The 57,671-nt window shown below is 64.8% G+C and carries 51 protein-coding genes and 1 pseudogene (1 of these 52 running past the window's edge); 16 read left to right on the forward strand and 36 right to left on the reverse strand.

All coding sequences use genetic code 11. The annotated features are described in order from the left end of the window. From ACE10X_RS34555 to ACE10X_RS34600, 10 genes are all read right to left on the reverse strand, one after another. Positions 1–455, reverse strand: the beginning of a protein-coding gene (locus ACE10X_RS34555; protein ID WP_375763433.1) for a pyrroloquinoline quinone-dependent dehydrogenase. It extends 1,252 nt beyond the left edge of the window; the window shows 455 of its 1,707 coding nt (coding positions 1–455); its start codon is at positions 453–455; the stop codon falls past the left edge of the window. A gap of 407 nt (positions 456–862) precedes the next feature. Then, a complete protein-coding gene (locus ACE10X_RS34560; protein ID WP_038387764.1) occupies positions 863–1,801 on the reverse strand; it encodes a carbohydrate kinase in 939 nt (312 codons plus the stop codon). A 10-nt stretch (positions 1,802–1,811) separates the two neighbouring features. Continuing rightward, entirely contained in the window at positions 1,812–3,464 is a 1,653-nt protein-coding gene (locus tag ACE10X_RS34565; protein WP_304556796.1) for an FGGY-family carbohydrate kinase, read from the reverse strand. A 42-nt stretch (positions 3,465–3,506) separates the two neighbouring features. Continuing rightward, positions 3,507–4,280 (reverse strand): SDR family NAD(P)-dependent oxidoreductase, encoded by a 774-nt coding sequence (locus ACE10X_RS34570; protein ID WP_038387762.1) that lies wholly within the window; start codon positions 4,278–4,280, stop codon positions 3,507–3,509. 93 nt (positions 4,281–4,373) lie between these two features. Continuing rightward, on the reverse strand, positions 4,374–5,381 hold the full coding sequence (locus tag ACE10X_RS34575; RefSeq protein WP_038387758.1) for an ABC transporter ATP-binding protein: 1,008 nt from the start codon (positions 5,379–5,381) through the stop codon (positions 4,374–4,376). Positions 5,382–5,397: 16 nt separating this feature from the next. Beyond that, the gene (locus tag ACE10X_RS34580) at positions 5,398–6,228 is read right to left on the reverse strand and encodes a carbohydrate ABC transporter permease (RefSeq protein WP_038387757.1); all 831 of its coding nucleotides are present in this window, start codon (positions 6,226–6,228) and stop codon (positions 5,398–5,400) included. Between the two features lie 4 nt (positions 6,229–6,232). Further along, the gene (locus ACE10X_RS34585; protein WP_038387761.1) at positions 6,233–7,105 is read right to left on the reverse strand and encodes a carbohydrate ABC transporter permease; all 873 of its coding nucleotides are present in this window, start codon (positions 7,103–7,105) and stop codon (positions 6,233–6,235) included. 136 nt (positions 7,106–7,241) lie between these two features. After that, a complete protein-coding gene (locus ACE10X_RS34590; RefSeq protein WP_051003245.1) occupies positions 7,242–8,555 on the reverse strand; it encodes a sugar ABC transporter substrate-binding protein in 1,314 nt (437 codons plus the stop codon). A 344-nt stretch (positions 8,556–8,899) separates the two neighbouring features. Continuing rightward, positions 8,900–9,853, reverse strand: coding sequence for a sugar-binding transcriptional regulator (locus ACE10X_RS34595; RefSeq protein ID WP_038387756.1), 954 nt, complete (start codon positions 9,851–9,853; stop codon positions 8,900–8,902). Positions 9,854–9,862: 9 nt separating this feature from the next. Beyond that, positions 9,863–10,528 (reverse strand): HAD family hydrolase, encoded by a 666-nt coding sequence (locus tag ACE10X_RS34600; RefSeq protein WP_304556801.1) that lies wholly within the window; start codon positions 10,526–10,528, stop codon positions 9,863–9,865. Between the two features lie 113 nt (positions 10,529–10,641). Here ACE10X_RS34600 and ybaL point away from each other — a divergent pair, with 113 nt between their 5' ends. Together ybaL and ACE10X_RS34610 are read left to right on the forward strand one after the other, a co-directional pair. After that, complete coding sequence (gene ybaL / locus ACE10X_RS34605; protein WP_375763434.1) at positions 10,642–12,363, forward strand: YbaL family putative K(+) efflux transporter; 1,722 nt, start codon at positions 10,642–10,644, stop codon at positions 12,361–12,363. A gap of 61 nt (positions 12,364–12,424) precedes the next feature. Continuing rightward, positions 12,425–12,658, forward strand: coding sequence for a hypothetical protein (locus ACE10X_RS34610; RefSeq protein WP_016843346.1), 234 nt, complete (start codon positions 12,425–12,427; stop codon positions 12,656–12,658). Between the two features lie 86 nt (positions 12,659–12,744). Here ACE10X_RS34610 and ACE10X_RS34615 read toward each other — a convergent pair whose 3' ends face one another. The 5 genes from ACE10X_RS34615 to ACE10X_RS34635 form a co-directional block, all read right to left on the reverse strand. Further along, complete coding sequence (locus ACE10X_RS34615; RefSeq protein WP_016843345.1) at positions 12,745–12,969, reverse strand: hypothetical protein; 225 nt, start codon at positions 12,967–12,969, stop codon at positions 12,745–12,747. A gap of 51 nt (positions 12,970–13,020) precedes the next feature. Continuing rightward, positions 13,021–13,296 carry a chaperone modulator CbpM gene (locus ACE10X_RS34620; protein WP_038387751.1) on the reverse strand — a complete coding sequence of 92 codons (276 nt, stop codon included), beginning with the start codon at positions 13,294–13,296 and terminating at the stop codon, positions 13,021–13,023. Then, entirely contained in the window at positions 13,293–14,195 is a 903-nt protein-coding gene (locus tag ACE10X_RS34625; protein ID WP_038387750.1) for a DnaJ C-terminal domain-containing protein, read from the reverse strand. The genes ACE10X_RS34620 and ACE10X_RS34625 overlap by 4 nt, the downstream gene beginning before the upstream one ends. Before the next feature lie 125 nt (positions 14,196–14,320). Then, positions 14,321–14,503, reverse strand: coding sequence for a hypothetical protein (locus tag ACE10X_RS34630; protein ID WP_028343296.1), 183 nt, complete (start codon positions 14,501–14,503; stop codon positions 14,321–14,323). Positions 14,504–14,588: 85 nt separating this feature from the next. Further along, positions 14,589–15,995, reverse strand: a complete 1,407-nt coding sequence (locus ACE10X_RS34635; protein WP_375763435.1) for a hypothetical protein — start codon at positions 15,993–15,995, stop codon at positions 14,589–14,591. A 668-nt stretch (positions 15,996–16,663) separates the two neighbouring features. Between ACE10X_RS34635 and clpB the strand changes: the two genes are divergently transcribed. The 5 genes from clpB to ACE10X_RS34660 all read left to right on the forward strand — a co-directional run bounded on the left by clpB (position 16,664) and on the right by ACE10X_RS34660 (position 21,923). Then, positions 16,664–19,276, forward strand: coding sequence for an ATP-dependent chaperone ClpB (gene clpB / locus ACE10X_RS34640; RefSeq protein ID WP_038387749.1), 2,613 nt, complete (start codon positions 16,664–16,666; stop codon positions 19,274–19,276). Positions 19,277–19,377: 101 nt separating this feature from the next. Then, complete coding sequence (locus tag ACE10X_RS34645) at positions 19,378–19,632, forward strand: DUF2171 domain-containing protein (RefSeq protein WP_028334888.1); 255 nt, start codon at positions 19,378–19,380, stop codon at positions 19,630–19,632. 148 nt (positions 19,633–19,780) lie between these two features. Next, positions 19,781–20,842, forward strand: coding sequence for a Dyp-type peroxidase (locus ACE10X_RS34650; protein ID WP_038387748.1), 1,062 nt, complete (start codon positions 19,781–19,783; stop codon positions 20,840–20,842). After that, positions 20,835–21,650, forward strand: coding sequence for a family 1 encapsulin nanocompartment shell protein (locus ACE10X_RS34655; RefSeq protein ID WP_038387747.1), 816 nt, complete (start codon positions 20,835–20,837; stop codon positions 21,648–21,650). The genes ACE10X_RS34650 and ACE10X_RS34655 overlap by 8 nt, the downstream gene beginning before the upstream one ends. 81 nt (positions 21,651–21,731) lie before the next feature. Beyond that, the gene (locus tag ACE10X_RS34660) at positions 21,732–21,923 is read left to right on the forward strand and encodes a hypothetical protein (RefSeq protein ID WP_028334885.1); all 192 of its coding nucleotides are present in this window, start codon (positions 21,732–21,734) and stop codon (positions 21,921–21,923) included. 118 nt (positions 21,924–22,041) lie between these two features. Here the strand turns inward: ACE10X_RS34660 and ACE10X_RS34665 are convergent, their stop codons facing one another. Beyond that, positions 22,042–23,262, reverse strand: a complete 1,221-nt coding sequence (locus ACE10X_RS34665) for an MFS transporter (RefSeq protein WP_304557932.1) — start codon at positions 23,260–23,262, stop codon at positions 22,042–22,044. Between the two features lie 187 nt (positions 23,263–23,449). Between ACE10X_RS34665 and ACE10X_RS34670 the strand changes: the two are divergent. Further along, positions 23,450–24,660 (forward strand): annotated as a pseudogene (locus ACE10X_RS34670) (amidohydrolase family protein). 26 nt (positions 24,661–24,686) lie between these two features. Here the strand turns inward: ACE10X_RS34670 and ACE10X_RS34675 are convergent. The 3 genes from ACE10X_RS34675 to ACE10X_RS34685 all read right to left on the reverse strand — a co-directional run bounded on the left by ACE10X_RS34675 (position 24,687) and on the right by ACE10X_RS34685 (position 27,925). Beyond that, entirely contained in the window at positions 24,687–25,709 is a 1,023-nt protein-coding gene (locus tag ACE10X_RS34675) for a glycoside hydrolase family 5 protein (protein WP_375763436.1), read from the reverse strand. Next, positions 25,706–26,995, reverse strand: coding sequence for an O-antigen ligase family protein (locus ACE10X_RS34680; protein ID WP_375763437.1), 1,290 nt, complete (start codon positions 26,993–26,995; stop codon positions 25,706–25,708). The genes ACE10X_RS34675 and ACE10X_RS34680 overlap by 4 nt, the downstream gene beginning before the upstream one ends. Positions 26,996–27,070: 75 nt before the next feature. Next, on the reverse strand, positions 27,071–27,925 hold the full coding sequence (locus ACE10X_RS34685) for a WecB/TagA/CpsF family glycosyltransferase (RefSeq protein WP_051003243.1): 855 nt from the start codon (positions 27,923–27,925) through the stop codon (positions 27,071–27,073). 464 nt (positions 27,926–28,389) lie between these two features. Here ACE10X_RS34685 and ACE10X_RS34690 point away from each other — a divergent pair, with 464 nt between their 5' ends. Next, positions 28,390–29,520: a GNAT family N-acetyltransferase gene (locus ACE10X_RS34690; RefSeq protein ID WP_038387740.1), complete on the forward strand. Its 1,131-nt coding sequence runs from the start codon at positions 28,390–28,392 to the stop codon at positions 29,518–29,520. Between the two features lie 74 nt (positions 29,521–29,594). On the opposite strand, the gene ACE10X_RS34695 is transcribed toward ACE10X_RS34690, so the two are convergent. Beyond that, the gene (locus tag ACE10X_RS34695; RefSeq protein WP_038387739.1) at positions 29,595–30,815 is read right to left on the reverse strand and encodes an NAD(P)/FAD-dependent oxidoreductase; all 1,221 of its coding nucleotides are present in this window, start codon (positions 30,813–30,815) and stop codon (positions 29,595–29,597) included. A gap of 619 nt (positions 30,816–31,434) precedes the next feature. Here ACE10X_RS34695 and ACE10X_RS34700 point away from each other — a divergent pair. Further along, positions 31,435–32,760 carry a lipopolysaccharide biosynthesis protein gene (locus ACE10X_RS34700; protein ID WP_375764632.1) on the forward strand — a complete coding sequence of 442 codons (1,326 nt, stop codon included), beginning with the start codon at positions 31,435–31,437 and terminating at the stop codon, positions 32,758–32,760. A 107-nt stretch (positions 32,761–32,867) separates the two neighbouring features. Here ACE10X_RS34700 and ACE10X_RS34705 read toward each other — a convergent pair whose 3' ends face one another. Continuing rightward, on the reverse strand, positions 32,868–34,976 hold the full coding sequence (locus ACE10X_RS34705) for a GumC family protein (RefSeq protein WP_038387737.1): 2,109 nt from the start codon (positions 34,974–34,976) through the stop codon (positions 32,868–32,870). A gap of 279 nt (positions 34,977–35,255) precedes the next feature. On the opposite strand from ACE10X_RS34705, the gene ACE10X_RS34710 reads away from it, so the two are divergent. Together ACE10X_RS34710 and ACE10X_RS34715 are read left to right on the forward strand one after the other, a co-directional pair. Further along, entirely contained in the window at positions 35,256–36,446 is a 1,191-nt protein-coding gene (locus ACE10X_RS34710) for a glycosyltransferase family 4 protein (RefSeq protein ID WP_038387744.1), read from the forward strand. A gap of 15 nt (positions 36,447–36,461) precedes the next feature. Further along, positions 36,462–38,018 carry a hypothetical protein gene (locus tag ACE10X_RS34715; protein ID WP_038387736.1) on the forward strand — a complete coding sequence of 519 codons (1,557 nt, stop codon included), beginning with the start codon at positions 36,462–36,464 and terminating at the stop codon, positions 38,016–38,018. An 18-nt stretch (positions 38,019–38,036) separates the two neighbouring features. Here the strand turns inward: ACE10X_RS34715 and ACE10X_RS34720 are convergent, their stop codons facing one another. Genes ACE10X_RS34720 through ACE10X_RS34775 form a run of 12 tightly spaced genes read right to left on the reverse strand, consistent with a single transcriptional unit; the run spans position 38,037 to position 50,470 of the window. Continuing rightward, a complete protein-coding gene (locus tag ACE10X_RS34720) occupies positions 38,037–39,239 on the reverse strand; it encodes an ABC transporter substrate-binding protein (protein WP_038387735.1) in 1,203 nt (400 codons plus the stop codon). 55 nt (positions 39,240–39,294) lie between these two features. Beyond that, entirely contained in the window at positions 39,295–39,996 is a 702-nt protein-coding gene (locus tag ACE10X_RS34725; protein ID WP_038387734.1) for an SDR family NAD(P)-dependent oxidoreductase, read from the reverse strand. A 40-nt stretch (positions 39,997–40,036) separates the two neighbouring features. After that, positions 40,037–40,843: a glutathione S-transferase gene (locus ACE10X_RS34730; protein WP_038387743.1), complete on the reverse strand. Its 807-nt coding sequence runs from the start codon at positions 40,841–40,843 to the stop codon at positions 40,037–40,039. A 27-nt stretch (positions 40,844–40,870) separates the two neighbouring features. Beyond that, a complete protein-coding gene (locus ACE10X_RS34735) occupies positions 40,871–42,031 on the reverse strand; it encodes an iron-containing alcohol dehydrogenase (protein WP_375763438.1) in 1,161 nt (386 codons plus the stop codon). A gap of 41 nt (positions 42,032–42,072) precedes the next feature. After that, positions 42,073–42,846, reverse strand: a complete 774-nt coding sequence (locus tag ACE10X_RS34740) for an enoyl-CoA hydratase-related protein (protein ID WP_038387732.1) — start codon at positions 42,844–42,846, stop codon at positions 42,073–42,075. Positions 42,847–42,858: 12 nt separating this feature from the next. After that, the gene (locus ACE10X_RS34745) at positions 42,859–43,869 is read right to left on the reverse strand and encodes a nitronate monooxygenase family protein (RefSeq protein WP_038387731.1); all 1,011 of its coding nucleotides are present in this window, start codon (positions 43,867–43,869) and stop codon (positions 42,859–42,861) included. Positions 43,870–43,890: 21 nt separating this feature from the next. Continuing rightward, positions 43,891–45,078 carry an acetyl-CoA C-acyltransferase gene (locus ACE10X_RS34750; RefSeq protein WP_375763439.1) on the reverse strand — a complete coding sequence of 396 codons (1,188 nt, stop codon included), beginning with the start codon at positions 45,076–45,078 and terminating at the stop codon, positions 43,891–43,893. A gap of 15 nt (positions 45,079–45,093) precedes the next feature. Further along, positions 45,094–46,224, reverse strand: coding sequence for an acyl-CoA dehydrogenase family protein (locus ACE10X_RS34755; RefSeq protein WP_038387729.1), 1,131 nt, complete (start codon positions 46,222–46,224; stop codon positions 45,094–45,096). Positions 46,225–46,244: 20 nt separating this feature from the next. Next, positions 46,245–47,426 carry an acyl-CoA dehydrogenase family protein gene (locus ACE10X_RS34760; RefSeq protein WP_304556811.1) on the reverse strand — a complete coding sequence of 394 codons (1,182 nt, stop codon included), beginning with the start codon at positions 47,424–47,426 and terminating at the stop codon, positions 46,245–46,247. A gap of 12 nt (positions 47,427–47,438) precedes the next feature. After that, a complete protein-coding gene (locus tag ACE10X_RS34765) occupies positions 47,439–48,176 on the reverse strand; it encodes an SDR family oxidoreductase (protein ID WP_016845326.1) in 738 nt (245 codons plus the stop codon). A 51-nt stretch (positions 48,177–48,227) separates the two neighbouring features. After that, positions 48,228–49,772, reverse strand: a complete 1,545-nt coding sequence (locus ACE10X_RS34770) for a class I adenylate-forming enzyme family protein (RefSeq protein ID WP_244435984.1) — start codon at positions 49,770–49,772, stop codon at positions 48,228–48,230. A gap of 59 nt (positions 49,773–49,831) precedes the next feature. Next, a complete protein-coding gene (locus ACE10X_RS34775; RefSeq protein ID WP_038387724.1) occupies positions 49,832–50,470 on the reverse strand; it encodes a 2-hydroxychromene-2-carboxylate isomerase in 639 nt (212 codons plus the stop codon). Positions 50,471–50,676: 206 nt separating this feature from the next. Between ACE10X_RS34775 and ACE10X_RS34780 the strand changes: the two genes are divergently transcribed. Continuing rightward, a complete protein-coding gene (locus ACE10X_RS34780; RefSeq protein ID WP_026193238.1) occupies positions 50,677–51,183 on the forward strand; it encodes a helix-turn-helix domain-containing protein in 507 nt (168 codons plus the stop codon). 47 nt (positions 51,184–51,230) lie between these two features. Here the strand turns inward: ACE10X_RS34780 and ACE10X_RS34785 are convergent, their stop codons facing one another. From ACE10X_RS34785 to ACE10X_RS34795, 3 genes are all read right to left on the reverse strand, one after another. Beyond that, positions 51,231–52,106 (reverse strand): PhzF family phenazine biosynthesis protein, encoded by an 876-nt coding sequence (locus ACE10X_RS34785; RefSeq protein ID WP_038387723.1) that lies wholly within the window; start codon positions 52,104–52,106, stop codon positions 51,231–51,233. Between the two features lie 27 nt (positions 52,107–52,133). Beyond that, positions 52,134–53,177 (reverse strand): alpha/beta fold hydrolase, encoded by a 1,044-nt coding sequence (locus tag ACE10X_RS34790; RefSeq protein WP_038387722.1) that lies wholly within the window; start codon positions 53,175–53,177, stop codon positions 52,134–52,136. Between the two features lie 110 nt (positions 53,178–53,287). Next, a complete protein-coding gene (locus tag ACE10X_RS34795; protein ID WP_038387721.1) occupies positions 53,288–55,609 on the reverse strand; it encodes a molybdopterin guanine dinucleotide-containing S/N-oxide reductase in 2,322 nt (773 codons plus the stop codon). Between the two features lie 414 nt (positions 55,610–56,023). Here ACE10X_RS34795 and ACE10X_RS34800 point away from each other — a divergent pair, with 414 nt between their 5' ends. From ACE10X_RS34800 to ACE10X_RS34810, 3 genes are all read left to right on the forward strand, one after another. Next, on the forward strand, positions 56,024–56,683 hold the full coding sequence (locus ACE10X_RS34800) for a hypothetical protein (protein WP_038387720.1): 660 nt from the start codon (positions 56,024–56,026) through the stop codon (positions 56,681–56,683). Next, a complete protein-coding gene (locus tag ACE10X_RS34805; protein WP_038387719.1) occupies positions 56,680–56,946 on the forward strand; it encodes an HGGxSTG domain-containing protein in 267 nt (88 codons plus the stop codon). Before ACE10X_RS34800 ends, ACE10X_RS34805 begins: the two co-directional genes overlap by 4 nt. A gap of 94 nt (positions 56,947–57,040) precedes the next feature. Next, positions 57,041–57,310, forward strand: coding sequence for a hypothetical protein (locus tag ACE10X_RS34810; protein WP_157788132.1), 270 nt, complete (start codon positions 57,041–57,043; stop codon positions 57,308–57,310). Positions 57,311–57,671 lie beyond the last annotated feature (361 nt).

A 57,671-nucleotide genomic window follows, 5' to 3' on the forward strand; every position in this document is an offset into this window, starting at 1 on the left:
ACCTGGACGCCACGATTGTTGGGACCGCAGCAATAAACCGTGATCGGGCCCATCTTATGGGCATAGTGCCAGAGCTGCTGTCCGGTCTTGGCGTCGAGCGCATAGACATGGCTGAACGACGTCGTGACGAACATCACGCCATCGACGACGATCGGAGATGTCTCAAGCGATTCCTTGACGTCGGTCTGGAAGATCCATGCGACGTGCAGGTTCTTCACATTGTCGCGGCTGATCTGCTTGCCCGGATAGAATCGCGTCTGGGCATAGTTGCCGTTGGTGAGCAGGAAGTCTCTGCTGTTCTCGTCGGCGGCGTTGAGCTGCTCCTGGGTCACCGGAGAAACATTGGCGTTACCGAGGACCGACTGCTTCTCCTGCTTGACTTCCTGTGCGACGGCGGCGCCCGACAACAGGCCAACGCCGAGCGCGGCGAATGCCGCAAGCCCTTTCACATACATATCTTCCCCCGTTATTTCTTGGTTGCAATATTAGGGATGCGTATCTGCTACTTCCCTTCGAGGCCCGGCCGCCGCTGGCGAGCGCGCAACCCGTTGCGTGGCCTGGTTGCGCTGCAATAGACGATCAAAAAAGGACGACGACAGGTATCGATGGATGGGTTCCATGTTAGCGCGGTCTTTCACAAAGACAACCGATGCGCTCAATGCGAAGCCGAAGCAGCATGACTTCGCACGCTCGAAATGCAGCGATCGCGGGCTGGCATCAAATCCGAACGATATCGGGTGCTTCGGACACCTTCACGCATCGCCGGGCAGATTTGCCTTCGCAGGCGCAGCACGCAAAATGAGACTAAGCGTCAAGCGACGGCATCGCGCGAGACGCCGCGCCGGCTGAGGCCGTGCGCGGCCTACCAATAGTCGGCCGGCAACTCCCGGCTCCGCGGCGGATCGGCGCCGGGCCGCGTGCAGGTGAAGGCGGCGCATTTGCAAGCAAAAGACAGCGCACGGATCAGCTCGGCCGCGGAGACGTCGCGCAGCCGCTGTCGCGCGATCCGGTCCAGCCGATGCAACGCGGCGAGCAGCGCGGCCTGAAAACTGTCGCCGGCGCCGATCGTATCGACGACGTTCACCACCGGCGCTTCGGCCGCGATCGGTCCGGCCTTGCGATGCCAAGCGCAGGCGCCATCATGGCCGCGCGTGATGACGACAAGCGATGCGCCGCCCGACAGCAGCGCCTCAGCGCGCGCAGCGTAGGCCTCGTCGCCGAACAGATAGGCGAAGTCGACGTCGGACATTTTCACGATGTCGGCCTTGCCGCAGAACGTTAGCATGCGCGCACGGTAGGCGTCCTTGTCCGTGACGAGATTCGGCCGGCAGTTCGGATCGAGCGCGATCGTCACATTCGGCCGCGCATTCTCGATCAAGGCCAGCGTCTCCGCCGCACCCTTGTCATGGACCAGCGTGGTTGAGCCGGTGTGGAGGCAGGTGATGCCGTCAAGCGCGACCGCATCGCGCCGATAGATCCAGTTCCGCGATGCGGTGTCGGCGTCGTAGAAGGCGTATTGCGTCTCGGTGCCGGTGACGCGCGCAAAGGCCAGCGTGGCCTGGCGATTGCTGCGCGTGGCGCGACGAAGATCGACGCCGGACGCCGCGGCATGATCGGCGATCATCTTGCCGAAGGTGTCGGTCGAGATGCCGCCGACAAAGCCGGTCGGAACGTCGAGCCGGGCGCTGCCGATCGCGATGTTGAGGCAGGAGCCGCCGACCGCGGGCGTCAGGGCCTCGCGTCCATCCGTCGTCTTCGACGGCAGGAAATCGATCAGCGCATCTCCGCAACTCAGCAGCATGGGACAAACCTTACGTCGGCGCTTCGCCGGGCGCCCGCCTCATCGCCTCGCGGCTGTCGCGGTCAAGCTCTCGCAGCATCTTGTGCACGCCGCGCTTCTTGCGGTGGAAATCGGCAAGCTCCGGCCTGGTCGGCTCGCTCAATCGCCCAAGCGCCGACATGCCGGCCATCGCCGCATTGATCGAATTGTGCGCGCCGCTGGCGACCGCGCCCAGCATCGCGGCGCCGAGCAGCACCGGCTCCTGGGTTTGCGGCAGCGCCACTGCGTAGCCTGTCGTGTCGGCCATGATCTGGCGCACCAGGGGGCTGCGGCTCGCGCCACCGCCGATCACGATGGTCTTGCCATTGACGCCATGCGCCTGCAAGGCGTCGATGACGTCGGCAAGGCCATAGGCAAGCCCGCACAGGCCGGCAATGAACAGCCGCTCCAGCGCCGACACGTCGGTGTCGAGATCGAGCCCCGCGATCACGGCACGCGAGCCGGGATCGGCATAGGGCGAACGGTTGCCGAGAAATTCCGGCAGGACGTGAACGTGGCGCGCCAGCAACGCCGCCGCACCGGCATTGCCGCTGCGCGCCAGGATGGGCTTCTCGAGATACTCGATGACGTCGACGCCGTCGTGCTTCGCCGCGAGCACAACCTCGGCATGCGCCGGATGCGACTTGAGCAGGTGATCGATCGCAGCGCCCGCCGCGGATTGGCCGCCCTCGTTCAGCCAGAAGCCCGGCACCATGCCTTCGAAATACGGCCCCCAGACGCCGGGCACGAAGCAGGGATCGACCGTCGTCGCCATGATGCAGGCCGACGTTCCCATGATGTAGGCGAGCCGTTGGCAGACATCGACCTCGGCGCCGGAGCCATCGCGGCCGCCGATCGCGCCGACGCCGCCGGCATGGGCATCAATCAGGGAGGCCCCGACCGCGGTTCCCGGCAGCAGGCTGAGATCGCGCGCGGCATCCTCGGACAGCCCACGGCCGAGCGGCGAGCCGGGCGGCACGATCTCGCTGCCGATCCGCCCAAAGCGATCGGCCGCGAGCGCCTCGAGCCCGACCCGCTTGAAAAAGGCTTCACTCCAGCCGCCCTCATCAGCGACATAGGTCCATTTGCAGGTAACGGTGCAGGTCGAGCGCGCCAGCGAGCCGGACGCGCGGAACGAGAGATAGTCGGCAAGATCGAAGAAGTGCCCGGCAGCCTCGAAGGTCGCGGGCAGATGCCGTTTCAGCCAGAGGATTTTCGGGATCTCCATCTCCGGCGAGATGGCGCCGCCGACATAGCGCAGCACCTTGTCGCCGGTCGCATTGACGAATTCGGTCTCGTCCATCGCGCGGTGATCCATCCAGACCACGACATTGCGCGCGGGATCGCCGGACGGACTGACGGTGAGCGGCCGGCCAGCCCTGTCGAGCACGACCAGCGAACAGGTCGCGTCGAAGCCGATGCCTTTGACGCTTTCGGCCCCAACCGCAGCCTCCTGCATCGCATTGCGCACCGAGGCGACGCAGGCTGCCCAGATGTCGTCGGACGATTGCTCGACGATATCGCCGGGCTCGTGCCAGACCCGGATCGGGTGCCGGGCCGAACCCAAAAGCTTCCCCGACTCGTCGAACACGCCCGCCCGGGCGCTGGTGCTTCCGACGTCCACCCCGATATAGGCTTGCCGCATGGCCGCTCTATCTTCTGTTGAGCACGATCTCCCCGGGCAACCCTACCAGCAAGTGTAGCCGCCATCGACCAGAACGATGCTTCCGGTCATCAGGCTCGCGGCGTCGGAGGCCAGGAACAAGACGACGGAGGCGATCTCGTCGACCTGCCCCATCCGCGCCATCGGGGTTCCACCGATCCAGGCGTCGTACATTTTGGGGCTGTTCTTCACGAACGCGTTCAGCGGCGTCTCGATATAGGTCGGCGCCACGGCGTTGACGCGAACCCCGCGCGCGCCCCATTCGGCCGCGAGCGATTTGGTGAGATGATGCACCGCGGCCTTGGAGGCGTTGTAGAAGCACTGTTCCTGCGGCTTGTTGACGATGAAGCCGGACATCGAGCCGACATTGACGATGGTGCCGGATTTCGCCTTCAGCATGTGATTGCCGAAGGCGCGGCAGCACCAGAAGGTGCCGTTCAGGTTGACGTCGATGACGTTGAGCCAGTGCTCGTCGGTCACCGTTTCCGCCGGCGTCTCGCTGCGGGCGATGCCGGCATTGTTGACGAGAATGTCGACCTTGCCGTATTTGCGCACCAGCTCGTCGGCGACCGCAGAGACGCGGCGGGAATCCGTCACGTCCATCAGCGCGATGTCGGCGTCGAAGCCCTTGGCCTTCAGCGCGGCTAACGCGTCATTGGCGACCTTGACGTCACGGTCGCCGATGATGACCTTGGCGCCGGCCTCGGCGAGCGCTTCGGCGCAGGCGAGCCCGATGCCCTGACCCGCGCCGGTGATGATGGCGGTCTTGCCGCCGAGCCTGAATTTTTCGAGATACATTTTCTTCTTCCTTAGCTTCTTTTTGAGCATGATCTGTTCGGAAAACCGCTTCACACTCTGCGCTAACGCGGCCCTCCGGGTCCGGATCATGCTCTACGCGTGAATCGATTTTCCGCTGTCGTCGAAACGGTGGATGCGCGCCGGATCCGGGATCAGCGACACCCGGTCGCCGGGATGCAGATCGAGCTCGCCGACATAGCGCGCAGTCAGCATTCCCAGCGGTCCGGCGTCGACATAGAGGAAGGTGTCGCTGCCGAGATGCTCGGCGACCGAGACGGTGCCGTGCCAGCCGCCCTGCCCGTCGCGCTCGACCCTCAAATGCTCGGGTCGTACCCCGATGGTCGCGGCGCCCTGCTGCTTCGCGATCTCATCGGTGACGAAATTCATCTTCGGCGAGCCGATGAAGCCGGCGACGAACAGGTTGGCCGGCTTCTCGTAGAGCTCGAGCGGCGAACCGTATTGCTCGATCTTGCCGCCGTTCAGCACCACAATCTTGTCGGCCATGGTCATGGCCTCGACCTGGTCGTGGGTGACGTAGATCGCCGTGGTGCCGAGCTGCTTCTGCAACCGCGTCACTTCGAGCCGCATCTGCACCCGCAGCGCGGCGTCGAGGTTCGACAGCGGCTCGTCGAACAGGAACGCCTTCGGCTCGCGCACGATGGCGCGCCCGATCGCGACGCGCTGGCGCTGGCCGCCGGAGAGCTCGCGCGGCTTGCGGTCGAGATAGGGCGTCAGGTTGAGCGTTGCTGCGGCCGCCTCGACCTTGCGGTTGATCTCGTCCTTGGCGATGCCGGCCATCTTCAGGCCGAACGCGATGTTGCCGCGCACGCTCATATGCGGATAGAGCGCATAGGACTGGAACACCATCGACAGCCCGCGCTTGGCCGGCGGCACATCGACTACGTTGCGCCCGTCGATCAGGATGGCGCCGCCGGTGACATCCTCGAGCCCCGCGATCAGCCGCAGCAGCGTGGTCTTGCCGCAGCCGGACGGGCCGACGAAGACGACGAAGGAGCCGTCGGCGATGTCGAGATCGGCGCCCTTGATGATGTGGACCGGCCCGAACGATTTTTGCACACCCTGCAGCGTAATCTGACCCATGGCAAAAGCCTTTCTGCTACTTGACCGCGCCGAAGGTCAGGCCGCGGACGAGCTGCCGCTGACTGAACCAGCCGAGCACGAGAATGGGCGCGATCGCGAGCGTCGACGCCGCCGACAATTTCGCCCAGAACAATCCTTCCGGGCTGGAATAGGACGCGATGAAGACGGTGAGCGGCGCGGCCTCGAGCGTCGACAGATTGAGGGTCCAGAACGCCTCGTTCCACGCCAGGATCAGATTGAGCAGCAACGTCGAGGCCAGCCCCGGCACCGCCATCGGCGTCAGCACATAGATCAGCTCGCGCCCGATCGTGGCGCCGTCCATCCGCGCCGCCTCGAGGATGTCCTTCGGAATTTCCTTGAAATAGGTGAACAGCATCCAGATCACGATCGGCAGATTGCCGAGGCACAGGATGAAGATCAGGCCGCTTCTTGTGTCGAGCAGGCCGAAGGTGCGGTAGATCAGATAGATCGGCACCAGCACGCCGACCGGCGGCATCATCTTGGTGGAGAGCATCCAGAGCAGCACGTCCTTGGTCCGCTTGGTCGGCGAGAACGCCATCGACCATGCAGCCGGAATCGCGATCAACATCGCGATCAGCGTCGAGCCGCCGGCGATGATGATCGAGTTGAGCGCGTGGTGGAAATAGTCGCTGCGCTCCTGCACCGTGGCGTAGTTTTCGGTGGTCCAGTGGAAGAACAGGAACGAGGGCGGGATCGCGAACGCCTCAAGCTCGGTCTTGAAGCTCGCCAGCACCATCCAGAGGATCGGGAAGAAGATCAGGAAGCCGACCAGCCAGGCCGCCATCGTCGAGACCACCTTGCGCCGTGTCGTGACCATCCGCGCCATGACGTTACGCCTCCAGATTCCGGCCGACGATACGAACGAGGAAGAACGCGACGATGTTGGCGAGGACCACCGCAACCAGGCCGCCCGCCGAGGCGCTGCCGACGTCGTACTGGATCAGCGCCTGCGAATAGATCAGGAAGGCGATGTTGGTGGTCTGCAGGCCGGGGCCGCCGCCGGTGGTGACGAAGATCTCCGCAAACACCGTGAGCAGGAAGATGGTCTCGATCAGGATCACCACCGTGATCGGGCGCGCCAGGTGCGGCAGCGTGATGTAGATGAAGGTCGAGATCGCGCTCGCGCCATCCATTTCGGCCGCCTCCTTCTGCTCCTCGTCGAGCGATTGCAGCGCGGTCAGCAGGATCAGGGTCGCGAACGGCAGCCATTGCCAGGAGATGATCAGGATCACCGAGAACAGCGGCGCCTCGTTGAACCAGTCGATCGCCGGCAGCCCGAACAGATGCGCGATCCAGGCGAACAGGCCCGACACCGGATGCATCAACAGGTTCTTCCAGACCAGCGCGCTCACCGTCGGCATCACGAAGAATGGCGCGATCACCATCAGCCGGACGATCGAGAGCCCGACCACCTGCTGGTCGAGCAGCACCGCCAGCGGCACGCCGAGGATGATCGTGATCGCGAGCACCGAGCCGACCAGCACCAGCGTGTTCTGCAACGAGGCGAGGAAAGCCGGATCGGTCAGGAAGTAGCGGAAATTTTCCAGCCCAACGAACGATTCAGACCCGGGATCGAGCAGATTGTAGTGCAGGGTCGCGAAATAGATCGTGAGCGCCAGCGGCACGATCATCCAGATGAACAGCAGCGCCACGGCGGGCGTGAGCAGCGTGCGTGCGAGCAGTTGGGTCTGCTGGGTCGCCATCCCCGCCTCCTTCTTTCGGAAAGGAGCGACCATCCCGCTGCGGGACAGGATGGTCGCAAGTGGCCCAGCTCGGGAGGTCTAAGCTGGTCGGGAGGCCAGGGCGCACACCGCGCCCCGGCTTTGGTCCAGGCGTGGTCTACTTGATATAGCCCGCGCGCTTCATCTCGCGCTCGGTCGCGGACTGCGCAGCCGAGAGCGCCGCGTCGACGGTGGTCGAGCCGGACAGCGCGGCCGAGAACTGCTGGCCGACCTGGGTGCCGATGCCCTGGAATTCAGGGATCGCCGCATACTGCACGCCCACGTAAGGCACCGGCTTCACCGTCGGCTTGTTCGGATCGGCCGCATCGATCGAGGCCAGCGTCAGCTTGGCGAAGGGCGCGACCTTCAGATAGTCGGGGTTCTTGTAGAGCGAGGTGCGCGTGCCGGGCGGCACGTTGGACCAGCCTTCCTTCGACGCGACGAGCTTGGTGTAATCCTTGCTGGTCGCCCAGGCGATGAACTTCTCGGCCGCGTCAACCTTCTTCGAGCCGGCGGGGATCGCGAGGCTCCACGCCCACAGCCAGTTGGCGTTCTTGCCGAGCCCGGTGTTCGGGGCCAGCGCGAAGCCGACCTTGTCGGCAACCTTGGAATCCTTCGGGTTGGTCACCATGGACGCCGCCACCGTGGCGTCGATCCACATCGCGCATTTGCCGGCGCTGAACAGCGCGAGGTTCTCGTTGAAACCGTTGGACGAGGCGCCGGGAGGTCCGGCTTGCTTCATCAGGTCGACATAGGTCGTCAGCGTCTTCTTCCATTCCGGCGAATTGAACTGCGGCTCCCACTTCTCGTCGAACCATCGCGCGCCGAACGAGTTGGACATCGCGGTCAGGAACGCCATGTTCTCGCCCCAGCCGGCCTTGCCGCGCAGGCAGATGCCGTAGACGCCGCCCGACTTGTCGGTCAGCTTCTTGGCCGCGTCGACCACGAAGTCCCAGGTCGGGCTTTCCGGCATCTTCAGGCCGGCCTTGTCGAACAGGTCGGTGCGGTACATCACCATCGAGCTCTCGCCGTAGAACGGCGCGGCATAGAGCTTGCCGTCGACCGAAACGGCATCCTTGATCTTCGGCAGCAAGTCACCAACGTCGTAGTCGGCGCCGAGCTTGTCGAGCGGCACCAGCCAGCTCTTCTTGGCCCAGATCGGCACCTCGTAGGTGCCGATGGTGAGCACGTCGAACTGGCCGCCCTTGGTGGCGATGTCGGTGGTCACGCGCTGGCGCAGCACGTTCTCCTCGAGCGTCACCCATTTCACCGTTATGTCCGGATTCTTCGCGGTGAATTCGCTGGTGAGCCCCTGCATGCGGATCATGTCGCTGTTGTTGACGGTCGCCACCGTCAACGTGGTCTGGGCGATCGAGGGGGCAGAGATCAAAAGAGCAGCCGCGCCCGCAACGGCGCAAAGGACGTTTTTCAAGGTGACCTCCCTTATGTCACGTTGAGCATATGCCCACGTGTTGAGCGTATGTTCATCCTGTCGCCAAATTTTGTCAAGCGCGCGAGAGCGCCGTTCCGCGCGTTTGCGGGTTCCACCACAGCCTGGAATGGAGGTGTTTGCGGAGGCGAAGAGAGCGGCTGACTGGAATTGGATTGAGCTGGAGCAGCACTGAAGGTTTACCTCTCCCGCTTGGGAGGAGGTCGGATTGCATCGGAGATGCAATCCGGGTGGGGGTTCTCTCCACGATATGACTTGAGGATAGACCCCCACCCCAGCCCTCCCCCGCAAGCAGCGGGAGAGGGAGCGCAGCCGACTCGTGGCGCCTAGCGATCCAGCACCGCGCGCGCGGTCGCCTCATCGGTGATGAGGCCGTTGATCACCCGGCCCGCCAATGCGGCCTTGATCGACGGCACCTTGGCGGCGCCGACGGCCGCGGCGATCGTGGTCGCTTCCGCGGGGATCTGCGGCGGAATGCTCGTCAGCCGCTTGTTGGTGCCGCCCTTGATCAGGCGGCCCCTGGCGTCATAGGCCCAGCCGGTCACCTCGCCGATCGCGCCGAGCCGCATCATCTCGAGCAGCTCCTCGCGGGTGACGAAGCCGTCGACATGGACCTGGGCCTTCTGGTCCATCTGGCCGATGCCGATCAGCCGCAGATCGGCCCTGGCGGCGACCGCCCTCACCCGCGCGATCGGGTCGATGCGCACCATCCGGTTGCGCTCGTCCTCGCTCGACATCAGGAACGGCAGCGGCATCGGGTAATGGCGCGCACCGGTGCGATCGGCGAGCCGTCCCACCGTGTCGTAGAAGCTTGCCGAGCCGTCGGCGGAGATGTTGCCGACCAGCGAGACGATCTGGTGATCGGGCCGCTCGATCGGCGAGACCCGCTCGACCGCGGCGCGCACCGCGCGGCCGGTGCCGAGCGCGACGATCACCGGCGTCTCCGAACGCAGCGTCATCTCCAGCAGATTGGCGCTGCGCTCGGCGATCCCCGCATTCGACAGCGGCGCCGCCGGATCGGTCGGCACGACGTCGCAATGCACCAGGTCGAACCGCGCCTTCAGCCGGGAGGCCAGCTCCATGCAGGCCGCGATGGGGTGTTCGAGGCGAAACGTGATCAGCCGCTCCGCCAGGCACAGCGACACCAGGCGCTGCGCCGAGGCGCGCGACACCTGCAGCATTTTCGCAATCTCATCCTGGGTATGGCCCGCGATGAAATACAGCCAGCCGGCGCGCGCCGCATCGTCGAGGCGAGACTTTTCGTTGTCGGGCGCAGCCATCGTCTTGCGTCAGCCTTCCATCCAGAAATCCGTCATCGCGGCGAAGATTCGATCCGCCCCGGCCTGCCGCAGCAGAACACTGCCATCCGCCAACCGATAGTGGGCGCCGCCGACAAATCCCCACACTTTCATGCCCGCCGCCTTCGCCGCGGTCACCCCGCTGACGCTGTCCTCGATCACGAGCGTGCGGCGCGGCGTGGCGCCCATCGCGCTTGCCGCATGCAAGAACAGATCCGGGGCCGGCTTGCCGTGCTTGACCATCTGCGCGGTGTAGAGCCGCGGTCCGAAGCTGGCGGCGAGGCCGGTCAACTCCAGCGAAAACTTCACGCGCTCGAGATCGCTCGACGAGGCGACACAATACGGCAGCCGCAATTCCTTGAGCACCGCCGCGACGCCGGCGATCGGCTTGAGCCGGGAGCGGAAGGTCTCACGGACCTGCAGCGCCAGGTCGGGCAGAAACGTCTCGGGCAACGGCTTTCCCACGCCCCGGCAGTAGTCGACCAGGGCCGCGGTGCTGCGGCCGAGGAAGAGTTCGAGCGCCCGCTCGGTGCTCATCCCGATGCCGGCCTGCACCATCGCCTCGGCAAGGCAGCGGCAGCTCAATTCCTCGCTGTCGACGAGCACGCCGTCGCAGTCGAAGATGACGAGATCGGTCTCGGGAAGCCGCGGATCCATCCAGGCATGAGATCATATGCTCATGCCATGAGCAATAGATCACAGTTTCGCGCGGAATGCCGCGCCTCAAATGGTCGCGGTGCACCGCCAGGGATGCTGTGCGACAAGGCGAAATGCCGCATGACACACCTCTGATCGCGACCATCGTCGCGGGTCTCGGATTAGCTTTCGTCTTCGGAACCATCGCCCAGCGCTTTCGGGTTCCGCCACTGGTCGGTTATCTGCTCGCGGGCGTGGCCGTCGGCCCCTTCACGCCTGGCTTCGTCGCCGATCAGGCGCTGGCAACCGAGCTCGCGGAGCTCGGTATCATTCTTCTGATGTTCGGCGTCGGCCTGCATTTCTCGCTGAACGATCTGTTGTCGGTGCGCGCGATCGCGGTGCCCGGCGCGATTGCGCAGATTGCGGTCGCCACATTGATGGGCCTTGGCCTCGCCCTGTTGATGGGCTGGACCGTCGGCGCCGGTCTGGTGTTCGGTCTCGCGCTGTCGGTCGCAAGTACCGTCGTGCTGTTGCGCGCGCTGCAAGAGCGCCGCCTGATGGACACCGAACGCGGCAAGATCGCGGTCGGCTGGCTGATCGTCGAAGACCTCGCCATGGTGCTGGCGCTGGTGCTATTCCCGGCGGTGGCGAGCTTGCAGGGCGGCGATGGCGCGGCGCTCACCTCCGACCCGCTCGCCGCCCGTTTCGGTCTCGGATTGACCGGCGTGCTGGTGCTGACGCTGATCAAGATCGCCGTGTTCATCGTGCTGATGCTGGTGGTCGGGCGCCGGCTGATCCCCTGGGTCCTGCACTACATCGCGCATACCGGCTCGCGCGAGCTGTTCCGGCTGACCGTGCTCGCGATCGCGCTCTGCATCGCATTCGGCGCCACCAAGCTGTTCGGTGTCTCGCTGGCGCTCGGCGCCTTCTTCGCCGGAATGATGCTGCGGGAATCGCCGCTCAGCCAGCGCGCGGCCCAGGAAACACTGCCGCTGCGCGACGCATTCGCGGTGCTGTTCTTCGTCTCCGTCGGCATGCTGTTCGATCCGCTCAGCGTGGTGCGCGAGCCCTGGCCGTTCGTCGCGACGCTGTTCGTCATCGTGGTCGGCAAGTCGATCGCCGCCCTTCTGATCGTCGTGCTGTTCCGTCATCCGATGGCGACCGCCCTGATGATCTCGGCGAGTCTCGCCCAGATCGGCGAATTCTCCTTCATCCTGGCCGAACTCGGCGTTGCGCTCAATCTGCTGCCGAAGGCCGGCCGCGACCTGATCCTGGCGGGCGCGATCGTCTCGATCATGCTCAACCCGCTGGTGTTCGCGGTGGTCGACTGGCTGACGACGCGGCTCGAGAAACCGCAGGCCTCCTCGCCGACCGCCGGAGCTTCTGAACCAATCGCGGTCACCGAATTGCAGGATCACACCATCCTGGTCGGCTACGGCCGGGTCGGCAGCATCGTCGGCGAAGCGCTGCATCAACGCAGCGCGCCGTTCCTCGCGGTCGAGGCATCCGACGACATGGTCGCCAAGCTCAAGGAGCGGGGCATCGAAGCCTTGATCGGCAACGCCGCGCGCGCCAGCGTGCTGCGCGCGACCAATCCGGCCGGCGCGCGATCGCTGGTCATCGCCATTCCCGAAGCCTTCGAGGCCGGCCAGATCGTCGAGCAGGCGCGCGCCGCGAATGCCGATATTCAGATCATCGCCCGTGCGCATTCCGACGCCGAGGTCGATCATCTGAAAGGACTTGGCGCCGACATCGTGATCATGGGCGAGCGCGAGATCGCCCGCGGCATGATCGAGGAGCTCGACAGGGCGCGGCCAGCTGCTATGCGAACCGCCGAGCAGGATTCGGCCGCTTGAGATAGATTACGCCCGCCGCACCGATGCACGCCGCGCATCACGCGATGAGGGAGATCAAAGCATGGCCTTCAAGAGCCCGCACGTTTCGCTGGTGTCGTTCTCCGTCGAGATCGGCGCCGCGGACACGACAAACGTCATGCAGGTCGAGACCGACCTGCATCTGAACACCCGTCATCCGAGCTATGACGCGGCCGCCGTGGAGCGGCTGGTGCGTGACGCGCAAGCCTATCTCGCCGGCAATGCCGGTCAGGTCACCCGGATCCGGCTGGTCTCCACCCGCAGCGGCCAGACCTGACGCCACTTCATTCGAGCATGATCTCTGCGCAAACGCTTCGCGTTTGTCGCGAGGGAAAACCGGCTTCCACTTCTCCGGATCATGCTCTAGCCGCCAAGAAATGCCGGCGCCAGATCTTCCTGCACGATGATGTTGGCGGCTTCCGTCGTCAGCTCGCTGCCGACCAGGTCAAGATTCTTGGCGGCCTCGAACAGCATCGAGCGGACGTCGTCCGGCGTCAGCACGCCCTTCGCGATCAGCTTGCGCACCAGCGCCTGCAGGATAAGAACGTCGATCTCGCCATGCGCCAGCGGCGTCGGCTTGTCCGTCATGATCGTCTCCCAGGCTGATCTCAAGGCTGAGGTTCGTCGTAAGTGAGGCGCCTAGCGCGGTGTTGACGCCATATCCTTGTGCAATTGCTCGAACGCACGGCGCAGGCCGTGCAGCTGATCGACCAGATGGAGGATGACGTCGATGCCCTCGTCGTTGACGCCGAAGTCGCCCTTCAGGTCCCGGATCAGATGCGCTCGCGCCACGTCGGTGTCGGAGAAGCTGACCTCGCTGGCGGTCTCGTCCGGCACGAGCCATTGCTGCTCGATCCAGAACTCCAGGGTCTGCACCTCCAGACCTGCACTGGTGAGGAACTGCTGCTTGTTCATGATGCACCACCCTCGCGCGGATCGAATGCCTTTCGATCCCAGTTCGACACAAACGCCTCCAGCTCGGGATCGGGTCCCTTGGGCAGGACCACCTTGAGCTTGACGAGCTCGTCGCCATGGCCGCCGCCGACGCGGGGCGCGCCCTTGCCGCGCAACCGCATGGTCGTGCCGGTGTTCGATCCCTTCGGAACCGTCATGGTCACGGCGCCGGTCGGCGTCGGAACGCGGACTTTTCCGCCGAGCACCGCCTCGGACAGCGAGATCGGCAGTTCCAGCGTAATGTCGTCACCCTCGCGGGTGAAGCGCGGGTCGGGGCGAACCTCCACCTCGATCAGCGCATCGCCGGGACCGCCCTTGCCGCTGCCGGACATGCCCTTGCCGCGCAGACGAATGATCTGGCCATCGACGAGCCCCGGCGGGATCGTCACGTCGAGCGTACCGCCGTCGGGAAGCGTCAGCCGCTTGTTCGCACCGGTGATCGATTCCGCGAAGTCTATCGCGAGAGCGTAATGCAAATCGCGGCCGCGCCGGTTGGCGCGCGCCTGCTCGCTGCGCCGGAGCAACTCGGCGAAGGCGTCGTCCTGGTCCATGTAGTCGGCATAGCCGGAACTGTCGGCGTAAGGATGCCCCGCATCGGCGGTGGCGAAATCCCGGTAGTAGCGATGCTGCGGCCGCTCGGCGCCATCAGCATCGATCTCGCCGGCGTCGAAGCGCTTGCGCTTCTCGGCATCCGAGAGCAGATCGTTCGCAGCAGCGACTTCCTTGAATTTGTCTTCGGCCGCCTTGTCACCCGGATTGAGGTCCGGGTGCAGCTTCTTCGCCAGCTTTCGATAGGCCTTCTGGATATCGGCCGCAGACGCCGTCGGGGCAACGCCAAGAACCTCGTACGGATTTCTCACAACCTGCTCCGCAACACCGTGAGTGCACCTGCAATCATGAGGGCGCAAAAGCAGGCGATTTGCAAGTGCGCAGGCGCGCCGCCCGGAGCTGGCCGACGCAGCATGCGCTCACGTCACATGACGAGCTAGGATGTATGTCCGGGGTCCAGATAGTTCGGCATGTTCTTTTGCTGCTGCGGCGTCATCTTGGCGGTATCCGCCTTGCCCGGCACGCCCCGCGGACCCAGCAGGGCGCGCTGCATATCGTCCTCGCTCAAGCGCGGCTTGCCATCGTCGAGCTGTCCATCGCCACCGTGACTCTGTGCCATGACCAACCTCCAGTGATGATCGCTTGCGCACAGGCGGGACAATACCGCGCTCCGCCGGAACGAGCCAGCGGAGCGCGGACGTGCCTTAGTGTTGCTCCTGCCGCTTCTCCTCCGCGGGATGACCTGCCGCGGGCGCAGCATGCGGAGCGGCGTGCGGCTCCGGCCGTGCGGCCGGCTGGGGATGGGTGGCCTGCGGATGCGGCTCGGGGCGCGCCATCGTCTCCGGGCGCGCTTCCGGCCTTGCCGCAGGCTCCGGTCGCGCTTCGGGCTTCGCTGGCTCAGGCCGCGCAACGGGCCTCGCGGCAGGCTCGGGACGCGGCTCTTCCTTGCGCACCTCTTCGGGCCGCTTATCCTGCACGGCAGGCCGCGCCGCTTCCGCAGGATGCGGCTCAAGCTTCGGCTCGGCGGCAGGCGCTGCGCGCTTCTCTTCCACCGCGGGCCTGTTCACTTCGGCGGGTGGATGCGCCGCAACGCCCTTCTCGGGAACCGGAAGCGCATGAGATCCGGCCGGCGCCGGTGCAGCAGGATGCGGCTCGGCCTTCGTCTCGGGAGCAGGTGCCGCGCGCTTCTCCTCGGCTGCGGGCTTGTTCGCCTCGGCGGGCGGTTGCGCCGCCGGAAGCTCCTTTCCCGGGACCGGGAGCGCGTGGGAAGCAGCCGGTGCTGTTGCGGGTGCGGCTGCAGCTCCCGGATGCCCCGGCTCCCCGGCCGCCGGCCGTGCAGCGTTGATAGGCACCGCCTCGCCGGCCGCGCGCGCGCGAACCACGCCCGGTCCCTTCAATTCGCCGGGACGCGCCGTTGCGGCGACGGCGGGCACGCCATTGTTGGTCCGCTTGAACAGGCTCGGATCCTGGCTTGCGGTCTCGACCTGCTTGCGTTGCAACGGCGTCGCCGCGAAGTGCTGCTCCTTGGCGATCGCGCGATCGGCCGGCGTCGGCCGCACCTCGATGCCGCCGCGGCCGCCATTGTAGCTGACGTTGTTGACGGTGGTCTGATTGATCGTGACGTTCTTCTCGTAGACGTTGGTGATCCGCGCGCCCTGCAGATTGTTCACGGTGCGATTGTAGAAGAAGTTTCCGTGATCCCAGCGGCCGCCTTCATAGCCTGTACCGCCGTAGCCGAAGCCGTAATTGATGCCGCCGTAGAAGCCGACGCGATCACCCCAGTAGCCCTGATGGAAAATGAAACCGCCGCCGAACGCGCCCCAGTAGCCGGGCGTCCACAGCAGTCCGACCCGCGGCGGCTGCACCCAGGTGCCCGGCACCCAGTAGTAATCGCCGCGCTCCTCGTCCCACGACCAGTTGCCCGGCGACCACATGTAGCCGGGCCCGGGCACCGGCGGCTGATCGTAAGTCGGCAACGGCGGCGGCGCGGTCTCGACGGCAGAGACCGGCGCGCATGCCGCATCCTGCGCGATTGCGGGCACCGCCGTCGCATAGAACAGCGCCGTCGCAATCGCTGCGCACGACACGGTCGAAAGGAGACGAGTTGTCATTGGGAGCCTCTTCGATGAGCACGTTCGACGTGAGACGGAACAAAAGTTCCGTGCATCGGCAATGCACCGACACACTTCATCGCTAGCGCCTTGACCTTACACCAGCCTGAAACGCATCGACGCAAACGGAAACGCGCTCACGCGGCTATTCATGGTCGGTTCAGAGTGCGCCGTGATGCAACGTTGCGAGATTCAGTGGAACATCGCGCGTTGCTTCTCTGCATCATCGAGCGAGCTACGCGAAACGCGACGTGATCGATTCCGACAGCGTGTCCCGAACATGACTTGGGTCTTTGTGCGATCACAGCGATCCATGCTCATCCAGCGCTCGCGTCACGAGCACAGCGATCCATCGAACCGCAATCAGCGCGATACGTCCACCCGCTTGCCGGCGCGGCCGTAGCAGTGCTCCCGGATGAGTGCCAAAGACGAACGTCAGCCCTCGCAACGGCTTAACCGCAGCATCCCAGCGGGCGCGCTCCGCGATTGACACTCCCCTGAAAGGACCACACGATGCGAGATGCGACGGCCTTTGGCCCGCGGTTTTTCCGCCGGCGCAATCGCACGGGGCTGTTGCATGATGGATGTCATCGTTCCGCCATCTGTCGCCGGCGGGACTGCGTGGCTGACTTGATCTCGACGAGCCTGCGTTGCCTTGAGGTGCCACGATGAACATAGAAAAATATACTGATCGCGTTCGCGGCTTCATTCAGTCGGCGCAATCGCTCGCGATGCGCGAGGGACATCAGCAGTTCTCGACGCTTCACATCCTCAAGGTGCTGCTGGACGACAATGAGGGCCTCGCGGCCGGTCTGATCGACCGCGCCGGCGGCAACTCGCGCGCCATCCTCAAGGCGACCGAAGACGCGCTGGCGAAAGTGCCGAAGGTCAGCGGCACCGGCTCGGGACAGATTTACCTGGCGCCGGAGACTGCGCGCGCCTTCGCGGCGGCCGAACAGGCCGCCGACAAGGCCGGCGACAGCTTCGTCTCGGTCGAACGCCTGCTGCAGGCCCTTGCGGCCGACAAGGACAGCGAGGCCGGCAAGCTGCTCGCCAAGGGCGGCGTCAATCCGCAGAACCTGAATGCGGCCATCAACGCGCTGCGCAAGGGCCGCACCGCCGACAGCGCGTCGGCCGAGAACGCCTATGACGCACTGAAGAAATACGCCCGCGACCTGACCCAGGCTGCGCGCGACGGCAAGCTCGATCCGGTGATCGGTCGCGACGAGGAGATCCGCCGCACCATCCAGGTGCTGTCGCGACGGACCAAGAACAATCCCGTGCTGATCGGCGAGCCCGGCGTCGGCAAGACCGCGATCGTCGAGGGCCTCGCGCTGCGCATCGTCAATGGCGACGTGCCGGAAAGCCTGCAGGACAAGGCGCTGCTCGCGCTCGATCTCGGCGCGCTGATCGCCGGCGCAAAATATCGCGGCGAGTTCGAGGAGCGGCTCAAGGCGGTGCTGCAGGAAGTGACCTCGGCCGAGGGCGGCATCATCCTGTTCATCGACGAGATGCACACGCTGATCGGCGCCGGCAAGGGCGACGGCGCGATGGACGCATCCAACCTGTTGAAACCCGCGCTCGCCCGCGGCGAGCTGCACTGCATCGGCGCCACCACGCTCGACGAATACCGCAAGCATGTCGAGAAGGACGCGGCGCTGGCCCGGCGTTTCCAGCCGGTGTTCGTCTCCGAGCCGACGGTCGAGGACACCATCTCGATCCTGCGCGGCCTCAAGGACAAGTACGAGCAACATCACGGCGTGCGCATCGCGGATTCGGCGTTGGTCGCCGCCGCGACGCTGTCAAACCGCTACATCACCGACCGCTTCCTCCCCGACAAGGCGATCGACCTGATGGACGAGGCGGCGGCGCGGCTGAAGATGCAGGTCGATTCCAAGCCGGAAGAACTCGATTCGCTCGACCGCGAGATCATCCGGCTCAAGATCGAGCAGGAAGCGCTGAAGAAGGAGACCGATCTCGGCTCCAAGAGCCGCCTGCAGACGCTCGAGAAGGATCTTGTCGACCTGGAAAAGAAGTCGGCGGACATGACATCGAAATGGCGGTCGGAAAAGAGCAAGCTCTCCGATGCGCAGAAGATGAAGGGCGAACTCGAACAGTTGCGTACCGAGCTCGCCAATGCGCAGCGCAGAGGTGAATTCCAGAAGGCGGGCGAGCTGGCCTATGGCCGCATTCCCGAGCTCGAGAAGAAGCTCGCGGCGGTCGAAGCGAGCGAGACGTCGTCCGCCAGTGAAACCGTGACCGCCGACAATATCGCGCAGGTGGTCTCGCGCTGGACCGGCGTGCCGGTCGACAAGATGCTGGAGGGCGAGAAGGACAAGCTGCTGCGCATGGAGGAGATGCTGGGCAAGCGCGTCGTCGGCCAGGCCGAGGCGGTCCGCGCAGTGTCGACCGCGGTGCGTCGCGCCCGCGCCGGCCTACAGGACCCCAACCGGCCGATCGGCTCGTTCATGTTCCTCGGCCCCACCGGCGTCGGCAAGACCGAGCTTGCGAAAGCGCTTGCCGAATATCTGTTCGATGACGAGACCGCGATGATCCGCCTCGACATGTCCGAATACATGGAGAAGCACTCGGTCTCGCGGCTGATCGGCGCGCCGCCCGGCTATGTCGGCTATGACGAGGGCGGTGCCCTGACGGAAGCTGTGCGGCGGCGGCCTTATCAGGTGGTGCTGTTCGACGAGATCGAGAAGGCGCATCCCGACGTCTTCAACGTGCTGCTGCAGGTGCTCGACGATGGCCGCCTGACCGACGGCCAGGGCCGCACCGTCGATTTCCGCAACACGCTGATCATCATGACCTCGAATATCGGCGCCGAGTACCTGGTCAACCAACCGGAAGGCCAGAGCACGAGCGCGGTGCGCGAGCAGGTGATGAACATGGTGCGGGCGCACTTCCGCCCGGAATTCCTCAACCGGATCGACGAGATCATTCTGTTTCACCGGCTGCAGAAGAGCGACATGGGCCGCATCGTCGAGATCCAGTTCTCTCGGCTGCGCCGGCTGCTGGAGGATCGCAAGATCGAGCTGGAGCTCGATCCGAAGGCGCGCGACTGGCTGGCGGAGAAGGGTTGGGATCCGGCTTACGGCGCCCGCCCGCTGAAGCGGGTGATCCAGCGCAGTGTGCAGGATCCGCTTGCCGAGATGATCCTTTCCGGCGACGTGCGCGACGGCTCAGAGGTAAAACTCTCGGCCACCAAGGCCGGCCTCACCTTCAACGGCAAGAAGCCGGAGAACGCGGCCGCGGACGAATTCGAACCGGTGTGAGACAGGCCGGATTGCCCACGACGTGCTGTCATCGCCGCGTCGTCTGCCGGCATCATATGCAAGCCGACTATACAAGCTGACCTGCAACCAGGGAGAGCGCCATGACGCAGCACAAGATCAAGGACAACATGGAGGTCATCGGCGCCGATGGCGTGCATGTCGGCACCGTCGATCACGTCGAGGGCAACCGCATCAAGCTCAAGAAAAGCGACAGCGACGGCTTCCACAAGGGCCATCACCACTTCATCGAGCTCGGCTTCGTGGCGGGTGTCGAAGGCTCCAAGGTTCGGCTCTCGGCCAACGCCGCGATTGCGGTGACGCTCGAGGAAGAGAAGTCCGGCAAGCCCGTCGATTGAGGCAGGCACCTCTGCAAGCGCGTGAGCCATTCGAGCCCTTGTAAAGGCTCCACCGGCATGCTCCTCTGCCCCTGTCTGGACGCCGATCCGGCGTCCAGCGCCTGCCTTTTGTCCTCGTGGAAGTGCCGTTTTAGTCAAGGAGACCTGCGTGCCATCAGCCGTTCCGCAACCGGTCGCTGCGAAGCTGACGCGCGCGGCCATCTTCCTTGCGGTCACGCTCAAGCCCAATCCGGAATATGATGCGGTGGTGCGGTCGCTATGCGCCGACCTCGGCGCGCTGCTGCGTGCCGTGGGCTTCCGCGACCTCGAGGGCCGGCTGTCATGCGTCATGGGCATCGGCTCCGACGCATGGGACCGGCTGTTCGGTGCGCCGAAGCCGAAAGGTCTGCATCCGTTCCGCGAGATCAATGGCGTCCACCACGCCGTCGCGACGCCGGGCGACCTGCTGTTTCACATCCGCGCCGTGCCGATGGACCTGTGCTTCGAGCTCGCGACCCAGATCATGACGCGGCTCGGCGATGCGGTTGCGACCTCCGACGAGGTGCACGGCTTCAAATATTTCGACGAACGCGACCTGCTCGGCTTCGTCGACGGCACCGAGAATCCGGAAGACCAGGCGGCCACCGACGCCACCATTATCGGCGACGAGGATGCGGCCTTTGCCGGCGGCAGCTATGTGATCGTGCAAAAATACCTGCACGACCTGAAGAAGTGGAACGAGCTGCCGGTCGAGATGCAGGAAAAGATCATCGGCCGAACCAAACTGTCCGACATCGAGCTCGACGATGCGGTGAAACCGAGCTACGCGCACAACGCGCTGACCACGATCGTCGAGAATGGCGAGGAGCTCGATATCGTCCGCGACAACATGCCGTTCGGCAATATCAGCAAGGGCGAGTTCGGGACCTATTTCATCGGCTATGCCAAGTCCCCGCACCGGGTCGAGCAGATGCTGGAGAACATGTTCGTCGGCAAGCCGCCGGGCAATTACGACCGTTTGCTCGACTTCAGCCGCGCCGTGACCGGCATGCTGTTCTTCGTCCCGTCGGCGACCTTCCTGGAGGAAGTCGCGAGCGAGGCGTCGGCACCTTCGTCCGCCGAGCCGTCTCTGGATGACGCCGGGGCCGCCGACACACCTGCACCAGGAATACCGCCGTCCGACGGCTCGCTCGGGATCGGCTCGCTGAAAGGAGAGGCTGGACATGAATAATCTTCATCGGGGACTCGCCCCTATCTCGGACGCGGCATGGGCCCAGATCGAAGAGGAGGCCTCGCGCACGTTGAAGCGCCATCTGGCGGCGCGCCGTGTCGTCGACCTCGACGGTCCGAAGGGAACGGATTTCTCCGCGGTCGGCACCGGTCATCTCAAGAAGATTGCGGCGCCGGGCGACGGGGTCGAGGCGACGCAACGCGACGTCCAGGCGCTGGTCGAACTGCGCGTGCCGTTCGAACTCTCGCGCCAGGCGATCGACGATGTCGAGCGCGGCGCGAACGATTCCGACTGGGATCCGCTCAAGGATGCCGCGCGCAAGATTGCCTTCGCCGAGGATCGCGCGGTGTTCGACGGCTACGCGGCCGCCGGCATTCAGGGCATCCGTCAGGGCACCAGCAACCCGGTGCTGACGTTGCCGTCGAGCGTCAAGAACTATCCCGCCGTGGTCGCGCAGGCGGTCAGCCAGCTGCGGCTCGCCGGCGTCAACGGTCCCTATACGCTGCTGCTCGGCACCGAGCCCTACACCGCGATCGGCGGGGCGACCGACGACGGCTATCCGGTGCTGCAGCACATCCAGCGCCTGATCGACGGCAAGATCATCTGGGCGCCGGCGATCGAGGGCGGCGTGCTGCTCACCACCCGCGGCGGCGATTTCCAGCTTTCGATCGGCCAGGACCTTTCGATCGGCTATCTCAGCCACTCGGCGAAATCGGTTCAGCTGTATTTCCAGGAGACCATCACCTTCCTGATGCTGACGAGCGAGGCGTCAGTGGTGCTTGCGCCGGAGGCGAAGAAACCCGCCTAGTCTTACCGGCGTTGACTCATCCGGGAAGTCTCCGGCCGTGGCCGGAGCTTCCGTCGAACTGCAACGGAGAGGAGGCGCGCAATGGACTACGATCTCTACATCAATCCGAAGAAGACATCGGTCGGTCTTTATGTCCGCAAGGGCGCGGGTCTTCCCGACCTTGCCGATGCCAAGGACTGGGTGTTCGACGGCACCTCGGCGCAGGCCAATCTGCCGCCGCAGCTCGTGAAGGAAATCGAGGCCAACGGCCACGCCTTTCGCGACATGGATTGAGCGCGTCTGCCGGCGCCTCGAGCCTCATCCGTTCCGATTGAATCGGAACGGGAGCTCAAGATTTTTGTTGGACGCGTTTTCTTCACGCGAACCGGTATCCACTTCGCTCGAAAACGCTCTACTTCTCGCCGACCTTCACCGGGGCGGTCTCGGGCATCAGGCTCATCGCCACGATGCCGACCGCCGCCGCGAGCAGAAGATACCAGGACGGCGCCAGCGGATCCCCCGACACGTGCAGCAGCCACGTGACCACGAGCTGCGCGGTGCCGCCGAACGTCGCGATGGCGACCGCGTAGATCGTGGCGAACACGCCGCCGCGGATGTTCTGCGGCAGCGCTTCGGTGAAGGCGGCATAGAACGCGGTGAACGGCAGCGATCCGATGAACGACAGGATGCCGAAGCCGAACAGCAGCGACCACGCACCGGGGTCCTGGACGATCCACAGGAAGGCCGGATAGGTCAGCACCAGCACGACCAGCTGCGGCCAGATCATGATCGGCTTGCGTCCGAGCCGGTCGGCAAGCCAGCCGCCCAGCACCGCGCCGATGATCTGCAGTCCGTTGCTGACCAGCGAGACCGTGAACGCCAGCGACGGCGACACGTGCAGCGTATTCTTGGCGTAGGTCGTCATGTATTGCGTCACATAGGTCGAGATCGTGCCGCTGGCCAGGATCATCACCGCCAGCACGATGACGCGAAGATGCCGGCGCGCCAGCGCCACATGGCTCGAGCGTTCGGCCTGCCCGGCGACGTGCTCCCCATGCGAGACCGTTTCCGGCAGCGTGCGGCGCATCCAGATGCCGAACGGCAGACAAACGGCCCCGAGCAGGAACGCGATGCGCCATCCATAGGCCTGCAGCATGTCGGGCGCCATCGCACTGCTCAGGATGACACCGACAAGCGCGCCCACCGTCGCCGCGATCTCCTGGCTGGCCGGCTGCCAGGCGACCACGAGGCCGCGGTTCCTCGGTGCAGCGATCTCGATCAGATAGGCCGTGGTCGGCCCGACCTCGCCGCCGAGCGCAAATCCTTGCACCATCCGCGCCAGGATCACGATGACCGGCGCCACAATGCCGATCGCGGCATAGGATGGCGTCAGCGCAATGGTCAGGATCGCGCCGCCCATCAGTGCGAAGCTCAGCAGCATCGCCGGCCGCCGCCCGACCCGGTCGGAGAAGACGCCAAGCACGATGCCGCCGATCGGCCGCGTCAGGAAGCCAGCGCCGAAGGTTGCAAGCGACAGCATGAGGCTGCCGTATTCGCTGTGCGCGGGGAAGAAGGTGCGCCCGATCTCGGTCGCAAAGAAGCTGTAAGTGATGAAGTCGTAGAACTCCAGCATGTTGCCGATGGTCGCGGCAAAGGCTGCGCGCTTGACATCGAACTGTTCCCTGCTCGCAATCTCCGGCAACGCTCTCGGTTCCTTGTCTGCTTGTGCGAGCGGAGTATTATTCCTCCGACCATGTTAGGCAAGGCATGGAGAGCCGCGCGATCTGCATGCGACGCAAGCGACAAGAGGAACAGATCCGATGCCAGCCGACAAACTCTTCATCAATGCCAGGCTCGGTGACGGCACCAGCCGCGATCTGCTGGTCCGTGGCGGCCGCATCGTTGCGATTGAGGCGAAAGGCGACCGCCCGAGCGGGGTCGAGATCGTCGATCTCGGCGATGCGCTGGTCGTGCCCGGCTTCGTCGAAGGCCACATTCATCTCGACACCAGTTTTTACGGCGATACTTGGCGGCCGCACCGTCCCTGCACCAACGGATTCGACGTTCATGAGCGGGTGGCGTTTCAGGCCGAGAACCTTGCCGCGCCGCTCCGATGGACGTGCGCGCGCGGAACCAGCTCGACCTCTGCATCGGACACGGCACGACGCAGATGCGCAGTCACGTCATGGTCGACGGTTCGGTGGGGCTGAAGTCGCTGGAGACCATCCTCGGGGTTCGCGAGGAATACCGGGATTTGATCGATATCCAGCTCGTGGCGTTTCCCCAGAACGGCATCCTCACCAGCCCCGGCACGCCGCAGCTGCTCGACGAGGCCATCAAGCTCGGCGCCAACGCCGTCGGTGGGCTCGATCCCGCAAGCTTCGACCGGGATGTCGAGGGCCATCTCGACGTCGTGTTTGGCGTAGCGCAAAAGCACGGCGTCGATGTCGATATCCATCTTCATGACGGCGGCATGCTCGGCGCCTTCGAGGTCGAGCAGATCGCGGCGCGCACCCGTGCGCTCGGCATGGAGGGCCGCGTCACCGTCAGCCACGCTTACGGGCTCGGCGACATTCCGCCGACGCGCTGAAGAAGACTGCCGACAGCCTGGCGCGCTCGGGCGTGGCGATCATGACGAATGCGCCGGGCAGCCGGCCGTTCCCGCCCGTCGCCCTGTTGCGGAAAGCCGGCGTCCACCGTGTTCAGCGGCAACGACAACATCCGCGACTCCTGGTCGCCCTATGGCGACGGCGACATGCTGGGCCGTGCCATGATGATCGGGTACCGCTCGGGTTTCTACACCGACGAGGAACTCGCGATCACGTTCGACATGATCACTGCGGCCGGCGCCAAGGCGCTCAGGCTCGAGGACTACGGCCTGCATGTGGGGGCCAAGGCCGATTTCGTGACCTTGAACGCCGTGCATATCCAGGAGGCCGTGGTCGCGCGGCCGTCCGGGCGTTCCGTCTACAAGGGCGGCGTGCTCACCGCGCGGGACAATCGCGTCGTCAAGGCCGCCGGCCGATCCTGAATCGGACGCGGCGTGCATCGAACGGCTTAGCGGACCGGAGGGATGATCGCGCGGAGGATGTCCGCCTTCCAGCGTTGCCGGGCGCCGTCGAATGCCGCAAAATCGTGGTCGAACTGCCAGTAAGCCCACGCCCAGCCATTTCGTTCCGCGCTTCTCGCCATGAACGACAGATACGTCGCGCGGCTCTCCGCGGGAGCACGTTCATAGACACCGAACTCGCCAAGATAGATCGGGCGCTTCTCCTTCTCGGACCAGGACCGGATCTTGTCGAAATCGGCCGAGGCCCTGGCTTCGTCTTCCGCAGAGCCCCAGCGCAACGGACCGATCTTCGAGAAGGTCGGCGACCACGGCGCGCCCTGATGGGTGAATTGCAGCGGCAGGTAATAGTGGAATGTGACGATGAGGTTTCGGTCGCCGGCCGGCAGCACCAGCTGATCGATCGGCAGCTCCTCGGTGTTCAGGATCGCGACCACGACATTGCGCTTCGGGTTGCTATCCCGGATGATGGCAAGGCAATCGCCGAGCAACGCGTTCCACTCGGCCGAGGTCATGTTGCCGCCGGGCTCGTTCAGGATCTCGAACACCAGCGCCGGGTATTTCCGCGCATAGCGCGAGGCGACCTGGCGCCAGAATGCCCTGAGCTTCACGCCGCATTCGGCCACGTCGCGTTGGCAGAGATCTGTGTCGTGCTCATCGAGGATCGGAACGAGCCTGCTCGCCAGCACCTGCTCGATCACGGCATCGAGGCGCCGCAGGACGGCATCATCGAGGATGTTGCCGGAATCCATATGCCTGAAGCCGAAGAAATTGATCCGGACATGGGAAAAGCCGGCCCTGCGAATCGCGGCGAGGTTTTCCAGGCGGAACGGCGCGTTCCGGTAGCCTTCCCAGATGCCGTCATAGCCGAGAATATTAATGCCCCGCCCCAACGCCGCGACGTCCAGCGATGCCCCCTGCCCCGCAGCCTTCGCCGGTGCGATCAGCGGGACAGCAAGCGCCGCCCCCAGCACGACGAAGGCTCTTTGCAGAAGCAATCGGAACGCGGTCATGGCTGCTCCAACTCGCGCGGCTGTACGCGCGACGACGGCACCGGCCGGCAAATGGCGAGGAAGAATGCGATCAGCAGCACCGACGTGAACATCGTCGAGCGGAGGAAGACCGTCTCGGTGAAATTAGTCTGGCAGTTGAGGAAGACGAACCCGATGATCAACGCGCAATGCAGACGGTCGATCGCCCGCCCTGCGATCAGGCAGAGCACCTTGTAGGAAAACAGGAAGACGCTCGCCGTGAACAGGAAATAGCCCAGGAATCCGGTCTCGACGAGAATGGCGATATAGCCGTTGTGGTAATTGTCGAGGACCCAGCCGTGGTTCTGGTTGAAATAATCGTAGATCGCCGGATTGGTCCAGAATCCGTTGATGCCGAATCCGAACAGCGGCGCGTCATCGAAATGGCTGATGGCGTACTGCCAGATGAAGGTTCGCTCGGTGAAGTCGATCGTCGTGTCGAAGACATGGATCGAGTCGTAGCCGGTCGTATAGAAGTACAGGATCAGCAGCACGGCCGCGACGCACATGACACATGGCAGCATCGCGTAGACCTGCATGCACCGGACCGACCACAGGGAGGTGATCAGCAGCGCGCAGGCAACCAGCGACAGGGCGCCGGCGCCGCGCGACTCCGAAAGCATGACGCAGGTGGAGGCCAGCGCGAACGTCACGAGGAACGGCAGCCATCCTTGTCCCGCTATCTTTCGATAGCAGGCAAAGAACATGAGATAGGCCCCGGCGAACCCGAGGGTTTGCTTCGACTCGAAGACGCCCTGCCACTGTCCCTTGTGCATCCAGGTCTGATCGACCCCGATGTCCGGGAGGACGATCGCACAAAGCGCAGAGGCCGCGATCAGCACGAACAGGCCGCGGGTGGCCGATGTCACGATGTCGTCGATATCGAGGCGGGTGATCATACAGAACGCGCCAAGCGTCGTGATCGCGAGCGCCGCCGCCTTCATCAGGGCCGCCACGCCGAGGTTGGTCCACAACACGGAGATAGTGGCGAACGCATAGAACGCGACGATCACGAGCGTGTCGAGATTGAGGGCCAGCCGCAGGCAGGGACGGATGAACAGGCTTGCGTAGATCAGGACACCCCACATCAGCAGGGCGACGGCCTGCTGCACCAGGGTCAATTCAGTCGGAAGCAACGCGGCGTGGAAGGTCCCCATCGACATGATCACATTGATGGTGATCGACCAACCGACGACGGTCCTGGCGAAATTTTCCGCCCCGACACCGGGTGCCTGCCAGATCGATCCGTCGATCGCACGTCCGTCCATTCGGTTGTACTCCGCTCATGGAACGAGCCTGCTGCTCCGGTGGATCGGAGCGGCACATTGCACTCGTTAGAGGTGTCAGTCCTTCGCTGACGAGGATCGGGTGCGGTTGAACAGCAGATAGAGCGCGTGCGGATTGGTCGTCAGGTAGCGCCAGAACAGCCGCCGCGGCTCGAGCCACAGGCGCCAGGCCCATTCGAGGCCGACGATCTGCATCCATCTCGGCGCACGCGGCCGCGAGCCGGACAGGAAGTTGAACAGCCCGCCCGAGGTCTTGATGACGCCGACATTGCCGAGCCGAGGCATGAACTCGTCGACGAAAGCCTGCTCATAGGGCACGCCGAGCGCGACCCAAAGGAAATCAGGCGCCAGGGCATTGATCTCGTCGACCTTGGCCCGCAGTGCGTCGCCGCGCAGATAGCCGTGCGAATGGCCGACGATCTTGAGTGCCGGATAGGCCCGGCGGACATTGGCAATGGCAGCCTTGTTCTCGGCTTCGTTGGCGCCGAACAGATAGAAGGTCAGTCCGAGCTCTTCCGCCTTGCGTGCGACGTCGTGAAACAGATCCGTGGTCGCGACGCGCTCGGGAAGCGGATTCGGCGATCGAAGCTTGGACACCATGACCAGTGGTTGCCCGTCGGCATTGATCAGATCGGCGGTACGGAACAGCCGGTCCGTCATCGGCTCGATCGAGCAGCGCGACAGCACCTCGCCGTTGGCGGAGGTCAGATACAGCGGGCGATTGGCACGCCGGCTCGGATGCACCGCCTCGACCATGAACTCCGCTGTCTGCTCGCGATCGAGCACGGCGAGCCGCAGTCCACCGATGGTTGCCCGGGGAACACCGGCAGTCGCAGCCCTGCCGACAGGATTGATACGTCGCTCCCTCGCACCGTGTGGCAATGATCCGATCTGCGCCGGCGCCGAGGACATCTGCTCGGCCCGCGATATGTCGCAAATCCGGACAGGTGGCGCAGCCATGTCCGAATTGAGACGCCGAGCCGGCTTGCGGTCGGCCTGCGGGAACGAAATTGCGTAGGAAGCGCGGGTTTTTTGGCTGTGACTCAGCATTTCGGCGGGACTCCAGGACTTGCGAGCCCTTAACTGCAATATCCGGTCCAGACCGTGTGCGATTATCTCACCACGCCGCGATTGAGCTGATCCTTAAGGGATTGTTAACGATGCTGATCCCTGGGACGCGGCCACGTTGAGTTGACGGCCGATCGCAGTCGATACGATGACGGCAGTGACTCGACCCAGCAACAATGTGCAAAGGTCGACGCATTGCGTTAATACAAATCGTATTCTGCCGCTGCCCGAGCCGATCGACCTTTGCTATAAGGGCGGCGTGCCGGATTCAATCGGCGCTTTGAAACTGTCGTTTTGTTTGGTCTCACATGAACAAGAATGATGACGCGTTCGATGTCAGCATCGACGACGCATTCGACTTCCTGTCTGAAGAGTACGTAAAGTTATTTGAAGGCTCGGACGCGACCGCCTTCCAACATCCGCTATGGCTGGACAGCCTTTACCGCAAGCTCGCTCCCGCCGCGTCGGCCAAGCCGCTGGTCGTCGCCATCCGCCATCGTGCGAACAAGTCGCTTGCGGCCGTGCTGCCGATGCTGCGCGTGCGGCGCGGCCCGATGCGCACCATCGAATTCGCCGATCTCCGCGTGTCCGACTATTTGTCGCCGGTCTGCAGCATCGCGACCTTCACCGACCTGCTGCAAGACCAGCGTGCCTGCGAAAGGCTTCGACATCTGCTGCGGCCGTTCGACCTGCTGCGCATACCAAAGCTGCTCGACGCGAGAATGCCGATCGAGAATCTGCTCGGCGCGCCCCACCGCAGCCTGATGGATACCAATGCTTACGCGACGGTCCTGGTCGCGCCGTTTGAGCAATGGCAGACCAATGCATTGGGAAAGTCGTATCAGAAGGAGTTGGCAAAGAAACGGCGCCAGATCCACAAGAAGGGCACACTCACCTTCTCATGCTGCGACGACAGCGCTTCCATCGGCGAAGCCATGGAGACGATGAGAAAGTTTCGCGGACCGCGGTTTCACGAACAGGGTGATGGCGACCTGTTGCAGCGACCGGAGTATTTCGATTTCTACTCGAGCGTGGCGCTTCGCGGCATGGGCTCCTTTGCCCGGCTCTACGCCATGAAGATGGACGGCAGCGTCATCGCCACCGCGCTTGGGCTGGTCCACCGCGGCAGCGTCCTCGTCGTCATGACGGCGTTCGACATCGAGGGATACAAGAGCCAATCGATCGGCGCGCTGACATTCGAGGGCGTCGCCAGGGATTGCGTCGAGCGCGGCGACCGCGTGCTCGATTTCACCATCGGTGACGAACCCTACAAGATGCAGTTCGGCGGTCAGCCGACGCCGATGTCTGCCGTCACGCAGGCCGGCAGCGCGGCCGGCTCGCTCGCGCTGTTTGCCTTGAAGCAGGCACCCTGGATCAAGCAGGCCGCCAAGCGTATGACCGACCTCAGGCCGGTCCGCACCTCGACCGGCACGCGCTAAAGCGCGATGAGATCGGCTCGGATCATCATCGCGCTGCAGCTCATTGTGAACATGATCTCGGCGCGACGACTCGCCTAGCGGAGCGCGCTGCGGACGCGCATCACCCATCCCGGATGAATCCGGTCCACCCGGTGGGTGATCATGCGGCGCAGGAAGTGCAGCTTCCGCCGCAAGTTCCAGCGCACACCGGTGTTCAACGTCAAGGCTTGGCGGAAGTTCGCCAGGTGCAGCGAGTGCTGATCGGCGGCGAGCTTGTCCCGATCGGAATAGAACTGCGCAATCTTGTCCACGCCCATACCGGCGGTCTCCAGCCAGCGCGGCACATGGTCCGTGCAAAGACGTTCGACGTCCACCAGCAGTCGGCCAACGCCGGTTCCGGCTGCGGGACAATTGGTCTGAAACGCATCGCCGATCAACACGACGCCCGGCTGCAGATGGCCCTCGGTCACAGTCAGATCCATGACCCAGTTCTGCACCTGGCCGACCACTTCGAAATCGCCGAGATAGGGCTGCAATCCCGGCATCAGGCGAAGCAGCGTCCGTCTGGTGTCGCGGCGCAGCTCGCGCATGATCGGATCGGTCGGATCGCGGAACATGAACAGGTTCGCCCGCATGCCGCCCGACATCGGAAACAGGCTGAGATAGTCGACACCGTCAGCCGCCTCCTCGCCATAGCAGGTCAGCGCATCGAAATCGAACGGCGCGTTGTCCGGCCGTGCGATCGTGAAGCCGAACGAGACCGAGTGGCGCGCAGCAAGCATCTGCCGGCGCATTCCGAGACCGTGGCCGAGCGTGTTCGTCATGCCGGTCGCCAGAATGACCAGACGCGAGACGACGCGCTTTCCGGAGACCAGCGTCAACTGCTGACGTTCCTCGCTGCAGCTGACATTGGTCACCTGGTCGAGCAGGAAGCTCGACGCATCGGGCGTCAGGCCGCGTGCCATGTTGACGAGGTTGGCATAGGAAATCCCGTAGGACCGGCCGACGCCGATATCGACCAGCTTGCCGCTCCTGATGTTGAGCACCCGGTCATAAGGCGCGGCAATGGCCTCGACGTCGTCGATGAAGCCGAGGCGGCGCAGGATATCGATCTGCCGTCCGGCGATCTTCTCGACGCGGAATTCATCCGGCGGGATCGAACGCTTGTCGATCAGGATGACCCGGTACCCGGCCCGGGCGAACACAGCCCTTGCAAGCGAGCCTGCTAAACCGGCTCCGACAATTGCGACGTCCGCCTCGATGACCTCGGCCTCGCAGGCCACGATCGGCTTGGTCGCACTTTTCTCGGCAATCATGTTTGTCCGCTCCGACGGCTAGAGCGTTTTCGAGCGAAGTGGATACCGGTTCGCGTGAAGAAAACGCGTCAAAACAAGAATCTAGAGCGCCGTTCCGATTCCATCGGAACGGGAAAAGCTCTAGTTGGCCGCAGAACTGCAATTTCCTTGCCTGCGGTGCCGCCTTGCCGATCGAGCACGGCGAGTTCAAGAGTCGAGGTTAATGAAAACGTCCGGACCACGATCAGCGGTCTCTCGGCACATGGCTTGCACGACGGTCGGCCATGAAACCGAACCTTTGCAGGCTCCGCAGCAGGATGGCGAGGCAATTGCCAGGCCATCGAGCTGCGACAGATCGCGTTGACGCGCAAGCGCAGTCCCATCCGGCAAAGTCCGCGCCACTGGACCGGGCGCCGGAGGTAAATCCAACCTGCGCCGTTTGGAGACAGCGCAGACGGCGCCGTTCCAGAATGGAGCAACGCGACCTGGCACCGTTCACAACTGCGTTGGGCCCGGAAGCCATTCGAAAGGAACGGAATCTTAGCAAGAGAACATTAATACTCCAGGCTTCACCGATTGCTACGGTCAACAGCCCCGACTGGATATTGAGACGTCTCTGGTGATTGCCTCCGTGTTCCAATTGTTACGGCGCGACGTCACGCGCGGCGTTGCCGGGACCATCCTGCTCAAGGTTGGTAGCGGCGGGCTCGCATTCGCGTTGTTCTCGCTGGCCGCGCGGGCGATGACGCCCGACGCGTTTGGACACTTCGCAACCCTGCTCTCCGTCGCCCAGATCGCCTCGGTCGTGGGCCTGGTCGGCCAGGAGCTGCTCCTGGTTCGGTTTCTCAATGAGTATGAGGTGCGCGGCCAGACCGACTTCACCAAGGGTGTGCTGCTGACGAGCATGAGGAACTCAGTGATCGGGATGCTGATTTCGATCGCCTCGATCGCCGCGGTGGCAGGCATTCGCGGCGAGTGGTGGCTCTTGATCCTGTCGGTCTCGGCGTTCACCGCGGTCAATGCAGGGCTCATGCTCGGCAGCCAGATCGCGCGATCGCTGGTCAGCATCCTGATGGGCGAAGGCAATCGGGAGTTCTTCTGGCGCGTCGCCGTCGTCCTGTTCCTGATCGCGGTGCTGTTCGGCCACCGGCAGCTCACCCCCGCCGAGTTGTTCAGCGCGATGTCGGCCGCGATGGCGCTCGGGCTCGTCGTGCAGATCGTATCGATCGTACGGGTGCTGCCGAACCTGCGGTCGGTCACGGCGCGCTTCGAGACCTCGCGCTGGAACAGGAGCGCATTCCGGTTCTGGCTCGCCTCCATTCTCGAAGCGGCAAACCAGTATTTCGACGTCATCCTGGTCTACTGGATGCTGGATCCGGCCACCGCCGGCGTCTATTTCGCCGCCTCGCGACTGGCGAACATCTTCGCCATGCTGTCGGCCGCGCTGTACACGTTCGGGGCGCGCCGGCTCCCCTCGCTGTACTTCAGCAAAAATCACGACGAGCTCGAACATACGCTGAAGCTGATGGCCGAGGTGACCGCGCTCTGCGTGCTCAGCGGCCTCGTCATTGTCTGGGTGGGCGCCCCCCATCTGCTCGGCCTGTTCGGGCCGCACTTTGCGGCGCAGCAGTGGGTGTTGATCGTGCTCGCGATCGGAACGGCCTTCCAGGCGGCGGGCGGGCCCTCCGCTGCTGTTCTGCAGCTGACAGGCCATGAGCGCGATTACGTTCCCGTCGTCGCAGCCAATGTGGCGTTGCGGCTGCTGGGATTTGTCGTGCTGATCCCCTGGCTCGGCGTGCTCGGCGCCGCGATCTCGGCGACGGTTTCGCTGGTCGTCGCCACCATCGCGCTCAACGTGCTGTGCCGGCGGCGGACCGGCGTCGACCCATCCATTCTGGTGCTGTCGCATCTGTGGCCGTCGAAAGGTGACGCCTACGCGGTCCGCGTTGCGGACAGCAACGACTAGAGCGTTTTTCGAGCGAAGTGGCTTCCGGCTCGCGTCAGAACAAGAACCCAGAGTCGCGTTCCGATACTATGTGAACGGAAAAGGCTCTGGCTTCAGCCGAACCGCCTTCAGCTCGCCAGGCCCAGCGCTTCGCCCTGGGGACCGCGAACGGCGGCATTGACCGCCACGCGATTGATGACCAGCGCGGTCGGGACCGAACCATACCCGGATAGATCGGCCTGCGCCTTGCCGATCGCAGCCGAGTTGGCAGCCCCTTCGCGAACCACGAGGATCACGAGGTCGGCATGGGCAGCCAGCGCCACCGCGGCCGGCTGCAGGGCAAGCGACGATGCGTCGACGATGATCAGGCCGAAATCGGCGCGAATATCGTCCGGCGGATAGGGCGGCGCCTTGCTGCTGGTGCCCAGCAGCTCGACGACGGACGGCAGATCGGCCTTGATGATCCCCGATCCTTGCGGCGGCGCGGCCTCGGCGCGCCTGGATTCCATCTCGATCAGGACGCTGAGCATGCCGTTCTTGACGGCGGATCGGTTCAGCGACCGTGCGACGGTGCTGCCGCCAGCACCGCCCTCAACCGACAGCAGCAGCGCCACCTTGCCGTGGTCTCCCGGCAGCTGCTCGATGTTCTCGATCAGCAGCTGAAGATGCGGACTGAGATCAGGCTCGGCCGTCGTCGCGATCGGGGTCTGCCAAACGCTCCTGACGGCGTTCGGCGACGCAATGTTGGGAATCCGGGCCAGCACCGGCAATCCCGGCGGCAGCGCTGGTTGCGGCGCGGCAGGCGCCGGCGGCGCCGGCGCCTCGGCCCGACGAACCGGCGGAATGGCCTTGATCGGGAGCTGCTTCAGATTCAGACCGGGAACGGCGACGATCGCCGTCGATGTCAGCAGCGAGACGATCGCGAGCGCGACCAGCAACAGCGGAAGCGGTGGCAGCGTCGAGCGCACCGGCGGCGTCGCAGGCGATGCGACCTTGGTCTGCGAGCTCTGCAGCAGCCGCTGCTCGTCGGTGGTCTTGTAGCGCGAGAGGAATTGCTCGTAGATATTCTTGTTGGCATCGGCGTCGCGCTGCAATTCCTGCAGCTTGACGAGCGCCTGACCGTCGACCAGGATTTGCTGTTCGACCGCCTTCTGCTGATCCTCGAGCGCCTTCTGCTGATCACGCTGCGCTTCATATTCCGACTTCGCGGTGTCGATGTTCTTCTTCCGCTCGATCTCGATCTGTCGGTTGAGATCGCTGAGCTGGCTGAGAGCCATCACGAGGTCTGGATGACGGTCGCCCAGCACCCCGCGCTTCTGTGCGATCTGGTCGTTGAGCGCGGAGCGCTGGGCGCGCAGCGCACTCAGCAGGTCCTGCTTGACGGGCCCGTCGACATTGGCCTTCAGGTCGCGTTGCAGCTGCTCATAACGGGTCTTGGCCTCCTCGGTGCGGGCGCGCGCGGCGGCGACCTGCTGGGTCAGATCGGTGACGCGCAATTGCTGCGTCGTCGATTCCTTGCCGGCATTGACGATCCGGTGCTCGAGCTTGAACTTCGCAACGGCATCTTCCGAAGACCGCAAGCGGTCGTTCAATGTCTTGAGCCGGCTCTTCAGCCAGTCGGCGGCTTCGTCGGTCGCCACGCTGCGCGTGCCACGCTGGCTGGCGACGAACGCCTCAGCCACCGCATTGGCGTAATACGCCGCACGCTGCGGATTGTTGGACGTGAACTTGATGGCGATGACATAGGTCAATCCGCGCCGGGAGATGTCGAGCCGGTTGCGAAACCGGTCGAGCAGACGCGTGGGGTCGGTCCTGCCGCCGGAGATGTCGCTGTCCTCGGCGACCTTGAGTTGCTCGATCAGCGGCCCGAGAAATCCGTCGGATTTGGCGATCTCGACATAGCTCTGCAGTGCTGCCGCGTCCTGGCCGATCCCCGGCAGGACATCCTGATCGGTGGTTACGCGCTGTTCGCGCGGGTCGACCACGACGAGCGCGGTCGCGGCATAGCGCGCCGGTATCAACATCAGCAGAATGACGCCGACCGCGAAGATCACCGCGGCGAGCATCAGAATGCGTTGACCGTTCTCGCGGAAAAATGCCACCACGCCGGGAATGCTCAGCACGCCCTTGGTGGTTTCCGCAGAGGACCGGCTGGCCGGCACGCCGGCAGTTTCCCACGACGCGGCGGGTTCCGTGGCTTCGGAACGGCTCGAGCCTACGCGGTTACCGAACTTCATGAGGCTGTGACTCGAATTCAACTGACAGTACCGCTCCAACGTAAATATCTATGGTTAATCCACGGTTACCCCCTCTTCATGCGGCCGTAACCAATTAGTTAACGAGCCGGCTGTACCCTTTGTGTGGGACAATGGCTCTCGATTGCTGGCGATGTCTGACCGCACTAAATGAGCAGTAACCTCAACACGCGCTACTCGGTGTACGAGCGCGCTTCGCGTGATAAGCACGCGCGCAATAGCGAGGGGGCCGTCTCCACTCCTTCGACGGGTGAGGAAGCCGTGCTCCATTACAGGCCAAGCACAGAATTGCGCGAGGCATCGACCGCATCACGCAATCAATCGAACAAGAGCAACCCAAAGCTGCGTGTCGTCCTGGTACAGACCCAGGCCGAGAATGCCGGCGCGCAGGAGATATCGCGGCTGGTCGGCGCGGGCCTCACCGCGCGCGGTTATGACGTCGCCAACCTGTTCTTCTTCCGCAAATCGGATTCGTTCGACGAGCCGCCCAATACATTCTATTGCGCGCCGAGCCGCCCGGGAAATCCGCTGGCCCTGCTGCGGATGCTGTGGACGCTCGGCGGTCATCTCAGGACCCTCAGGCCCGATGTCGTGCTGACCTTCCAGCACTTCGGCAATGTGATCGGCGGAGGCGTGTCGCGGCTCGTCAGCCGCGCTCCTGTCATCGCCAATCAGGTGTCTTCGGCGATGTCGATGAGCATGCCGGTTCGCGCCGCCGACATCATCATGGGCTCGACCGGCTTCTTCCAGTGCATCACGCTGAATTCGCGCGACATGGAGCGTGAATACGCGCGCTATCCCGCGCCCTATCGCTCGCGCATGCAGCACGTCCCGCATGGCTTCGACGACAAGTCGCACAGCCTGCCGAAGGACGTCGCGCGGCAGCAGTTCAAGCTGCCGCCGGATCGCACCCTGCTCGGCTGCGCGGCACGGCTGCATCCGCACAAACGGCTCGATGCGGCAATTCGCCTGCTGGCCTCCGACCAGTCCTGGCACCTTGCCCTCGCCGGACAAGGCGCGGACGAGGAACGGCTGCGAGCCCTGGCGAGCGAGCTGAAAGTCTCGGACCGGCTGCACTTCATCGGCGAGATTCCACCGCGCCAGATGGCCGATTTCCTGGCGTGCCTCGACGTCTTCGTATTTCCGACGCAGGCCGAAACCTTCGGCCTCGCCGCGGTGGAAGCCGCGAGCGCCGGCATTCCCTGCGTCGTCAACGATCTTCCCGTGCTGCACGAGGTGCTGTCCTACCAGGGACAGCCTGTCGCAGTGTTCGTTGACGCCGCGAATGAGGCCGAGTTTTCGGCCGCCGTGTCGAAAGTCCTGACCGATCGTTTGTTGAGCGACCAGCTGCGGCAAAGTGCCGTGGGCCTGAAGTCGCGTTATTCGTTGGATGCCATGATAGAGGAATACGTCCGCATTCTCGGCAATGCCGTGGGAGTGGACGCGCACTAGGAAATTGGGCTGGACATGATTATCGAGTTTCGCTGCGATCGCGCGCAGGCGCGACTCTGGATGCGTCGCGAGACGCTGCGCGTCAGCGATCAGGATATTCCCGTTCAAATCGCCTGGACTAAGACGCCGGGGCCGAGGCCCGCCGGCCTCGACATGCTGTTCGAACTCGAACGCATCGTGCTGCGCAAGGGCAAGGCGGGCGATGCCGACAGGCTGAAAACGATTGCGGAACGACCGCGCATGGGCAACCCCGAGGTGGTGGTCGACTTCACCACTGCCGAGCGGGACCCGAACTGCTCCGCCAGGCTCTATCTCCGGCCACGCTTCAACGGACAGGCGGGCGAAGCCGCCGCGCTGGCCGCCATTCTCGCCGGCGACCTGCCGGTGATTGAAATCGTCAACGAACTCGACGGCATGGTGATGGACCGCGGGCATCCCTCGGCGGAAATCGCCGCTGGCCTGAGCGGCGGGCTCGAAACGGTGATGGCGCGCACGCTTTCCATGCTGCCGCCGATCCTGTCGGGGGCTCCGCGGTTGGTCCCGCAACTGGCTGCTCCGGCGGCCGGCAGCGCGCCGCGAAATCCCGCGCCCTTTGTCATGCGCGGCGTCGCGACCTCGATCGCGAAGGAAATCTACCGTCTCTGCTGCTACGCGCCGCATTGGCATGTCGGATGGCGCTACGCCGAGAACGCGGATGTCTGGCGGACCGGTGACCTGTCGGGACCCGCCTGGAACGTGCTCGGCGATCCCGGCAATCACTTCTATGCCGATCCCGTCCCGGTGAAGTGGCAGGGCAGGACCTTCGTGTTCTTCGAAGACCTCGACCACCGCACCGGCAAGGGCATCATCTCCGCGATCGAATTCGACGGCAACGGTCCCGTCGGCACCGTGCTGCCGGTGCTCGAAGAGCCCTGGCACCTGTCCTACCCGTTCCTGATCGAGAGCAACGGCGAACTGTGGATGATCCCGGAAAGCACCGCGCATCGGGATGTCCCGATCTACAAATGCGTGCGCTTTCCCGACAAGTGGGAACGGCAGGGCACGCTGCTGTCCGGGCTCGAACTCGCCGACGCGACCATCACGCAGCATGACGGCCTCTACTACATGTTCGGAGCCTGGCGCGACGGCACCGGCGGGTATTCCGACACGCTGGCGATCTATTACGCCGAGCAGTTGTTCGGCCCCTGGCGGCCGCATGCAAGCAATCCGATCCTGATGGATCGCGCGACGACCCGGCCGGCCGGCAATTTCGTGACCATCAATGGCAAGCTGTGGCGCCCGGTGCAGGACTGCAGCAACGGATACGGCGCGGCGCTCGGACTTGCGGAAGTGCTCGAACTGTCGCCGACGACCTACCGGCAGGCCGTGCGCCATCTGCTCAAGCCCGGGCCGCTGTGGACCGGACGCAAGCTGCACACGCTCAACCGCTGCGGCCAGCTCGAGGTGATCGACGGCTCGCGGGTCCAGCCGAAGGCCACCGCCTTGCTGAACAGCCTGCGGTCAAGCGACCGGCCGGCGCAGCGGGAGTGGCAAGGCACGCTGGCGAAGCCGATCGCACGTCGGCTCCACTAGCGCCTCGGTCGACCCGGCTCAGTTCGGGTCGGCACTCAGCACGCCGCCGAACTGCTCCCATGAGCTTCCGGTCCAACGTTGCAGCTGAAGCTGCGTATAGGCCATGCTGTTGTCCGGACCTGTGTTGATGGTGATGCCCGGCATCAGGGTCGGCAGCACGAGTCCCCTGATGTTGCGCGCCTGCTTGACGATGTTCTCGCGCGACAGGTCGTCGCCGCACTGCTTCAGCACCTGTTCCAGAATCTGGCCCTGCTGGGTGCCGAACAGATAATTGTTGTCGCCGATATCGGCGCCGGGAAGATATTTTTCGAAGTGGGCGCGATACCATTTCATGCCGGCGTCCTCGGCCCATTTCTTGTCGTTCGGATCCTTGGTGACGGTCGCCACGACAACGCCCACCGCCTTGTCCGCGCCCGCCGGCACGATCGTCGCGGAGACCGAGCTCGACACGTAGTTGACGATGGTCAGCGGCGACCAGCCGATCTCGTTCGCCTTCTTGATCGCCTGCGCCGCGAATTTCGGCGTGCCGGCGATCAGGAACGCCTGCGCACCCGACGCCTTCAGCGTCACCACGCGGGATTCGATGGTCGGCTCGGTGACCTCATAGGGCGACGTCACCACCTTCTTGTCGAAATCCGCCTTCAGCACCTCCTTGAATGCGGCCACGAAATCGCGGCCGAGATCGTCGTTCTGGTAGAGGATCGCGATCTTCGCATCGGGGGCCGTTCGGGTGATGTATTTTGCGTAGATCTTTCCTTCGGTGTTGTAGCTCGGCAGCCCCGTGGTGGTCAGCGGAAACTCGGTGAAGTTCGCAAACTTGGTCGCGCCACTGACGACGAACAGATGCGGCACCTTCTTCGCGGTGACGTATTTGATGGTCGCGCCGATGCCGGGCGTGCCGAGCGGGCTGAACAGGAACGCCACCTCGTCGCTCTCGATCAGCTTGCGGGTCTGCTCCACGGCCTTGGGCGGCGTGTAGGCATCGTCATAGGTGATGAGGTTGATCTTGCGGCCGTTGACGCCGCCGCGGTCGTTGACGGAATGGACGTAGGCGATGAGGCCCCTGCCGGTGTTGCTGAGCGGAGACGCCGGCCCGCTGAACGGGAACGTCGCCCCGACCTTGATTTCCGACTCCGACACCCCCGGCGTTTCGGCGCGGACTGGAGCTACGGCAAATGCCGCGAGCATCGCAACGGACACGGCAAACGTCTTCAACAGCATGAAATTCCTCCTGAGCTTTTATGAATTGACCAATTCCTGCAACCGCCGCGCGGCGCTACCAGGCTTCGCCGAACGGCCTGATCTCGACATTGAACGACCACGCGCTGCGATCCTGATGGGCGACGTGCCAGACCTCGTCGGCGATCGCTTTCGGCTTGATGAAGAAGTCGTCCGGCCGATCCGGCCAGCGCTTGCGCGTCCACTCCAGATCGATCACGGCATCGATCACGAGATAGGCGACGTGAACACCTTGCGGCCCGAGATCGCGGGCCATCGCCTCGGCGAGAATCCGCTGCGCTGCCTTGGTCGGCGCGAACCCCGCGAAGCCGGCTCTGCCGCGCAACGCCGAGGTATTGCCGGTCGCGACGATGGCGCCCGTGCCCGCACCGATCATCGCCGGCGCGAACCGCCTTGCCAGGTACAACAGTCCCATCGTGTTGACCTGGAAGTTGCGATTGAGAATCTCCGGATCGATCTCGCGGAAGGTGCCGAACGCCCCGCCGACGGCGTTATGAATCACCACGGCGGGATTGCCGAGATCGCGCTCCACCGCCGAGGCCACCGCCTCGACCTGCGCGGGATCGGACACATCGCACCGATAGGCTTTTGCGCCCGGCAGCTGCTGCTCGAGCGCGACAAGACGCGCCTCGTTCCTGGCGAGCAGCGCGACGCGGTAGCCACCCTCGGTGAATCTCCGGGCGAGCGCCGAACCGGTGCCGGGACCGACGCCGGATATCAGACAGACAGGTGCGGTCATGCGATCAACCCTCCGCGTTGCGGTGTCGTGGCCTTCATGGTCAGGCGGCCGCCTTCGACAGCAGCTTCTCGACGTAAGGCTTGAGGTCCGGCCTGATATGCTCGTGCGCGATCAGGCGGTCAAAGTGCGCAAACATCAGCGGATACTCATTCTGCACGCCCGGGTGCAGGATTTTCGCCAATCCCTGCTTGCGCAGCTGCTCGGCCCGTGCGTGTTCGTTCATGAACAATGCGAGTTCGGCGGCAAAGCAGATGTCGGCAATCGAGATGCCGTTCCCGACCAGCACCTCCCGCCGTGGCGACAGCGCCTGCTCGATCCCGGACGCATAGATCGCGAACGCATCCTTCGCCCGCGCGTGAATGGCCGCATCGACGGTGCCGCCCGACAGCGCCAGCAGATAGATTTGCGAGTCCCGCGCAATCACCAGGCTGACATCGAGAAAACTGTCGATCCTCGACGCCTCATAGGCGTCGCGCCCGTAGAGCGGGAACGCGGCCTCGCCGAGCCGCGCCACCGCGCGCATGATGCTGTTCGATTCGAAGATGCCGACCTTGCCGTCGGCGCCGAATGCCGCCGGCACATTGCCGAACGGCTGCGCCGCCATGAACGCATCGGTCTTGAAGAGCTGCGCGCCGGTCAGTCCGACCCGCCCGGTTCGCGCCAGCGACGACAGCGAGGCACGCTCATGCTCCGCCAGCGGACGGGCATCATAGTCCCACAACCAGTCGCGCAACTCCTTGCCGGAGGCGCCCCTGACCTCGACATCGACACCGCAGAACCGCGCCGCGATGGTTGCCTTCCAGACGCGCGGGTTCGGCAAATAGGAGAAGATGCGCAAGGCGGCCATGATAAACTGCTCCCGTTCCAGCAAGCCTCAGGCGGCCAGCTTCAGGATCTTGACGACGTCGGCGGGTTCGCGGATCGGCTGCGGGTTGGCCCGCGTGAAGATCGACAGCATGGCGTTCCGGCCGATCAGCTCAAACCGATCTTCGCCGACGCCGACATCGGCAAGCCGGCGCGGCAGGCCGAGCTCTGCGATGAAGCTGGCGAACGCCTCGCCGGCATCGCGTCCCGGCGCGCCGAGCGCGGCGGCGATCGATTGCTGGGCTGCCTCCGTCGCCGGGCGGTTGTAGCGGAGCACGCTCGGCATCATCACCGCGGTGCAGAAATAATGCGGCACGTCGCAGGTGCCGCCGAGCACATGGCCGATGGCGTGACTGGCGCCCATCGGCACCCGCGACTGCAATCCGAACGCCGACAGCCAGGAGCCCAGCTGGCAACTCAGCCGCGCCGCCGCGTCGTCAGGGTGGGCCTTGGTGCGCAGCAGGCCGTCGTGCAGATAGCGCAGCCCCTGCTGGCACACCGCACCGACCAGCACATTCGGCCGGCTGGAGCAGATCGCCTCGATGCCGTGATCCATCGCCCGCGTGCCGGAACCGAGCCAGAGCTTCTCGGGCGTATATTTCGTGATCGCGGGATCGAGGATGATGCTGCGCGGCATCATCATCGGATGGTTGAAGATCTGCTTCAGCTTGCGGCTGGTATCGGTGACCAGCGCGCCGGAATTGTATTCGCCGCCGGACAGCGTGCTGGGGATCGCGATCATGCGCACCTTCGGCGAGCGGAACGGCCCGAAGCGGCGGTCCGGCGTGGTCTCGAAGCCGTCGAGGCCATCAGACTCGAAGATCTCGTGCTCCATGCACATCAGCACGATCTTCGCCGCATCGACCACCGAGCCGCCGCCGATCGCGACGACGAGGTCTGCCTTGGCCTCGCTGGCTTGCCGCGCGATCTGCGTCACCACGTCCCGCGTCGTATGCTGTGGCACGCCGTCGAAGGTCGCGGCATGGCGGTCGCCGAGCGCTTGACGGATTTTCTCGATCGCGTCGGTCGTGGTGTTCAACGTCCGGCTGGCGATCAGATAGACGCGCCTGGCGCCCAGCCGCTCGGCCTCCTCGCACAGCGCCTCGGCCGCCGGCCTGCCGTAGATCACGGATTCCATGGTCGGGTATTGATGGCTGCCGACGACGTCCATGCTTTTCACTCCCTCGATGTGTCCGTGAGTTACGCCGCCGGTCAGGCCGACAGCTTGGTGAAATCCGGTTGGCGCCGTTCGGCGAACGCGGCAAAGGCCTCGCGCGCCTCGGGCGTCGTCAGCCGCTCCTTGAACAACACGCCTTCCTCGGCGATCTGCGCCGCGATCTTCTGCTGCTCGCGCATCAGCTTCTTGGTCATGCTGAGCGACCCCGCCGGCCGCCTGGTCAGCGCGACCGCCGCGTCATGCGCCCTCTTGCGCAGATCGGCCTGCGGCACCACGGCGTTGGCGAGACCCGATGCCAGCGCGCCCTGCGCGTCCATCGGTTCGCCGAGCGCGAACATCGCATAGGCGCGCGCATGCCCGATCCTTAAGGGAAGCAGCCAGCTCGACGCCGCCTCTGGCACCAGCGCGAGGTTGACGAAGGGCGTGATCAGCCGCGCGTTCTCGGCGAGATAGATCAGGTCGCAATGCAGCAACATGGTGGTGCCGACGCCGACCGCATTGCCCTGCACAGCCGCGACGATCGGCTTGCCGACCTTGCTGATGGTTTCTATGAAAGTGTGGGCCGGACTGTCGACGGCGCTTTCACCGCGCGCCTGGCTTGCGAAGTCACCCAGATCATTGCCCGCGGTGAAGCTGTCGCCGTCGCCCTGGAACAGGATCACCCGGACGGAGGCATCCGCCTCCACCTGCTTGAGCGCCGCGGACATGACATTGTACATCGCGCCGGTCAGCGCGTTCTTCTTTTCCGGCCGCTGCAAGGTCAGCGTCATGACGCCGGCGGCGATCTCAACCTTGACATGCTCAGTCATGGCACTCTCCCGTCAGGCGACGGCGCGGGCCGGCGTGGTTTCAAATTTGCCGTCGAGGAAGCCGGTCAACCGCTGCCGGATGATCGCTTCGGCCTCAGCCATGATGCGGTCAATCAGCTCCTTGACGGTCGGGATGTCATTGATCAGGCCGACCACCATGCCGCAGCTCCAGGCGCCGGCATCCATCTCGCCGTCGATCATCACCTTCGGATAGACGCCGGCGACCTGCTCGTGGATATCCTCGATCTTCAGCCTGGCGCCCTTCTCGCGCTCGATCTCGAGCAGCTCATTGACGCCCTTGTTCTTCAGCACCCGCTCGGTGTTGCGCAGCGCGCGCATGACGAGGCGCGTATCGAGCTCGTCGGCGTCGAGCAGCGCCTGCTTCACATTGGGATGAACCGGTGCTTCCTTGGTCGCGATGAAGCGCGTGCCCATGTTCATCCCGGCAGCGCCCATCGACAGCGCGGCGACAAGGCTGCGCGCGTCCGCCATGCCGCCCGAGGCGACGAACGGGATCTTCAATTCGTCCGCCGCACGCGGCAGCAGGATCATGTTCGGGATGTCGTCCTCGCCGGGATGGCCGCCGCACTCGAAACCGTCGACGCTGACGGCGTCGCAGCCGATCTTCTCGGCCTTCAGCGAATGCCGCACCGAGGTGCATTTGTGGATCACCTTGATGCCGGCCGCCTTCAGCGCCGGCATGTACTGCTCCGGGCTGCGGCCGGCGGTCTCCACCGCCTTGACGCCGGCCTCGCGGATCGCCGCGATGTACTCGGGATAGGGTGGCGCGGTGAAGCTCGGCAGGAAGGTGAGGTTCACGCCGATCGGCTTGTCCGTCATGTCGCGGCAGCGCGCGATCTCCTTCGCCAGCAGCTCCGGCGTCCGCTGGGTCAGGCCAGTGATGATCCCGAGGCCCCCGGCGTTGGACACCGCCGCCGCCATCTCGGCGAAGCCGACATAGTGCATGCCGCCCTGGATGATCGGATGCTGGATACCGAACAGTTCAGTGATTGCTGTCTTCACAAGTCTCTCCCGCGTTTCCGCTCAGTGGACGATTTCAAACAGGCCCGCCGCGCCCATGCCGCCGCCGATGCACATGGTCACCACGCCGTATTTCGCCTTGCGCCGCCGGCCCTCGATCAGGATATGCCCGGTGAGCCGCGCGCCGGTCATGCCGTAGGGATGGCCGATCGCGATCGAGCCGCCATTGACGTTCAGCTTGTCCGGATCGATGCCGAGCTTGTCGCGGCAATAGATCACCTGCACCGCATAGGCCTCGTTGAGCTCCCAGAGATCGATGTCGTCGATCTTCAAATTGTGCCGCTTGAGGAGCCGCGGAATCGCGGCAACCGGGCCGACGCCCATCTCGTCCGGCTCGACGCCGGCGGCGACGAAGCCGCGGAAGATGCCGAGCGGTTTCAGGCCCTTCTGCGCGGCAACCTTGTCGCTCATGATCACGCAGGCCGATGCGCCATCCGAGAGCTGGCTGGCGTTGCCGGCGCTGATGGTCTTGCCCTCGAACACCGGCTTGATCTTGGCGAGCCCGTCCGCCGTGGTATCGGGCCGCGGACCTTCATCCTTGGCCAGCGTCACCTGTTGAAAGCTGACTTCCCTGGTGTCCTTGTTGACCACGGCCATTTTGGTCGTGATCGGCACGATCTCGTCGTTGAACCGGCCCCCCTGCAGCGCGGCGCCGACGCGGCGCTGGCATTCAAGGCTGTATTCGTCCTGCTTGTCGCGGCCGATCCCGTAACGCTCGGCGACAACTTCGGCGGTCTCCAGCATCGACATGTACATCTCGGGCTTCATCGCCATCAGCTCGTCGTCGACGGCATGGAACCTGTTCATGTGCTCGTTCTGCACCAGGCTGATCGACTCGATGCCGCCGCCGATCGCGATCTCGACGCCGTCGAGCATCACCGAGCGGGCGGCGACCGCGATCGCCTGCATCCCGGAGGCGCATTGCCGGTCGATGGTGGTGCCGGCGACCGTCACCGGCAGCCCGGCGCGGATGGCGCCCTTGCGCGCGACGTTCATCACCATGGTGCCCTGCTGCATGGCGCAGCCCATCACCACGTCCTCGACCTCGCCGGGCGCGATGCCGGCACGTTTCACCGCCTCAGCCATCACATGACCGGCGAGGGTCGGGCCGTCGGTGTTGTTCAGCGCGCCGCGATAGGCCTTACCGACGCCGGTGCGCGCGGTGGAAACGATGACTGCATCCTGTGACATGCTTGCCTCTCTGAATCAGGCGGCCGCGTCGAGCTGCGCATAGCGCAGCACGTGGTAGGCGGGATCGCCGAACTGGATGTTGATGGAGGAAATCCGCTTGAAGTAGTGGCCGACATTGAGCTCGTCGGTCATGCCCATGCCGCCGTGCAGCTGCACCGCCTGGTCGGCCACGAACTTGCCGGCATAGCCGATCTTGGACTTGGCGCCCGAGGCCAGCCGGGAGATCCCGGCCTCATCGTCGCTGAGACTGAGGCTGAGATGCTGCATCAGCGACAACGCCTCCTGATGCGCGATGAACATGTCGACCATCCGGTGCTGCAGCCCCTGGAAGCTGCCGATCGTGACGCCGAACTGCTTTCGCGTCTTGGAATAGTCCAGGGTCGCCGCGTTCAGTTCGCCGATCGCGCCGACCGCCTCGGCGCAGAGCGCGCCGATGGCGCGGTTGCGACAGGCTTCCAGCGCGGCGACGCCCTCGCCCTCGTTGCCGAGCAATTCCGCGCGCACGCCGCGCAGGCTGATCTCGGCCGCCCTGCGGCCATCGATCGTCTTGAAGCTTTGCAGGTCGAGATTGGCCGCCCGGCGATCGACCACGAACAGGCTGACGCCGCCACGATCATGGCGATGGCCCGAGGTGCGCGCGGAGACGATGAGGTAATCCGCCCACGGCGCCGCCAGCACCGCCGTCTTCTCACCGGTGAGCACATAGTCATTGCCGTCGCGGCGCGCCGTGGTGGTGACGGTGGCGAGATCGAACCGCGAGCCCTTCTCGGTCCAGGCCAGCGCCCAAAGTTTCGTGCCCGCGATGATGTCGGCGATGAACGCTTGCTGCTGCGCGTCGGAACCTGCCTGTTCGATCAAGCCACCCGCAACGACGACCGTCTCGACGAAGGGCTCCACGACAAGATGCCGGCCGAACTCCTGCATGATGATCATGGTCGACAGCGGCCCGCCGCCGAGCCCTCCGACCGCTTCGGAGAACGGCGCGGCGAGCAGGCCGAGCTCGGCGAATTCAGCCCATTGCTTGCGGCCAAAACCCTCCTCGCTCGCGACGATCTTGCGGCGGGCGTCGAAATCATACTGGTCGCGCAGCAGCCGCTGGACGCTGGACCGCAACAATTCCTGTTCTTCCGTGAACTGGATATCCATCCGATCCTCGTTGCTTGTGGCTAGAGTCCAAGCACCGCCTTGGCGATGATGTTGCGCTGGATCTCGTTCGACCCGCCGTAGATCGAGAGCTTGCGCGAGTTCAGATATTTCTCCGACGCGGTGTGGCCGTAGTCGGGGCCCGGCATGAAGTGATTGGCGCTGACCGGATGCTCGCGGATCGCAAGCCCGTAATTGCCGATCGCCCGATGCGTCAGCTCGGTGATATCCTGGAAGATTTCGGTGCCGCGGATCTTGAACAGCGAGGCCGCCGGTCCCGGGTCGATGCCGCGCGCCATCTGGGCGACGACGCGAAGCTCGGTCGCCTCCAGTGCCAGCACGTCGAGCTCGACGCGGGCGATATCCCTGATGAACTCCAGATACGCCGGATCGTCTTCCGGGATCTCGGCCTTCACGATCCTCTTCAACCGCTCGATATAGCGTGTCGAGCGGCCGATGCCGGCCATGCTGGTGCGCTCGTTGCCGAGCAGGAATTTGGCGTAGGTCCAGCCCTTGTTCTCCTCGCCGATCAGGTTCTCGGCGGGGACGCGGACGTTCTCCAGGAAGACGTCGTTGACCTCGTGCGAGCCGTCAATGGTGATGATCGGGCGCACCGTGACGCCCGGCGACTTCATGTCGATCAGGAGGAAGGAAATACCGGACTGCGGCTTGGCCGTGGGATCGGTACGAACCAGGCAGAAGATCCAGTCGGCGTGCTGCGCCAGCGTGGTCCAGGTCTTGTGGCCGTTGACGATGTAGTGGTCGCCGTCACGCACCGCCTTGGTGCGCACGGTGGCGAGGTCGGAGCCGGAGCCCGGCTCCGAATAGCCCTGGCACCACCAGTCCTCGCCGGACAGGATGCGCGGCAGGAATTTCCTTTTCTGCGCGTCGTTGCCGAAGGTGTAGATGACCGGGCCGACCATGGTGACGCTGAATGCCAGCGGCGGCATCGTGCCGGCGCGCGTCGTCTCCTGCTCGAAGATGAAGCGGCGGGTGATCGACCAGCCGGGCCCGCCATATTCCCTGGGCCAGAGCGGCGCGATCCAGCCCTTCTCGTGCAGGATGCGATGCCACAGCAGCATCTGCTCCTTGGAGAGATCGGTCTCCGGATTGGCGACGCGCATCTCCGCCGGATAATTGTCCTTGATGAAGGCACGAACCTCGTCGCGGAACGCCGCATCTTCAGGGGATAGCGCGAGCTCCATCTGCAGTGCTCCCTACCACTTCTCGCCGAAGGGCCGGATTTCCAGTTCGAAGGTCCAGGCGCTCTTCGGCTGCTGATAGAGCTGCCAATAGGCGCCCGCGACCGATGCCGGCGGCATCAAGAGATCGGGATTGTCGAGCGCGTTCGGGCCGAGCGCCTCGATGCGGCGCTGCCGCACCCATTCGGTGTCGACGCCGGAATCGATGATCAGATGCGCGACATGGATGTTCTTCGGCCCCAGCTCGCGGGCCATCGCCTGCGCCACGGCACGCAGGCCGAACTTGGCGCTGGCAAACGCGGCATAGCCGCTGCCGCCGCGGAGCGACGCGGTCGCGCCGGTGAAGAAGATGTTGCCCTCGCCGCGCGGCATCATCAGCCGCGCCGCCTCGCGTCCGGCGAGGAAGCCGGAATAGCAGGCCATCTCCCAGACCTTGCGGAACACCCGCTCGGTGGTCTCAAGGATCGGGAAATTGACGTTGGCGCCGATGTTGAAGATGCAGACCTCCAGCGGCGCATGCTTGTCGGCGTCGTTGAGGAAGGCCGTGATCTCCTCCTCCTTGCGCGCATCGAGCGAACGCGCATGGATCTCGCCGCCGGCAGCCTCGATCTCCTTGACCAGCGGCGCCAGCTTGTCGCCATTGCGACGGCCGGCGAAGATCGTAAAGCCTTCGGAGGCGAACTTCTTGGCGATCTCGCCGCCGATGAAATCGCCGGCACCAATGACGGCCACCGTCCTGTTTCGCTTCTGCATGGTGTACTCCGGTCTTGTTTGAGTGAACTGGCTCGCGGCGGCGGCTCAGCCTCAGCTGCGCAGCGACTCCGCCAGCTTGTGCTTCAGCAGCTTGCCCGTCGATGTCGCGGGCAGCGCGTCCATCAGGATAATCTCCGACGGACGCTTGTACGAGGTGAGTTGCGGGGCAATATGCGCCATCAGGTCCTGTACGGTGGCGGTCGAGCCCTTGATCAGCTGCACAAAGGCGACCACCTCCTCATTGCCCTCGACCGGCCGGCCGACCACGGCGCACTGCACCACGGCGTCGTGCGTGCTCAGCACCGCCTCGATCTCGGCCGGATAGACGTTGAACCCGGAGCGAATGATCATCTCCTTGGTTCGCCCGACGATGTAGAGCGCATCATTCTCGAAGCGGGCCAGATCCCCGGTGTTGAACCAGCCGTCGGGATCGATCGCCTTGGCGGTCAGGTCGGGCGCGCGGTAATAGCCGCGCATCACGTTGGGGCCGCGAACATGCAGCTCGCCGACTTCGCCTGCCGCAACCGGCTTGAGGTCGCGGCCGACCAGCCTGGCCTCGAGGCCGGGCATGACGGTGCCGACCGCATGGTCGGCCCGCGGATTGTCGGGCCGGACGCCGGAGATACCCGGCGAGCATTCGGTGATGCCATAGCCGTTGAGCAGCGGCAGCCCGAGTTCCTGCTCGACCCGTGATTTGAGATCGAGGTCGAGCGGCGCGCCGGCCACCGAGATCACGCGCAACCGGCCGCGATCGAGCTTCGGCAGGCCGGCATTGCGCCGGTATTCGAGCAGACGCTGATAGGTCGCGGGCACGCCGTTCAGGATCGTGATGCCCTCTTCAGTCATCGCCTTGACCAGCGCGGCCGGATCGTATTTCGCCACCAGACGCACGGTGGCGCCGATCATCAGGGTCATGGTCAGCAACGAGATGCCGACGATATGCGAGATCGGCAGCACGCAATATTGCACGTCATCGGCCGCCATCTTTCGGAAGCTTGCCGTCGCCCGGGCGCTGAACAACAGATTGCGATGGGTCAGCATCACGCCCTTCGGCGTGCCCGTGGTGCCGGAGGTGTAGATGAGAACCGCGACCTGGTTTGCGCCGTCGGCCTCGACCGGCTCCGCCACGGTTGCCAGATTCAGGCCGGTGACGGCGATGCCGCGGAGCGGGCCGACATCCTGCACGGCAGCCTCGTAGCGCGCGGCATGCGTGGCCGCCTCCTGCGAGACCTCGGCGGTCAACAGCACGCGGCGGGCGCCGCTGTGATCCCTAATCTGGTCGAGCTCACGCGGCGACAGCCGCGGATTGACCACGATGGACCAGACATCGAGCCGGCTCGCCGCCAGCAGCAGGCAGGCGAGCGGAATCGAGTTCTCGCTCACGATCATCATGCGGTCGCCGGCGCGGATGCCGAGCGCTCGCAGCGCCTCGGCGACGCGACCGACCGTTCGGTCGAGCTCGCGGTAGGTCAGCCGCATCTTGTCGTCGATCAGCGCCGGATGATCCGGCGTCGCCCCGACGTGGTGATCGATCACCTCGTGGATGCGGTTCGGCAAGCCTTCCACACTTCCTTCAAACTGGGTCGACGCCTGCACTGAAACCTCCCTGTGACAGCCCTTTGGGCCTGATTTGTTGTCTTGAGGAATTTTCCCGCTCAGGCGGTCTTGCGCCGCCCCGCGGCCAGCTGCGCGACAATCTCGTCCTCGACCTCGCGCAGCTTGTCCTTGCCGAAGAAGATCTCGTCGCCGACAAAGAAGGTCGGCGAGCCGAACGAGCCGCGCGCCACCGCGTTGCTGGTGTTGTCGATCAGCTTCTTCTTCACCTCGTCCTGCTGGGCGCGGGCAATGATGCGGTCGATATCGAGGCCGGAGGACAGGAACGCTTCGCGGAACACCTGCGGATCGTCCATCTTCTTGGGCTCGGACCACATGTGGTGATAGGCGGCGCGAAAGTACGGCTCGAACAGCCCTTCGAAATCGGCAGCGACGACGCCGCGCATCAGCATCAGCGTGTTGACCGGGAAGAACGGGTTCGTCTTGAACGTCGTGATGTTGTGGCGGCGCAGGAAGCGCTCGGTCTCGAGCGCGTTATACTCGGGCTTGTTCTTGATGCCGCGCAGCGACTCGCCGGGCGACATGTTGCCGGTCGCCTTGTAGACGCCGCCGAGCAGCACCGGGATGTAGTCGAATTTCACGCCGGTGCGCTTCTCGATGTCGGGCAGCGCCAGTTCCGCCAGATAGGCGTTCGGACTTCCAAAATCGAAATGGAATTCGACCTTGAGCGGAGCAGCCATGGAACGCCCTTCCCTTCGATTGCCAGCGGCCGTCAGCCGCCGCGTTGATCGAGCGTGGACCTTAAGTTCTATTTTAGAACTGTCAATATGATATTTGTCATCCAATGACCAGGCTACGGCTCCAAGCTAGGCATCCTATTGAAATGACGTTAGTTCTGTTTTAGAATTTTACTGAGCGATATCGTCGCCGGCCGCAGGAGATGCTGATGAAATGGGATGCCCTCGAGGAGGAGCCGTGCTCGGTGGCCCGCACGGTGGCTGTCATCGGCGACCGCTGGAGCCTGTTGGTCCTGCGCGAATGTTTCCTGCGCATCCGCAGGTTCGATGACTTCCAGGCGTCGCTCGGGATCACGCGGCATCTGCTCGCCGACCGGCTGAAGAAGCTGGTGCGGTTCGGCGTGCTGCGCAAGATTCCGTATCAGGAGGCGCCGAAGCGTTACGAATACATCCTGACGCAGAAGGGGCTCGACCTCTATCCGATCATCATGTCGATCGTGCACTGGGGCAACGTCCACATGGTCGATTCGCGCGGCCGGCCGATGCTGCACGAACACAAGACCTGCAAGAAGATGTTCGATCCCGTCATGGTCTGCTCGGAATGCGGCGAGCCGCTGAGCGCGAAGGCGGTCCACGTGCATCCGGGCCCCGGTGCGCGGAAATCGTCACCGGTGCACGCCAAGGCGCAGGAGCGAGCCAGGCGCGCCGCTGATTAGACCTGGATACTGTTTGCGAAGCCGGCTCGCCTTGCGCTGGCGGCTGCTCAGTGTGACGGCGCAGCCATCAGCGCAACATTGCCGCCAAGCAGGCAGCCGACGGGACGGCCGCCGGCGAAGCCGATGCGGACCCGAATCTCGGACAGCCACCCCATCGCCCTGCCCTGCAGGATTCGAATCTCGTCGTCATCAGGAGCGACCAAGCCATAGTCGAGCAGGCCGAACGCCAGCGCCGCGGCCGCAATGCCGGTTGCGGCATCCTCCCGATAGCCGGAGGAGCGCGGGAATTGCCGCGCCTCGAACAGGCGAGCCTTTCGGTCGATCATGGCGAATGGATAGAGCCTGGTCGATCCGATCCGGCCACAGACCGCTTCGACGTCCCCTGTCGCGGGATCGAGCGCATTCAGCGCTTCGGGGGAGCGCATCGGGATCAAGGTCTTGATGCGCGATGTGACGGCATTGCACGGTGTTGCCGCATCGATCGCTTCCGGCCCGACCGCGAGCGCCCGCAGCACGTCATCGCATTGGCTTGCCGTGAGCGGAACGGTCTTGCCGGCCGGCTGGGTGATCTCGACACTGGGCTCGCCGTGACGATCACGGCCGATGAAGCCGGTGACCGGACCGCTGCGCGTCGAGATCCGCATGGTGTCGCCCGACAGCCTTCCCTGGCGCGCAAGCAGCCAGAGCGCACCGATGGTCGCGTGGCCGCACATTTCCATTTCGTGGTTCGGAACGAAGAAGCGGAACGTGGCGTCGAAATCGTCGCTCTGTGCCGGCAGCACGAAGCCGGACTCGTGGCCGTGGCGGCGCGCAACATCCTGCATCTCGACGGCGCTCATGCCGCTTGCATCGACCACGATCGGACAGGGATTGCCGCCCTGCCCATCCACCGTGAAGACGCTGACCAGTTCCGCTGTCGCCATGATGTCGCTCGCCTGTCTCGCCGTCTGCTACTTGACCAGCGTCGCGCCGGTCTCCGGATGCTGCAACCAGCTGAGCAGCGCCTCGTGGAAGCGCGCCGGGGCCTGGATCTGCGGCGAATGGCCGAGGTCGGGGAATTCGATCAGCTGCGCATGCGGAATCCGCTTCGCGGCCTCCTTGCCCAGCACCGGATAATTGCCGAGCGTCTTGCGAATCTCCGGCGGCGCGGTGTCCTTGCCGATCGCGGTGGTGTCCTTGTCGCCGACAAAGAGCAGCGTCGGCGGCTTGATCTGTTCGAATTCGTAGAACACCGGCTGGGTCGCGATCATGTCGTAGAGCCGCGCCGAGCTCGACGCCACCGCGGCGCGGCCCGGACCGCGATACATGCCTGCCAGCATCTGCACCCACGTCTCGTAGGACGCATCCCAGGTATCGGCGTAATAGGTGGCGCGCTCATAGGCGCGGATGCTGTCCGCGGTGACGCGCGTCTCGCGCTGCATCCAGCCGTCGAGGCTGAGCCACGGCACACCCTTGGCCTTCCAGTCTTCGAGGCCAATCGGATCGACCAGCACCAGGTGGTCGGTGGCCTCCGGATACATCAGGGCATAGCGCATCGCGAGCATGCCGCCGGTCGAATGGCCGACCATGATCGAATGCGCGATGCCGAGCGAGGCGAGCAGCGCGCGGCTGTTGCCGGCGAGCTGCTGGAAGGTGAACTGATAGCGCTCCGGCTTGCTGGATTTGCAGAAGCCGATCTGGTCGATCGCGATCACGCGATAGCCGGCGCCGCTGAGCGCCTTGATGGTGCCGTCCCAGGTCGCGGCACAGAAGTTCTTGCCGTGCAGCAGCACCGCGGTTTGGCCGTTCGGCGTCGCCGGCTTGACGTCGAGATAGGCCATGTCGAGCTCCTGCCCCTGCGAGCTGAAGCGATAATGCTCGACCGGATAGGGATAGTCGAAGCCCTGCAGTTCCGGTCCATAGGCCGGCTCGGCGGCCGATTGCGCCAACGCGCTGGACGAACCGAGCGCGACGGTCGCAGCGACGGCAAGGTGAAACAGGGTTTTCAGGTGCATCTCAGTAAATCCGGATCTCAGGGACGACTTCGTGATGCCGTAGCCGAACGGTTCGGCGCCATCCAGCGGCCGACCGATGATTTGTTCGTGATCGGCCGCGAGCGTCCCAGCTACGCCGGATCGAACGCCCGGATCGGCGGCAGATTGCCGTTGAACCGCTCGACCTCGACGCTGGTGAGCTGGCCGGTGCAGCCCTGCGCGAAGGATGACGTGCCGATGTCGCGCGTCAGCACGTTCGGATTGCCGTGCACGCAGAGCGGCGCCTCCTCCTCAGGGTCCATCGGGTCGTACCATGCGCCGGTCGGCAGCTGGACCACGCCGGGCGCGATGCCGTCGGTGACATGCACCGCGGCAAGGCAGGCACCGCGCGCATTGAAGATGCGGATGATGTCGCCGTCGGCGATGCCGCGCGCGGTCGCGTCGCGCGGATTCATGCGCGCGACCTCGCGGCCGCGATGCTTGGCGTCAAGCGAGTGACCGCCGAAGTCGAGCTGGCTGTGCAGGCGCGTCACCGGTTGGTTGGCGACGAGGAAGCACGGCGCACCTGATGTCGGCGCGTCGGTCTTCTCGAGCCAGACCGGATGGCCCGGACAATCCGCATCGCCATGACCTGCGATCTTCTGCGAGAAGATCTCGATGCGGCCGCTCGGCGTCGGCAGCGGCCGCGCGACCGGGTCCTCGCGAAAACGACGCAGCGAGCCGCCGTCGTCGAGATGCTGCGGCACCACCAGGCTGCCGCGTTCCCAAAACTCCTCGAAGCTTGGCGCCTCGAGCCCGCGCGCGGCGAGCGCCTTACGCGTTGGCTCATAGAGGTGCTCCAGCCATTGCCGCGACGTGCGTCCCTCGGTGAAGGGCTCGCGGGCCCCTAACCGCTCGGCGAGGTCGGCGAAGATCTCGTAGTCGTCGCAGGCGAGGCCGAACGGCTCGGCGATCCGGTGCATGGCGACCATCAAGGGATCGTTGCTGGAATAGCCGATGTCCTCGCGCTCCAGCGTCATGGTCGAGGGCAGCACGATGTCGGCGTGGCGGGCGGTGGCGGTCCAGGCGAGCTCATGCACCACCAGCGTGTCGAGCCGCGCAAACGCCTTGCGTAGGCGGTTGAGGTCCTGGTGGTGATGGAACGGATTGCCGCCGGCCCAGTAGACGAGGCGGATGTCGGGATAGGTGCGCGTCTCGCCGTTATAGCGATAGGTGGTGCCGGGATTGAGCAGCATGTCGGCGATGCGCGCCACCGGAATGAAGTCGGCGACGCCGTTGCGGCCCTGCCCGAGCGTCGGTCCGGGCACCGCGTTGACGCGGCGGCCGTAATAGCCGATCGCGCCGAGCGAATAGGCGTAGCCGCCGCCGGGCAGCCCGATCTGGCCGAGCGCCGCCGCCAGCACCATGCCCATCCACACCGGCTGCTCGCCATGCTCGGCGCGCTGCAGCGAATGCGACACGGTGATCAGCGCACGACGCCCGGCGAGCCGGCGCGCGAGCGCCCTGATCGTGTCGGCATCGATGCCGCAGATCGCCGCGGCCCATTCGGCGCTCTTGGGCTGACCGTCGCTCTCACCGGTGAGATAGCGCAGGAACACCGGCCAGCCCTCGGTGTAGCGATCGAGGAAGGCCTGATCGTGCAGGCCTTCGCTGACCAAAGTGTGGACGATGCCGAGCATCAGCGCGGTGTCGGTGCCGGGTGTGGCCGTCAGCCATTCGGCGCCGGCCTCGACCGGGAGATCGTCACGCAGTGGGCTGACGAGGATGAATTGGCAGCCACGCCGGTGCGCGGCTTCCATCGCGCCGCGCTCGACATGCTTGCTGATCGAGCCGCCGGCCACCATCGAATTCTTCAGCGCCATGCCGCCGAACGCCAGCACGATGCCGGTTTCGGCCGCGATCTGCTCCCAGGTGACGTTGCGCTTGGTGATGTCCTCGTAGCCGGTCAGGATCTGCGGCAGCAGCACCGAGGACGCGCCCGAGGAATAGGTGTTCACCGAGCGGACGTAGCCACCCATGGCGATGTTGAGGAAGCGGTGCACCTGGCTCTGCGCGTGATGGAAGCGGCCCGCGCTGGACCAGCCGTAGGAGCCGCCGAACACCGCGCCCGGGCCGATCGTGTCGCGGATCCGCGTCAGTTCACCGCCGAGCAGATCGAGCGCCTGCTCCCAGCTGACCGAAACGAAGTCGTCGCGGCCGCGGCGATCGTCCGGACCGGGCCCGCGCTCGAGCCAGCCGCGGCGGATCGCGGGCTGCGCGATGCGCGCCTGGTGGCGCAGCGCGCCGGGGAAATTGTTGATGATGCCGTTCGGATCGGGATCAGCGGCATAGGGCCTGACTTCGAGACCGGCCTTGCCGAGACGCGCCGAGAACACGCCCCAATGCGAGGTGTGCGGCTTGAACCCGTCGGACAGATCGAGGCCGGGATCGGGGTGGCCAATGGTCTCGCTCATCGATGCTCCTTCATCCCAGGCCGGCGTCGCGGCGGGCCTGTCGCAACATTCCCCGCCAGTATAATGATCCAATCGGCGCACGGTACCCGCTAACACGGACCGCACCGTGCCTTGCCGGCATGACTGCGCCTGACGGCGGCGGAACTCCCCGCCGGGGCCGCGCCGCCAAAATATCGAAAACAACCCCATGCAAAGGAGCCGGCGGCTGCCCGGCGCCCGACAAGGCCACTTGACGCGTCGGGCAAATCAGGGATACATTTCCAATATTCCGAAATCGTACAAGCACCCTCGCCCGCAACAGCGGGCGCGACGGATGCACTTGCGACCGAATCCCTCCCCACAATCGACATCGCGCCGGCTCCCGCAGCGAGCGATCGCCTGCGCGCTTGCCCCGCGTTCCAGGGAATACCCGACATGGATACTGCACCCGACATCACCGTGCCGACGATGGCCGCCGCAACCGGCCCGACCCAGGCCGCCACAGCCCCGCGGATCAAATTCTCGCCGCACGGCTTCTGCATCGACCATCCTGATCCCGAACTCGGCGCACAGCTGATGGCGAACGCACTGGGCGTCGCCGACCGCGACGCGATGGACGGCATCCTCCGGCAATTGATCAAGGCCAGCGTGAGCGGCGGCAAGCCCTGCGAGGTCAACCTCGCCTTCATGATCTCGATGGTGAGAAGCATTCGCCCGCGGGATTCCGTCGAGGCCATGCTGGTGGCGCAGATGGTGTCGGTTCATGTGATGGCGATGCGATGTGCCCATCACCTCGCGCATGCCAAGGACCTTGCCCAGCACGACAGCGCCGCGCGCGCATTGGGCCGGCTCGCCCGCACCTTTCCCGCCCAGATCGACGCGCTGAACCGCCACCGCAGCCATGGCGAGCCCGCCATCACCGTGCAGAACGTCAACGTCGAGGACGGCGGCAACGCCATCGTCGGCAACGTCACCCAGCACGCGAGCGTGATCGTATCGGACAACAACCCGGCATCCGCGGCGCGGGCGCCGAAATCCGCGGGCACCAGACGACGGCGGAATCTCGCCGATGCCGGGCGGCACGCCCAGGCATGAGCGATCACGTCCAAACGACCGGCCCGATGCTGGCCAGCCAGCGTTGCGGCGCCAGGACCCGCTGCGGCGGTGCGTGCCGCGCGCCGGCAGTGCGCGGCAAGACGCGCTGCCGCATGCACGGCTGCGCCAAGGGATCCGGCGCGCCACGGGCAAACCGGAACGCGCGCAAGCACGGCCGGTTCACTCGGGAAGCGATCGCCGAGCGACGGCAGATACGGGCGTTGTTGGGGGACGTGCGGAAGCTGCTGGAGGGGATAAAGTGACTGCGTTTCGAAAATGCCGCGCGCAAAAACGGCATTTGGGAACGTCGATCTTCGAGGCGTGTTGCACCGGCTCGCTAGCAAAGGAAACGTTCAAATGAAAATTGCGAAGATCGCACTGGCAACGGCATTCATATTCGGGTCAATCGTAGCAGCGAGCGCTCAAGGCGGTGGTGGGGGTGGAGGCGGCGGCGCCGGTCGCGGCGGTGGCAACTCTCCTGCTGCGACCAGTGGTCAAGGTGCATCCAGCACCCCCGGCGCGGCAAACCCGGGCGCGACGATGAACGATCCGAACTCGAAGGAAGGCAGTGGTAGCGGCAGCGCCATGAAGCATGAGACGATGCCGAAGGACCACATGAAGAAATAGACCGCAGCCGAACTGATGGTCGTCCGCCCGCACTCCCTCAACGACCAATGGGCCGCCGGGCGTGAAATCCCGGTGGCCCATTCCCGCTAATGGATCATAAGGGCCGCGGCGATGCCGAACGCCGTGAGCGTTGCAACGGCCAAACTCATCAGGGTTATCGCTACAGGCCTGGGCATGAATATTAAACCCGCTGACGCAGTAAAAGGTTGCCGGTTGCCGACATTGCCGCGTTCCGCGAAAGCGACAACGCACCCCGTAGCGGCCCCGCGAGCAAGGATCCGGATTCCCGGGGGTCAGTGCACGAAAGCCAGCATCAGCGCAAAGGTGACCAGCGCGTAAGTGCTGGTGACGGTGATGCCCA

The sequence above is a fragment of the Bradyrhizobium sp. Pha-3 genome, assembly GCF_042258325.1.
GTDB classification, from domain to species: domain Bacteria; phylum Pseudomonadota; class Alphaproteobacteria; order Rhizobiales; family Xanthobacteraceae; genus Bradyrhizobium; species Bradyrhizobium elkanii.

Coding starts and splice junctions, on each gene's coding strand:
- ACE10X_RS34800 (WP_038387720.1), top strand. CDS start 56,024: ATGGATACTGCACCCGACATCACCGTGCCGACGATGGCCGCCGCAACC.
- ACE10X_RS34680 (WP_375763437.1), bottom strand. CDS start 26,995: ATGGACGGACGTGCGATCGACGGATCGATCTGGCAGGCACCCGGTGTC.
- ACE10X_RS34570 (WP_038387762.1), bottom strand. CDS start 4,280: ATGTATCTCGAAAAATTCAGGCTCGGCGGCAAGACCGCCATCATCACC.
- ACE10X_RS34630 (WP_028343296.1), bottom strand. CDS start 14,503: ATGGCACAGAGTCACGGTGGCGATGGACAGCTCGACGATGGCAAGCCG.
- ACE10X_RS34620 (WP_038387751.1), bottom strand. CDS start 13,296: ATGAACAAGCAGCAGTTCCTCACCAGTGCAGGTCTGGAGGTGCAGACC.
- ACE10X_RS34675 (WP_375763436.1), bottom strand. CDS start 25,709: ATGACCGCGTTCCGATTGCTTCTGCAAAGAGCCTTCGTCGTGCTGGGG.
- clpB (WP_038387749.1), top strand. CDS start 16,664: ATGAACATAGAAAAATATACTGATCGCGTTCGCGGCTTCATTCAGTCG.
- ACE10X_RS34705 (WP_038387737.1), bottom strand. CDS start 34,976: ATGAAGTTCGGTAACCGCGTAGGCTCGAGCCGTTCCGAAGCCACGGAA.
- ACE10X_RS34660 (WP_028334885.1), top strand. CDS start 21,732: ATGGACTACGATCTCTACATCAATCCGAAGAAGACATCGGTCGGTCTT.
- ACE10X_RS34580 (WP_038387757.1), bottom strand. CDS start 6,228: ATGGCGCGGATGGTCACGACACGGCGCAAGGTGGTCTCGACGATGGCG.
- ACE10X_RS34775 (WP_038387724.1), bottom strand. CDS start 50,470: ATGGCTGCTCCGCTCAAGGTCGAATTCCATTTCGATTTTGGAAGTCCG.
- ACE10X_RS34760 (WP_304556811.1), bottom strand. CDS start 47,426: ATGGAGCTCGCGCTATCCCCTGAAGATGCGGCGTTCCGCGACGAGGTT.
- ACE10X_RS34755 (WP_038387729.1), bottom strand. CDS start 46,224: ATGGATATCCAGTTCACGGAAGAACAGGAATTGTTGCGGTCCAGCGTC.
- ACE10X_RS34665 (WP_304557932.1), bottom strand. CDS start 23,262: ATGCTGGAGTTCTACGACTTCATCACTTACAGCTTCTTTGCGACCGAG.
- ACE10X_RS34735 (WP_375763438.1), bottom strand. CDS start 42,031: ATGGACGTCGTCGGCAGCCATCAATACCCGACCATGGAATCCGTGATC.
- ACE10X_RS34790 (WP_038387722.1), bottom strand. CDS start 53,177: ATGCACCTGAAAACCCTGTTTCACCTTGCCGTCGCTGCGACCGTCGCG.
- ACE10X_RS34795 (WP_038387721.1), bottom strand. CDS start 55,609: ATGAGCGAGACCATTGGCCACCCCGATCCCGGCCTCGATCTGTCCGAC.
- ACE10X_RS34740 (WP_038387732.1), bottom strand. CDS start 42,846: ATGACTGAGCATGTCAAGGTTGAGATCGCCGCCGGCGTCATGACGCTG.
- ACE10X_RS34695 (WP_038387739.1), bottom strand. CDS start 30,815: ATGATTGCCGAGAAAAGTGCGACCAAGCCGATCGTGGCCTGCGAGGCC.
- ACE10X_RS34600 (WP_304556801.1), bottom strand. CDS start 10,528: ATGGATCCGCGGCTTCCCGAGACCGATCTCGTCATCTTCGACTGCGAC.
- ACE10X_RS34810 (WP_157788132.1), top strand. CDS start 57,041: ATGAAAATTGCGAAGATCGCACTGGCAACGGCATTCATATTCGGGTCA.
- ACE10X_RS34565 (WP_304556796.1), bottom strand. CDS start 3,464: ATGCGGCAAGCCTATATCGGGGTGGACGTCGGAAGCACCAGCGCCCGG.
- ACE10X_RS34725 (WP_038387734.1), bottom strand. CDS start 39,996: ATGACCGCACCTGTCTGTCTGATATCCGGCGTCGGTCCCGGCACCGGT.
- ACE10X_RS34655 (WP_038387747.1), top strand. CDS start 20,835: ATGAATAATCTTCATCGGGGACTCGCCCCTATCTCGGACGCGGCATGG.
- ACE10X_RS34560 (WP_038387764.1), bottom strand. CDS start 1,801: ATGCTGCTGAGTTGCGGAGATGCGCTGATCGATTTCCTGCCGTCGAAG.
- ACE10X_RS34730 (WP_038387743.1), bottom strand. CDS start 40,843: ATGGCCGCCTTGCGCATCTTCTCCTATTTGCCGAACCCGCGCGTCTGG.
- ACE10X_RS34720 (WP_038387735.1), bottom strand. CDS start 39,239: ATGCTGTTGAAGACGTTTGCCGTGTCCGTTGCGATGCTCGCGGCATTT.
- ACE10X_RS34690 (WP_038387740.1), top strand. CDS start 28,390: ATGAACAAGAATGATGACGCGTTCGATGTCAGCATCGACGACGCATTC.
- ACE10X_RS34805 (WP_038387719.1), top strand. CDS start 56,680: ATGAGCGATCACGTCCAAACGACCGGCCCGATGCTGGCCAGCCAGCGT.
- ACE10X_RS34575 (WP_038387758.1), bottom strand. CDS start 5,381: ATGGGTCAGATTACGCTGCAGGGTGTGCAAAAATCGTTCGGGCCGGTC.
- ACE10X_RS34780 (WP_026193238.1), top strand. CDS start 50,677: ATGAAATGGGATGCCCTCGAGGAGGAGCCGTGCTCGGTGGCCCGCACG.
- ACE10X_RS34610 (WP_016843346.1), top strand. CDS start 12,425: ATGGCCTTCAAGAGCCCGCACGTTTCGCTGGTGTCGTTCTCCGTCGAG.
- ACE10X_RS34595 (WP_038387756.1), bottom strand. CDS start 9,853: ATGGCTGCGCCCGACAACGAAAAGTCTCGCCTCGACGATGCGGCGCGC.
- ACE10X_RS34645 (WP_028334888.1), top strand. CDS start 19,378: ATGACGCAGCACAAGATCAAGGACAACATGGAGGTCATCGGCGCCGAT.
- ACE10X_RS34785 (WP_038387723.1), bottom strand. CDS start 52,106: ATGGCGACAGCGGAACTGGTCAGCGTCTTCACGGTGGATGGGCAGGGC.
- ACE10X_RS34750 (WP_375763439.1), bottom strand. CDS start 45,078: ATGTCACAGGATGCAGTCATCGTTTCCACCGCGCGCACCGGCGTCGGT.
- ACE10X_RS34585 (WP_038387761.1), bottom strand. CDS start 7,105: ATGGCGACCCAGCAGACCCAACTGCTCGCACGCACGCTGCTCACGCCC.
- ACE10X_RS34765 (WP_016845326.1), bottom strand. CDS start 48,176: ATGCAGAAGCGAAACAGGACGGTGGCCGTCATTGGTGCCGGCGATTTC.
- ybaL (WP_375763434.1), top strand. CDS start 10,642: ATGCCGCATGACACACCTCTGATCGCGACCATCGTCGCGGGTCTCGGA.
- ACE10X_RS34615 (WP_016843345.1), bottom strand. CDS start 12,969: ATGACGGACAAGCCGACGCCGCTGGCGCATGGCGAGATCGACGTTCTT.
- ACE10X_RS34685 (WP_051003243.1), bottom strand. CDS start 27,925: ATGTCCTCGGCGCCGGCGCAGATCGGATCATTGCCACACGGTGCGAGG.
- ACE10X_RS34715 (WP_038387736.1), top strand. CDS start 36,462: ATGATTATCGAGTTTCGCTGCGATCGCGCGCAGGCGCGACTCTGGATG.
- ACE10X_RS34635 (WP_375763435.1), bottom strand. CDS start 15,995: ATGACAACTCGTCTCCTTTCGACCGTGTCGTGCGCAGCGATTGCGACG.